The organism is Paenibacillus sp. FSL R7-269, from assembly GCF_000517865.1.
Lineage (GTDB): Bacteria > Bacillota > Bacilli > Paenibacillales > Paenibacillaceae > Paenibacillus_AQ.
The window spans coordinates 1-57,671 of the sequence record NZ_ASPS01000021.1 but is presented as its reverse complement, the minus strand read 5'-3'; the positions used below and the strand labels follow the sequence as shown (position 1 = coordinate 57,671).

Genomic DNA, 57,671 nt, shown 5'->3' with positions numbered 1-57,671 from the left:
TGGCCATCTACTCGATGATCAAGCTACAGCTGGAGCAGGATCATACGCCTGTTCTGACCAGAAGCAAACCGGAGTCCTACACGCGCCGCTATACCCGCAGCAATGATGTATTGCTGCAATCGGTGGCAAAAGTAGCCTTCGTGATCATCATCACGTTCTCCCTGTACCTGTTCTTCGCAGGTCATAATCAGCCTGGCGGCGGCTTTATCGGAGCCTTGATGGCTGCTGCGGCGCTTGTACTGATTGCGATTGCCTTCGGCACGGAGTTTGTAGAGAAGGTGCTGCCGGTCGATTACCGCAAGTTAATCGCAGTCGGGATTATGATCGCTTTTCTCACCGGAATCGGTTCCTTTGTCTTCGATGCTCCGTTCCTGACCCAAGCCTTCGGCTACTTCGAACTGCCGGTCATGGGCAAGACGGAGCTAACCACGGCGATGCTGTTCGATCTGGGAGTTTACCTCTCGGTGATCGGTGTCACGATGAATATTATCTTTACGGTCGGGAGGGATAACTAATGGAGATCCTTATTGCCCTGGCGATCGGTGTCTTGTTTACCGTAGGTGTCTATCTGGTCCTGTCCAAAAGTCTGCTCCGCATCCTGCTTGGGACGACGCTGCTGACTCATGGCGTTCATCTGCTGCTGCTGACGATGTCCGGCCTGAAGACGGGCGCTTCACCTCTGCTTGGCGAGAAGGCGGACAGTTATGTCGATCCGCTGCCGCAGGCGCTTATCCTGACTTCCATTGTAATCAGCTTTGGGGTATCCGCGTTCTTCATCGTTCTGGCCTACCGGGCTTACCGCTCGGCGGGGACGGATGATGTGGAAGGAAGCAAGGGGGAGAGACCATGAACAACCTGCTGGTAATGCCTTTGCTGATTCCGGCCTTTACGGCGGTCATCCTGATTTTTCTGAAAGAGAAAGTGAAGCTGCAGCGTATCCTCAGTGCCATCAGTGTGCTGGTGAACATCGCAGTAGCGCTTATTATTGTGTACCAGGTCCGTACGGACGGGATTCAAACGCTGTATATGGGAGGGTGGCTACCGCCTTACGGCATCGTCTTCGTAGCTGACATGTTCGCAGCGCTACTCGTCTTGACGGCTGCGGTGGTAGGGGCAGCTTGTCTGTTCTTCTCCTTCGCAAGCATCGGTGAGGAGCGGGAACGTTTCTACTATTATACGTTCTTCCATTTCCTGCTCACCGGCGTGTTCGGCTCGTTCCTGACGGGTGACCTGTTCAACCTGTTTGTCTGCTTCGAGGTGCTGCTGGTTGCTTCCTACGCCATGATTGTCTTGGGTGGAACCAAGGTACAGCTGCGCGAGACGCTCAAGTATATCCTTGTCAACATAATTTCCTCCACCTTGTTCGTAGCGGCGATTGCCTATTTGTACGCTGCGACAGGCACGCTTAATATGGCTCATCTGGCCATCCGTGTGGGAGAGGCCGGGCAGGGCGGAGTGATGAATGTGATTGCCGTGCTTCTGCTGCTGGTGTTCTCGCTCAAAGCAGGTCTGCTGTTATTCTTCTGGCTGCCGGATTCGTACAGTGCTCCTCCGCAGGCGGTAAGGGCATTGTTCGGCGCACTGCTTACCAAGGTGGGGCTGTATGCCATCACCAGAACGTTCTCGCTGATTTTTGTACATGATATGGGCTTGACCCATTCGCTGATCGGCTGGATGGCAGGGGCCACTATGATTCTTGGAGCCATAGGGGCACTCGCCTATAATGATCTAAGCCGGATCTTCAATTATAATATTGTCATCAGTGTCGGCTTCATCGCCTTCGGCATTTCCGTGGCTACCCAGGATTCGCTTAGCGGGGTTGTATTCTATCTGATGCACGATATGGTTGCCAAGGCGCTACTGTTCTTCCTGGGCGGGCTGATTGTCGCGGCTTCGGGGACGGAGCAGCTCAGGCTGATGGGCGGTCTGATCCGCCGGTATCCGTGGACGGGCTGGATGTTCTTCGTCCTGACGCTGGCGCTGGTCGGTGTTCCTCCGCTTAGCGGTTTTGCCGGGAAGGTCATGATGGTCCGCAGCGGCTTCGGAGAGCAGCACACTGTGCTTGCGCTCATCGCCTTGGCTTCCAGCTTCGTGGTTTTGTATTCGCTGATCAAAGTGTTCCAGCAGGTATTCTGGGGGGGCGAGAAGAGCGATGAAGAAATCCGCCCTCTGCGCTACAAAGCGATGATGGTACCGGCTGCTGTGCTGTTTGTTCTAGTCATCCTAATGGGTATTGGCGCTGAGCTGGTGAACGGCTATGTAATACAGGCCGGCGCAGTCCTCGCTGATCCGGCAGCGTACATTAATGCTGTCATAAGGAGTCGATGAAGATGGCCTTTCAAATATTGTTGAATCTCATGATTGCCTTCCTGTGGATGTTCCTGAATAATGACTGGACGGCCTCCGGCTTCATCATCGGTTATGTGCTGGGGGTGGCCGTGCTGGTGGTCATGCGGCGCTTCTTCGGCGGACGGCTGTATCTGGGTAAAATTTGGGCGGTTCTGAAGCTGGTGGCCTTGCTGCTGCGGGAGCTGGTGGTATCCAGCTATGTAGTGGTGAAGGCGGTGCTTAGACCGAATCTCAATATCCGCCCAGCTATCCTGATGTACCATACAGAGCTGAAGTCGGACTGGGAGGTAGCCGTGCTGATCACAATGCTCTGCCTTACGCCGGGTTCCGTCGTGCTCGAGGTGTCCAAAGACAACCGGACCCTATACATTCATGCCATGGACATCCAGGATGTGGAGCAGTTCGATGCGAATATCCGTAATACCTTTGAACGCGCGATTCAGGAGGTGACCCGTTCATGATTCAATCGATTCTTATGCTGGCGTTGTCAATTATGGTCATCTCCATCGCGATCTGTGCCTGGAGGCTGGTTAAGGGGCCATCGCTGCCTGACCGGGTTGCCGCACTCGATACCATCGGTATCAATCTGCTGGCGATGGTGGCGGTCCTCTCGGTTCTGTTCAAGACGCAAGCCTTTATAGAATATATTCTTCTGATTGGAATCCTCTCTTTTATCGGGACGATGGCCTTGGCCAGATATATCGAAAGGGGAGTGGTGTTTGAACATGGACATGATCAAGACGGTCATTGAGTATGTGTTTGTCCTGCTGATTCTGACCGGAGCCTTGCTTAGCGCAGTCAGCTCTGTAGGGCTGATCCGCTTGCCCGATGTCTACTTAAGATCACATGCCGCTGCCAAAAGTGCTACGCTTGGTGTGCTCTGTGTACTCAGCGGCGCCTTCCTGTATTTCGCCTTCTTCCTCGATTTCATCAGTGCGAAGCTGCTGCTGGGAATCGTGTTCGTATTCATGACTTCGCCGCTCTCCGCTCATCTGACAGGCCGCGCGGCCTACCGCTCCGGTGTTCCGCTCTGGAGCCGCCGCGTCCAGGATGATCTTAAGGCGGCGCTGGAAAAGGAGCAGGCAGAGGAAGAGGCAACGGAACGTGTGAAGACTGACGCATCACCATAAAAGAACAGGGATGTCCACAGCGCTTGAGCTGCTACGGACATCCCTGTTGTAATATTGGCTTGGTCATGCGCTCTGAGGAGCTGTCCGTCTGCGGTACAGGTGCAGCAGCAGATACGAGGCGGCGAACGCTGCGGTTACCAGCCACAATGGAATTCTCGGGTCGAGCTTGTAGGCCCAGCCTCCGATAATACCCGCAGGCGCGGTGAATACCAGGATCAGGACAGACAGCATGGAGAAGACCTTGGCCCGCTTATCATCATCAATGGCGTTCTGCACAGCTGCCTCCAGATAAGGAGAGCTGATCATCAGGCCTACAGCTGCCAGAATGGTGCTCAGTCCGATCCAGACGAAGCTCGCTGTCGGGTAGAGAACCAGCATGGCATTCGACAGAGCAGATAAGCCGAAGCCTGCCATCATAGCGCGGTTAGCGCTCTGATCCGGGATTCTGGGCATCAGCAGCCACAGCGTTAGCAGCATGATGACTGAGGACACGGCCGGGAATAGAGAGAGGATGCCGCTGTCCAGATGGATATAATCTGCCAGATACAGGTACAGGTAGGTGCTTTTCAGCGTAGCCTGGAAGTTGAACAGAATGTATACGCCGAAGATCAGCAGCAGATTGCGCTCCGCCCCGAGGTCACGGAAGGCGCCGCCGTATTCAATCATACTTTCCCTAAGGCTGAGCTCACGGGTCTCCTGTCTTTTGCGGATGCCGGCCTCGGTCTCCCGGGTAGTCAGATGACGGCCTACGAACTGGAAGGTCATGAAGAGGAAGGCCAGCACGTACATGATCCTCATGCCCGTGACCATGCCATACTGGTGGACAAGCAGACCGCCCAGCGGTGCGAACAGGCCTCCGATCACCCCGATAATCTGCAGCAGTGTGAATACATAGGTCCGGTCCGAGGGACGGGTATCTTCAACAATCAGGCAGTAAAAGGCAATATGCGGCACACGCTGGAAGCCGTTAATCACCGCAGCCGCCACGAAAAACCACAGGTTCTGTGAGCAGGCCCATAACAAGGTGGCGAAACTCCAGCTAAGCAGATCAAAATATAATATAGCCCGCTTGCGTCCCAGCCGGTCCGTTAAATATCCGCTGAGCAAAGAGGAGAATACCTGTATGATGAGTCCGATCGTCGTTATCCAGCCGATGTTCAGCTCGGTCAATCCAAGCTCATACATGTACAGGGTGGCATAGGTAGAGAACATGCTAAAGGGAATCAGAAAAAAAGGCTCAAAGGTCAAGCAGCCCCGGCTGTTTCCCTCCAGCCGCGGAAAAAAGGGTTTTGCCATGATGAAATCCTCCATGTTATCGATAGTCTACACTATATTTATTTAACACAAATTGGAGCTGAGCGCATGTTTATTATTCTTGGACTGGTATTTATTACGATATATGCCCTGATTGTCTTCTACATTGGCTGGAGCGGCTGGAGCTGGATCAAGCCGGTCGTCTCCGGACGGTTCCGGCTGTTCTACATTATTGCGCTGATCTTCCTGGCCAGCTCGCTGATCCTCTCCAGAGTGGTGGCTGGGTCAGCAGTCTTAAGCGTCATCGGCAGCTACTGGCTGGCCATATTCAGTCTGCTGCTCATGCTGTTGCCGCTCGTGCATCTTATGGTCTGGCTAACGAAGCTGGCCAAGCTGCCGCGCCGCGCGGTTCAGAAGTGGTCCGGTATCCTGACGCTGGTTATTCTGATCGCCCTGATAGGATATGGAAGCTATAATGCGTACAGTCCGGTTGTGCGTTCCTATGAGGTACAGATTGACAAGCCGGGTCCGGCCAGCGGTAAGCTTCACATCGTGATGGCTTCGGATATGCACTTCGGTTATTTATCCGGCAAACGCCATGCGGAGCGGATGGTGCAGGAGATTAACGCCTTGCACCCCGATCTGATACTGCTTCCGGGCGACATTGTGGATGATGACGTTAGGCCCTATAAGGACAAAGGCCTCGGCGCAGTACTGGCCAAGCTTGAAGCTCCACTCGGCGTGTATGCTTCCCTGGGGAACCACGACCGGTTCAAGGGCGGGACAGAGGAGATCATCAGCCTGCTGGAGGAGAGCGGGATGCAGGTGCTCTATGATGAGGACGTTGAGGTAGGCGGCTGGCTGACGCTGATTGGACGGAAGGATTACAGTGATAAGGAACGGGCCGAGCTGGCTGATCTGACCAAGGACGTAGACCGTTCCAAGCCGGTATTCATGCTGGAGCATCAGCCGGTGGAGTTTGGGATTGCTGAAGAGCAAGGCATCGATCTGATGGTCTCCGGCCATACCCACCGCGGACAGATTGCTCCAGCCAACCTGATTACTTCCCGGGTGTTCGAGAATGATTGGGGGTATCTGAAGAAGGGGCAGCTTCATACTGTTGTCTCTTCAGGCTATGGCTTCTGGGGCCCGCCGATCCGTATCGGCTCACGCTCGGAGGTAGTGTCCATTCAGGTGGAATTTTCCAACGTGAATAAGTAATTTGGAAGGGCTGACCCGGTGTTCGGGTTGGCTCTTTTTTGGATGATACATTTACAAAAACCATTAGATCAGTTATATTGTACTGGTACAATAAGTACACTGTTCACGCAAGGAGGAAGCGTGTGGAGATTATCATCAGCAGTAACCGGAACAAGCCCATTTATGAGCAGATCACCTCGCAGATTAAGGGCAAGATTATGAGCGGAGAGCTTCGGGCAGGAGACCCGATCCCTTCGATGCGTGCCTTGGCCAAATCTATTCAGGTCAGTGTCATCACCGTTCAGAAGGCATATGAGGACCTGCAGCGCGACGGATTCATCGAAACGACGGTCGGGCGCGGAAGCTTCGTCTCGGCCGTGAACCAGGATGTTTTTCAGGAAGAGCAGCTGAAGAAGGTGGATGAGCATCTAATGAAGGCAGCCGAAATCGCCCGCGCAAGCGGAATCAAACTGGAGACGATGGTGGATATGCTGACTATCTTTTACAAGGAGGGAAATCATGAATCTTAGTTTGGAAATTACCGGACTGACCAAGTCCTATGCCGGTTCCGGCTTTATGCTGGACAATGTATCATTTTCTGTTCCTAGCGGAACGATTATGGGGTTCGTGGGGGAGAACGGGGCAGGGAAGACGACAACGATCAAGTCCATCCTGAACACGGTTCAGATGGACAGCGGAACGATCCGGCTGCTGGGCCGGGAGATGAAGGATACAGACACGGTCTTGCGTGAAGACATCGGAGTGGTGCTGGATTCGGCCAATTTCCCGGCGGTGCTGACCCCGGCTAAGCTGGCTAAGGTCATGCGCGGCGTCTATAAGCAGTGGGACCAGGAGGTGTATGCCAAGCTTACAGGGAAGTTCAGCCTGCCCATGAACCAGAAGATCAGCGGGTTCTCACGGGGCATGACGATGAAGCTGGCGATTGCTGCCGCCTTGTCGCACCATCCCAAGCTGCTGATTCTAGATGAGGCCACTTCAGGGCTGGACCCGGTGACCAGAGAGGAGATTCTGGAGGTGTTCCTGGAATTCGTAGAGGATGAGCGTCACGCTATACTGATGTCCTCCCATATCACAAGCGATCTGGAGAAAATTGCTGATTATATCACCTTCATCCATCAGGGGCAGATCATTCTGACAGCGATGAAGGATGAGCTGATCTACGACTACGGCGTGGCCCGCTGCACCAGCGGCCAGTTCCAGAGTATTGCAGAAGAAGACAGGCTGGCTTACCGGGTGAGGGAGCATCAGACCGATGTGCTGGTGAGGGACAGAAGAATCTTTGAGGGGCAATACAGCGGGATCACCGTCGATCAGGTATCTATTGAAGAAATTCTGCTGCTGCTGGTAAAGGGGGCGAAATAGGATGCGCGGACTGCTGCTTAATAACTACTACTCGCTGCAAAATACGATCAAGACATCCCTGGGCATTGCGCTGATGCTGGCGCTGGTCCCATTGGCCGTAATTAATAACTCGATACTGAATGCCATCATTGGTGCGCAGATTCTGGTCTTTGTGGTGAGCATCGGGGCCTCCCTGCAGGCGGATGAGGCATCGAAGTGGAACCGTTTTGAGATCACATTGCCGATCAGAAGGAGAACGGTGGTCTATGCCAAGTACTTAAGCTTTCTGCTGCTGATTCTGATGGGGACGGCTACGAGCCTGATTACTATAGGGGTTATCTATGCCAAAGGCGTGGACACCTCGGGCTGGAGCCTGTCCACCGGGTTCACCTTCGGTTTATCGCTGGCCATCACAACGCTGGCGGTCTATTATCCGGTTGTGCTTAAATTCGGTGTGGACAAAAGCGAGCTGATGGTGATGGTAGCCGCAGGAATCGCCGTAGTCCTCCGGGTTCTGGTATGGCTGCTGCTGGGCCAGTATATGGACGGTGTTAACTTCAATGGACCAGAGACTGGGTATGCATCTCTGCTGTTGGCGGTTCTCTTGTTCGCCATATCTTATGTGACGGCCGTGCGGATTCACCGGAACAAGGAATTCTGATGCTGAAGAAGCCGGTCTAAGATCCGGCTTCTTCAGCTTTTGCGGCTTCGCATAATCTCCTTATAGACTTCAATAGCCAGCGCCCGGGACCGCTTCAGGTCAACGATGGCATTATCGGCAGGCAAATGAATGGCCTGGTCAGACCAATCCGCGCGTTCCGGCAGCCAGGTGCGGAGATAGCTGCCGCCCGGATCATGCGTCCTGGACTGGGTGACCGGGTTCATCACCCGGAAATAGGGAGAAGCATCGAAGCCGAGCGAAGAGCTCCACAGCCAGCCGCCACGGTTCTGGGCATTGTCGTAATCGCTTAGCTTCAGCCGGAAATAACGTTCGCCATAGATGAAGGGGCAGCCCAGATTCTTCGTCAGGAACATGGCCGTAATCATTCGCAGCCGGTTAGGCATCCAGCCGGTCTCGTTCAATTGGCGCATAGCCGCGTCAATGACCGGAATGCCGGTCCTGCCCTGAGCCCAGGCCTCGAAGTGCTGTGTCCCCAGCGCAGACAGATCATAGACATTCTCATAGTTGAAGAAATCCTTGTCCAGCCGTGCCTGATATAGATAAAAATCCCTCCAGGCTAACTGTCTCAGCCATTCTTCCCCGAAATCCTCTTCTTCAGTAAGTCTGCTATATAGGGTCCGTGCCGAGATCGCTCCTGTATTCAAATGCCTGCTGATCCGGCTCGTCCGTTCCTGCGCGTAATGATCGCGGCCCACCTTGTAATCATGCAGATCCGCGTGCAGGAAACTCTCAAGCACATGACCCGGGTTCATCTGCTCTGCAGCGGGAGCAAGCGCTGTAAGCTGAGTGGCAATCTCTTCGGGAAGCTGGAAGGCATCCGCGAGCTGGGGGTGAAGATCAACGGTTCGCACACGGCTTAGCCCGGCAGAGTAAGGCGGCTGGAACCGCTGCGAGAGGAAAGCGCGCCAGCGGCGGTAGAAGGGAGTGAACACCTTGAACGGCTCACTCCGGCCGCACCAGTCCATGAATTCTTCCAGATCACAGAGCATACTGTCATGCCGGGCGTGGAACCGGAGATTCAGCGCATGGGCGGTATCCAGCAGCAAACGGTCGCGCTTAAGGGCATAAGGCGTATAGTCCGCATGTAGGCTGACCTCCTGAACAGGGTGGAGCTGTGCCAGCCGCCGGAGAATCCCCTCCGGCTCTCCATACAGGAGATGGAGCAGCTTGCCTTCTTTCGCATATTCCTGCTGAAGCCGGGCAACATGCTGCAGGAAATTCTGTCCGCTATGCTCCAGATAACGCTTATTCCGGAGCAAAAACGGTTCCAGAATCAGTACATGCAGCGAATCTTCCTGTGCTGAAGCTACGGCGTCGAAGGCCGGCAGATCTGAAGTCCGCAGGTCCTTGCGGTGTATGAATAGAATCATAGATGTAGTTCCTTTCAGATACAGATGTCATCTTTTAAATTGTAAACGGTAGTTCTGGCAGATACAACCGGGTTAACGTCTGCAGATGGTGATTGTTCATCGGATCAACTATTCCGAAATAAGGGAGCTGCCATGTCTGAGTAGCTATAGCCTGCTTATTGGTCACGGTATCCCAGGCTGGATATACGCGTATCGCCATTTTTCCCGGTGCAGTATCGGTTGCCAGCACGCCATGCATTTTCAGCAGGCCCTTCGGAAAGACAAACTGTCCAAGCTCCCCGCTAACGGGATGGAAGGTGTTAATGACCAGCAAATCAGGGGCATCGGCATAGGTGAAGGCCTGGTTTTTACGCTCGGCATTTTTTTCCCAGATAGCGACAAATTGACCGGTCTTCGTAGGGGTGATTTTGGCCACCCGAAACCGGACTGACAGGGCACCCAGCTGGAATGTACCAGCTCCATATTCGGCATTCTGCGGTTCTTCACGTATGGAACCGACAGTTAAGCGGGCTGGTGCGTACAATGTATCATTAATATAAGCTAATATGGTGTGGAATTTATTCATGCGCTGGCCCTTCTTCCATGAAGATGATCATGCTGCTTCAACTACTGATACTATCAGGGAAATCGGCCTTAAGGAAATTTTCCGGTATCCGGTGAAGTTTTTTGTTAGAATTAGGAAGGCTGCAGGATTTTACTCGACTAAAGGAGAGGTTTTATTTTGAAACGAGGATTCACACTAGTGCTCATGGTGCTATTGCTGCTATCGGGCAGCATTACAGCATTTGCCGCAGAGCAAGGCAGCGTAGGAGCAGGGGGAGCTACCCCATCCGGCATTCCGCTGACCGGGCTGGAAGCTTTTGTAGACGATTATGTAAAAGAGTACATAGGAACGCGGACCGTAGGCGCTTCCGTTGTGATGGTGAAGGATGGACAGGTGGTTCTGTCCAAGGGGTACGGCTACGCCGATGTGGAGCAGCAGATCCCCGTCACCCCGGATACGGTCATGGAATGGGGCTCCATCAGCAAGCTTGCTGTATGGGCATCCGTAATGCAGCTGGCGGAGCAGGGCAAACTGGACCTGAATCAAGATGTCCGTAAGCTGCTGCCGGAGAATTTCCTGACTAAGCTGACGTATGAAGAGCCGATCACGATGCTGAATTTGATGAACCACAACGCCGGATTCGAAGAGTATATGTTCGATATGGCCTACCAGTCTCCTGAGGAAGTGAGATCACTGGAAGAGGGGCTGAAGCTGGCTCAGCCCGCACAGATCTACAGACCAGGGGAAGTGGTCGCGTATTCCAATTACGGAAACTCACTGGCTGCCTATATTGTGGAGCGCATCAGCGGACAGCCGTATCATGAATACGTCCAGCAGCATATTTTTGAGCCACTGGGCATGAAGCATTCCATGGCGTATTCTGTGGTGGAGGACCGCCCGGAGCTGCTGGAGCATAAGGCAAAGGGATACTTCTTCGCCGGACCAGGCTCCTTCAATCAAGGGTCATGGAATTATATGTCCATGTACCCGAACGGCGGAAATAACGGGACGGCGGAGGATCTGGCCAAGTTCGCCATGGCCTTCATGCCCGCAGCCGGAGAGCAATCCCCGCTGTTCCAGAAGTCAGGTACGCTGGATACAATGCTGACCCGGAGTCATTCTGCTGCTGAAGCCATGCCCGGCATTGCCCACGGATTCTGGGAGTATCCCGGGGCACAGCGGACGCTGGGACATGGCGGGAACACGATTGCTTTTGCTACCAATCTGATGCTGGTGCCTGCAGACCGGTTTGCAGTCGTGATTATGACGAATCAGGCGGGCGAATCCCATATTGTTCATGGTCTGACCAAGGCAGTAGTGGGGCAGAGAGCGAAGACGGAGGCAGCGGTTCTACCGGATGTATCAGAGGTGGAAGGCCGATTCGTGGCAGCACGCCGTCCCGGACATGGCTTCATGAAGCTATTCCCTTATCTTACGATGATGAAGCTTGAGCCTCAGGGCGCAGGTCAGCTTCAGGTGTCTCTTGCCGGGATGAGCGGAAGCTATCAGCAGGTTCAGCCTTACCTCTATGAGAAGACGGGTGGGGGTTCAGGGCTGGATGCCTGGCCGATGCTGTACGCCACAATGAAGGAAGGAAAGGTAGAGTCTGTCTCGGTGTACACCTCCGATTATCTGCCGCTGTCTTCGGGCCGGTCCATGCCTGTACTGCTGATCAGTGCAGCACTTGCTGCGCTGGCCATCGTCTATTTCATAATCGCTCCGTTTGTGTGGTTGGTACAGGCGCTTCTGGGCAAAAGGAGAGCTCGTAGTAAAGATCCTGCCCCCCGTTCCGCCAACCGGAAGCTGACGGCCGGACTGACTTTAACCGGTACCGGTCTGGTCGTGAACAATCTGGTGCTGGCCTTACGGATGCTGAGCAACAATGAACGTGCCTATGCAGAGGTCTATCCGCAGATTATAGTGAATATTGCACTGACCGGCCTGGCGGCATTGCTTATCGCTGCGCTATTGCTATCCTTGATGAAGCGCCGGTCCCCGTCTGTCTCACCGGCCCGTAACCATTGGCCGGCCATCGTGCCCATGGTGATGATGTCGATTCTGCTGGCCCAGCTTGTATTCTGGGAGTTCTACAGTTAGTATTTCGGCCCCTTAATGAAGGGGGACAATAGCTTTTGTGCAATTGGACGAAGCCAAAAAGCTACGACGGTCGTTCCCGTCCATGAGCTGCGCTTATTCTGGAGATATTGATCATTAATAATATAAGTCCGGGTCGAAGCAGGGCTCTTAAGTCCCAATCGTTCCCATTCAGCCGGATCATTGGACCCGCCGAGCCTGACCAGCATAGCCTCTGCCGCACGTTCGATCTTATCCGGAATCTGATCGAATGCTCCGGTAATCTGCGTATGAAATTCATCGATCGGGCTGCGGCTGGCGATGCTCTCCAGGTGAATGCCTTCGCGGAGATAGGAGACGAAGGCCAGATGGTCAGCCCAGCATTCATCGATATAGAACAGCCGTACCCGCTGCTGCGCAGGGCTCATCGGCTGCTCGCCCAGCAGGATGCTGAGCCGCTCCGTGTAGAGAATCCGCCTCTGGTCCTCGATCATATCCGAATAACGGTTCAGCTCGTTATGGATATCGAAGTTCTGGCTCATTACAATCTGCTGAATACTTGCGATCTTGCGGCTGAGCTCCCGTTCTTCAATAGCTTCCTCCTGTCTGAGCGCATGGCCTGGGGTAGGGGAGCTGAAGCTGCACATCAGGTCATCTTCCAGGCTGATATAGAAGACAGAAGCCCCTGGATCGCCCTGGCGGCCAGAACGTCCGCGGAGCTGGTTGTCAATCCGCACGCTTTCGTTCACATGGGTGCCAATGACATATAATCCGCCCAGCCTGGCGACAGCCTCGGCCTGTGCCGGATCGCCGCCGCCGAGGCGGATATCAACCCCGCGTCCCGCCATATTCGTAGAGACTGTTACGGCGCCGAGTTCGCCCGCTTTGGCAATAATTGCGGCTTCCTCGACGTCGTTCTTTGCATTGAGGACCTGAGCGGGAACACCGGCAACCGCAAGCGCTTCAGCCAGCATATCCGACTCCTCCACGCTTGCAGTTCCGATTAGCATAGGCCGTCCCTCCCGGTGGACAGAAGTGATCTCTTGTACGAGCGCCAGGTACTTGGCTTCCTTGTGAGTGTAAATCCGGTGAGGGTGGTCTACCCGGATGTTCGGCTGATTCGGCGGAATCTCCACCACCTGCAGAGCATAGATATCCTTGAATTCCATAGCTGAGGCGCAGGCCGTAGCGGTCATTCCGCAGATTTCCGGATATAGGCTAATGAAGTGTTGAATAGTGATTGTACCGAGAATTTTCCCGCCTGCGGTCCATTTCAGTCCTTCTTTGGCAGTCAGTGCGGCTTGCAGCCCGTCCGGCAAATACCGGTTCTCGGCCACGCGTCCCGTATATTCTTCGATCAGCTCGATAGCACCGCCACGGACAATGTAATCAATGTCCTTCGTTAATAAGGTCTCCACATGCAGCGCACAATTCAGTGAGGTTAGCAGCTGACTGTTCCGGCTATCATAGAGATTACCGCAACCCAGCAGCTCCTCCACTTGGGCAGCACCTGCATCGTTCAGATACACGTTACGCTGAAATTCATCATAATCATAATGCTCCCCAGGCAGAAGCTGCCGGGCCAGATCTGCGTATCGCATATCTTCGCTATGGCTAACCTCGGATTCTCCGCTGATGACAAGCGGGACCCGCGCTTCATCAAGCAGCAGGGAATCAGCTTCGTCCACGATGACGTAGTGGAAAGGGCGGTGTACCGTAGCGGTTTCCGTGAGTGCAATAGTGTCCCGCAAGTAGTCGAACCCTGCTTCTTTTGCCGTAACATAGGTGATATCGCTCCTGTAGGCCGCCCGTTTCTCGCTCAGGCTCATGCCCGCTTGAACCGAATCCACCGATAGTCCCAGGAAGCGGTAGATAGGACCCATCCACTGTGCATCCCGCCGGGCCAGATAATCATTGAAGGTCAGCACATGCACGCCTTTGCCGGTCAGCGCATTCAGATAGGCCGGCATTACGGCTGAGAGGGTTTTGCCTTCACCCGTGTGCTGCTCAATCAGCATTCGCTCGTGCAGGGCGATAGCGGCCATGATCTGGACATCATAAGGCTGTAATCCAAGTGTTCTTGAGGCCGCCTCACAGACTAATGAATAGGCATCGACAAGCAGCTCGTCCAGAGCTATGCCGGATTGGGCGGCGTGCTGGAGCCGGAGGGACTCCTCCTGAAGCTTAATGTCATCCCAGGTCTGCAAATTACGTTTGCGGATTTGCTCTGTTTTGTCCCGGTAGACACTAAGTATATTCCGGTTATCGTAATCTCTGAAACGTTGCACGAATCTAGCAGCTATATTCATAGTCATGTTCTCTCCCCGTTCTCCCGGCTCTAATATGAACGTCATCGGGCTACTTTACCTGTACATTATAATTCATTCTTGTTTCGATTTACCAATGTATGGATTATAAGCTCCCGAGACAAGTATTGGCCGGATAGAAAAGAGGAGGGTCAGCAGCCTTTAGGCACTCAGTCCGCCGTCTACCGGCAGAATGACCCCTGTCACGAAGGAGGCTTGATCACTAAGTAACCAGGCCGCAGCCTGTGCGACTTCTATGGGTTCAGCCGGACGCCGGAGGGGCGTCTTGGCACTGATTTGCTCGATAATCTCAGGATTGATGGAGACCCATTGTTGAATCATACCTGTCATAGTTGTGCCGGGGGCGATGGCGTTGACCCGAATGCCTGCCGGTCCGTATTCGATGGCAGCTGTTTGCGTGAGGCTGTTAACTCCGCGTTTGGAGGCACCGTAAGCACCCAAGCCCGGATTGCCCTTTAAGCTGCCGACACTGCTGGTATTGACAATCGCGCCTGATCCGGAGGTTTTCAACATTGCTGTAATCTGGGCTTTCATGCACAGCCAGACCCCTTTATAGTTTACAGACTGAATCAGGTCGAAATCCTCTTCTTTCTCATCGACCAAAGAGGATACGGTGACTCCGATACCAGCGTTGTTGAAAGCGGCATTAAGCCGGCCATACTGCCTTACTGTGGCATTGACCGCTTCCCCAGCGCCGCCCGCTTCTGCCAGATCGGCTGTGAAATATTCCGCCTGACCTCCGGCTGCTGTAATCTCATCTCTGAGTGCACGCAGCTCAGATTCTGTCCGTGAGACGAGCATCACCGAAGCGCCCTGCACGGCAAACCACTTTGCTGCCGCAGCCCCGATCCCCCGTCCGGCACCCGTAATCATTACCACCTTGTCCTTCAATAATAGTTCAGAATGTTTTGTCATGTTATTTCTCCTTTTCGCCAGGTATATTGATATCCTTGATCACTTTGAGTATACTTTGGCTATTGTTTTGGGAGGAGAGCCTTCTTTATGGTAGGCTTACGAGTGACAGGATAAGGGGGCTACCTAGTTGGATGATAATGAACGCCGTTTAGCCTTAGGGAATTTTCTGCGGAAGTTAAGATCCTCGATCTCGCCGCATGATGCCGGACTGTCTGCCGGGGGCCGCCGCCGGACACAAGGTTTACGCCGAGAAGAAGTTGCTCAACTCGCGAATATAGGACTTTCATGGTATACGCGGCTTGAGCAGGGGCGTGATATCAGCCCTTCAGTCGGTGTACTGGAGAGTCTGGCTTCGGCCCTTAAGCTAACACCCAATGAGCGCAGGCATCTTTTTCTGCTGTCAGGAGAGTCACTACCGCCTCAACTGGCTGCAGCTGAAGAGAAGATCAGCCCGTATGTTCAGAAGATGCTGGACGAATTCAGCCCGAATCCTGCTTATGTAATCGGGAGGAGGTATGATTTTCTGGCCTGGAATGCAGCGGCGGAAGCTGTATTTATGATTAGTCGGCCGTCACCGCCGCATGATTACAATTTGATGTGGCGCCAGTTCACTGACCCTGTCTGGAGAGAGGGTTCAGAGGATTGGGAGACGGTCTCCCAGAGAATTGTAGCTGAGTTCCAGACATCGCGAGCCCGTTATTTGGAGGATGTTTCATTTAGCCAATTCATTGCTGATCTTAAGAATGTAAGCTCAGATTTCGCAAGGATGTGGCAGGGGCACGAGGCACCGAGCAGTCTTGACGGCTACAAGAAGCTGCTTCACCCTGCACTTGGAGTGCTGGAGTTTGAACAAATTAACCTCCAGTTCCCCAATGACCCGGACCAGAGGATTATGCTATATTTGCCGGATACGGCAACGAAAGCCCGTTTGGAGCAGAATTTGATGGCAAGCACAAACAAGCGACCCTTCTGAAGGCGGACAGCCCTCGGAGGATCGCTTGTTTTGGCTTGCTGTATTTTTTCGGCTACACTTAGCCTTTGACCCCGCCGACAACCATCCCTTTGACGAAATACTTCTGCAGGAACGGATAGACGATGATAATCGGCACACTGGCCACAATAGTCATCGTAGCACGGATAGAGGTCGGTGTAACGGTCGATTTGTTGCCCTGCGCGTTCGCAAAGGCATCGGCTGCCGAGGAACTGGACATCGCGGTGTTGGATGTTGACAGCATCTTCATCAGCTCGTATTGCAGAGTACTCAGGCTTGGCGTGGAGGAGTTGTACAGGAAGACGTCAAACCAGGAATTCCACTGATAGACCGCTACGAACAGGGAGACGGTAGCCAGTGCCGGAACGGTCAGCGGAAGCACAATGCGCGAGAAGGTGATGAAGTCGCCTGCGCCGTCGATTTTGGCCGATTCCATCAGTCCCTCAGGCAGTGCCTCAATGAAGGAGCGGATGACGATCATATTAAATACGCCGATGATGCCCGGAATGATATAGACCCAGAAGCTGTTCAGCATGTTCAGCTCTTTGATCAGCAGGTAGCCTGGAATCAGACCGCCGCTGAAGTACATGGTGAAAATAAACGTGACGGACACAAACTTCTTCAGCTTATATTCCGGACGGCTTACCGTATAGGCCAGCATCGCTGTACAGAATACGGAGACCACAGTGCCGATTACCGTCCGTGCTGCAGAGACAAACGTTGAAAAGAAGATGTTGGATTCACTGAATACATACTCGAAGTTGCGCAGCGTCCATTCACGAGGCCAGATATAAATATCGCCGCGGACAGAGTCATTCGCTTCATTGAACGATAGAGCAAACATATTCAGGAACGGATAGAGGGTAACAATGACCAAGAGAATCATGAAGATCGTATTGCATATATCGAAGATTCGGTCACCAAGCGATGAATTCCGGTATGAATTGGTTTTGGATTTAGCCATTACTTGTGTCCTCCTTTCTAGTACAATCTGCTTTCGCCCATACGCTTGGCGATATTATTGGCTGCGATCAAGAAGATGAAGCTGACCAGCGTCTTGAACATACCCGCTGCGGTGGCAAGCCCGAAGTTGTTCATCTGCATCCCGTACTTCAGTACGAAGATATCCAGATTCTCCGAGTAGTCGAGGTTCATCCCGTTACCTAACAGGTACTGTGCCTCGAAGCCGGACTCCAGAATATGGCCCAGGTTCATGATCAGAATCAGAACGATAACCGGCTTGATACCCGGCAGGGTAATATAGAACATTCTTTGCAGACGGGATGCCCCGTCAATCTCAGCCGCTTCATATTGAGAAGGGTCGATGGAGGTGATGGCTGCCAGATAGATGATGGTATTCCAGCCGACATTCTTCCAGACTTCCGTAACCCCGAGTATTCCCCAGAAGTACTTGCCTTCGCCCAGCCACAGAATTGGATGATCAATAAGCTGCGCTTTGACCAGCAGCACATTGATGATCCCTTCCGGTGCCAGTGCCATCTGTACAATATTGGCCGCTACGACCCAGGAAATGAAGTAAGGCAGGTAACTGATCGTCTGCACGGTGCGTTTGAAGAACACATTGCGCAGCTCATTCAGCAGCAGGGCCAGTACGATGGCCGTTACAAATCCGAGAACCAGGTTAATGGAGCTCATAACCAGAGTATTACGAAGGACGCGATAGAACTGCTGTTCCTGGAACAGGAATTTGAAATTGTCCCAGCCGACCCACTTCTGGTCGAACAGATCCTTGGCTGGCTTGAATTTCTGAAAAGCAATTGTCCATCCCCATAGCGGGAGGTATTTGAATATAATCACCCATAACAGAAAGGGCAATGACATCAGCATCAGCATTTTCTGTTTAGATAGCTCTTTAAAAAAGGTTTTGAAGCGCGAAGTACCGGTATTATTCGATTTTGCCAACTGCACAGCGGTTTTTCCCACCTGTACCGTCCCCTTTCCAAGCTCCATATTCTCTCTTTGCTAACAAGTGTAGAAGGGAAAAGTGAAGGCAGGCTTCACTTTTCCCGGTTCATCATGCTGCATCTGGGAAGCGGACGCTTACCATTTGCCGTCGATGCGGTCCTTGATCTTGTTAGTCATGAATTCTTCGTAGCCCTTAGCATCGAGCTTGTTGTATTCGGCCAGGTATTCACTCCAGACCTTTTCAAATTGGCCAGGGGCAGCAAGCACCATACGAGGATAGTACTTCTGCTGCAAATCGCCGGCTCTCTGGCTGAAGAGCTGCTCAGGGGAGCCCGGTTCTTTCTCAATACTCCAGGCAGGGTACCATGGACGCTCTACCGGCTCGGCATAGAAGTCGGAGAAGGTCTTCAGGTTGTATGCCTTCAGCAGTGTTTTGTCGCCATCTGTGTAGTTGATAGCTGCAACTTCCGGCTGGTTGAACGGAACGTGGGCGTTGCCGTCATCATACACGGAATTGTCGCCATAACGCGGCCATTCATAATCGAAATAAGCGAAGCCGAATTTACGTTTGAAATCATTGTCGTTGCGGTTTGTCAGCTGTTCTTCGCTCATCACCATACGGCCTTCAGCGTTCTTAGTGTAAGTTTCGCCTTCAATGCCCCACTCGACAAGCTTCTGGTTCTCATCGGTCAGCAGGTTGTCGAAATACTTGATGATGCGGACCGGATCTTTTGCGCTGACAGAGATACCCAGCCCGCGGTTGTTAACGAAGGACGGAGGATCAACATAAGCATCTTTAATGCCTTCGTCAAATACGATAGGAAGGGCAACGTAACGCAGATCGTCATTACCGGCGGATCTCAGATTGTTCGTGGCGTCGTTGATCTGCCAGGAATAGTTGACATATCCGAGTACACGGCCGGAGGTCAGCTTCGCCAGATACTGGTCTTTGTTCGCTGTGAACGTCTCAGGGTCAACCAGACCCTTGCCGTTCATTTCGTTCAATTTAGCCAGCCAGCGCTTCTCATCTTCGGTTCCCTGATACAGCTTGGCTTCATGAGACTCCATGTCCACTAGGACGCCGCCTTCATTCGGATAACCGGCCAGATGCATGGGCTGGTTGGTGATGGTGAAGAATTCACCGGCTGTACCGGCGAAAGTAGCGAAGCCGATGGTGTCTTTACCATCCACCTTAGGGTACTTAGCTTGGTATTTCTCAATCAGGTCAAAGTACTGGTCAAGCGTTTTCACTTCCGGGTAACCGAATTCCTTAAGGACGCGTCTCTGCATCCAGAAGGTACTGCTTGGATCTGGCGGCGATAAGTATCCGTTTACATTTGCAGTGAAGGGAAGGATATAGATGTTGCCGTCTTCATTGGTGATCTTGTTCATATAATCGCCGTAGACACGCTTGATGTTAGGGCCATACTTCTCAATCAGATCATTGAGCGGAATGTATGCACCTGCATCGAGCAGCTTGGCGAGCTCGCCGACTGGAGAGATGACATCAGGATAATCGCCTCCGGCAATCATAACCCCGGACTTGGTGCTTCCATCGCCAACTACGTATTCCATTTTCCAGTCTACACCTGTCTGTTCCTGAAGCTTCTTACCGATGGTGGTATCACTGGCCATGGTATCCTTGTTGGCTCCGAAGCCGAAGTAAGTGAACGTTACCGGCTCAGTGCTTACCTCGCCGTCGTTGCCGCTGGCACTGTTCTTGTTCCCGTTGTTGCCGCCCGAGCAGCCGGCAATGAGGAGGGCTGAAGCCATAACAGCAGCCAGTCCGGTTTGCAACCATTTCTTTGTACGCATTTCATATCCCCTTTCTTTACTTTGTGCTATTGAACATCCTCATTATAAAAGAAAGCGTTTAACTTTGTTACAGGGCAAACCTTAGATCGGTCTTTGAATAATTAAGGTATACCCTATATTTATTTATTTATTTATTTGTTTGTTCTCCAGGGGCAGACGCAGCAAAATGCGGGTTCCCGTTCCGGGTTCGCTCGTGATGGAGAAGGTGAACGATTCCCCGTAGGTGATTCTCAGCCGGGTGATTACATTCTTCATCCCGATCGAATCCCCCATGGCGGACGCATCTTCCAGGTAATGCATAAGCTCACTGATTTTTGCCTGGTCCATGCCCACACCGTTATCTGCAATGACGAAGACAATCTGTCCGTTCTCCTGGGCGATCTGAATGTTGATATATCCGATGCCCGCTATATTCTCAATCCCGTGAATACTGGCGTTCTCAACATACGGAAGGAAGGCCATCTTCGGAATTTCAATGCTCAGCAGTGACTGGTCCACCTCGATGTGATATTCAAGCTTGTTGTCGAAGCGGTATTTCTGAATCTCCAGGAAGCTCTCGATTAATTCAAGCTCCTCGCGGATCGTAACGAAGCTGCTCTTCCACATGATTGATTTACGGAAAATCTTCGCCATGTTCTGAATCGTCCGGGCCGTCTGCGTCTCGCCCTTCATCATACTCCGCATCCGGATCGTCTCCAGCGCATTGAACAGGAAGTGAGGGTTGATCTGGCTGTGCAGCGCATGCAGCTGGGCCTGCCGTTGCCTCAGCTCAAGCTCCTTCTTCTGTATTTCTGCAACATATACATCATTAATCAAGTTCTCTATGCGTTTACTCATTCGGTTGAACTCAACGGTAAGCTCGCCAATCTCATCCCGCTCCAGGTGGTAGGGGATCAGTCCGAAGTTTTTGTCTTTTACAGACTTCATATGCTTCAAGATGTTCTTGATACGCGTGTGGATCGAACGGGACATGATCATAATTACGATGGTAGGAACCAGGAAGTTAATGCCGGCGAACCAGAGGATAAATTGCCCGGATTGTCTGACGTCAGACAAAATAAGGGTCTCATCCAGGACGCCGTAAATCGACCAGCCGCTTAGATAACGGTTATTCTGGTAGGTCTTGTCGATCACAATGGCCTGCTTAGGCTTGGGAATCTCAGTTGGGGTCAGGGTATGCGCCGCAGTAATCAGCCCGCTGGGCTGACCGCTGGAGAGACGGCCGAAGCGGGCCTGGCCCGACGGGTCGAGAATATAGAAATCACCGCTGAAGCTGGATAAATCCAGAATCTGCTGGATATGGTTCATGTTCAGGTCGATTTTGAGCACATGCTCGTAGGTCTCCAGCCTGCGGTCGGTAAGGCGCTGGATCACGCTGATGCTGTCGGGCGTTACATAGAGATGAGGGTGGGTGTTGCTGAACTTACTGATCTGCTTATACCAGTCCTGCTGGCGCATACTGTCCTCCAGCTTAATGATATGGGCTGAGGCCAGAACGGTTGGATTGTCGGTCATAATCACCGAGGAGCTCAGCACCTTGTTCTCTTTGTCGGTCCGGTTGAACAGATTCGATATGGCGTTCAGCGACTCCACATAGCGGTCTGTTGAAGCATAGGTGGTATTCAGATGCTGGATCAGCTGCCGGTCAATAGAGTAGAGGTAGGATATGCCTGCTGCATCTTCAATGACGGTCCTCAGCTCAGCCTGCAGCAGATTCATCGCCTGCTCGGCATCCGCGGTCTTCTGATTCTTGATATTGGCGGTGGTCACCTGATAGAACATTACATTGGTCAGGATGATCGGAATGAACACGCATACAATGTAGATGACAATCAGCTTGCTTCTAAGCTTCATATGATTCAGACGGAAGTTGAACACGGCAGGGAGCCTCCTTATTTACTGCCCAATCATCATATTGCGATAATCGGTTGGCGTCATATTCTCAAGCTTTTCAAACTGGGTGGCAAAATAATCCGCATTCTGGAAGCCGACCAGCTCCGCGATTTCGTACATCCGCTTCTTGGTTTGCCGCAGCAGGCGTTTGGCCTCCTCAATCCGCAGGGTCAGCAGGTATTCATTGAAATACACTCCGTAGGTTTTGCGGAATAACTGTCCAAGATAGACAGGGTTCATATCGAAATCGGCGGCAATACCCTTGAGGTAGATATTTTCACGGTAATGCCCGTCGATGTATTTTTTGATTTTTTCAATATTGCCCTCGCTCTTGCCGCCGCGCTTCTCTGCGATATATTCTGCGGCTTCGGCGATAAACTGCTGGAATATCTGCTTCAGCTGATTCAGATTTCGGTACTTCAGCGGCCAGTTGAGCAGCTCATTCATCCATTGCAGCGTATTCTCGTCACCTTCGAGCTGCCGGATAATATTAATGATGGCAATCATGCTGCGCCGGATCGTGTTCGTCACCGCTCCGGGGGCGAAGTGGCGCTCTTGGAACAGGGTGAAGATAGCGTCCACAGTTGAGCTGTAACCCTTGTTGTCATTGGCTTCGACCTCGTAAATCAGCTTGCTGTGCAATCCTTCATCGATGTCGAAATAGTATAAGGGCAGCTCCAGCAGCTCGTCCGCCATATAAATGCCTTCGAAGCCGGCGGCAAAACGGTACTGGAGGCATTTCTCGGCACTGGTCCCGGAGTCTGCAATCTGCTTGAGATGGCTTACCGTCCGGCCAACGAACAAAGCGATGGTTGTTCCAAGCTCCCGCTCCAGTGCATCCAGCATTGTGCGGTAGCCTCCCCACGGGGATGGATTAGGATCATCGACCCAATGGCCGGGCACGATCACCCCGTATTGATTGTTAGTGCGTACATGAAGGAGCAGAGTCTGAGCCTCTTGGCGGAAATAACGCAGCAGCGAGTCCTTCAGTGCAGGCAGGTAATCGACTTCTCCGGCGGGGAGCTGATCCTGCATTTCTACGATGAGATACGTATAGGAAGAGGTGAGAGGAAGCTCCAGCGCGTAGGCGATCCGCCCCATGACCTGATCATCAGGTTCTGTCTGCAGCAGGCTTTCGATGACCGTCTCAACCAGAGGCTTTTCACGGGTGATAGAGAGGAGCTGCTTCTTGTTCAACATATGGGCGATTTTGCCTAGCGCAACCGTAAGCTCCTGTTCGTCAACCGGCTTGAGGATATAATCGGACACATTGTACCGGAAGGCTTGCTGGGCATAGGAGAAGTCGGCATATCCGCTCAAAATAATAAAAATCGGCTCCTGCACAAGCTCCGTCTTCACTTTCTTGATCAGTCCCAGCCCGTCCAGCACAGGCATACGGATATCGGCAATCACCAGCTCCGGGTTCAATTGTTCAATCAGGGTAAGCGCTTGCTCCCCGTTCTCGGCTTCACCACAAATTTCGAATTGCGGCGAGCATTCACTTAGAATCCGGATCAAGCCCTTCCGCACAAAAACTTCATCATCTACAATCAGCACCTTATACAATGGACTTCCTCCTTGGGGTTATTCTGGATTGCTTGGTCCTGTTCCATCCTCGGTCAAGCCGCAGTGTGATCATTATAAGCTAATTCCCTGACAGAATTCGAGTGGAAACGACTTTTTATTCTAGCACCTGCTGGAATATCCTCTCCAAACGAAGAGCCTGCATCGTTAGACACAGGCTCTTTGGTATTGTATTTTTTATGCTAAACGCTTAGCTTATTTGTCATTGTGCCGGAGATGCGGGGGGCAGCATGTTCCGTGTGGAGCTGCGGAGTTATAACGACTGAGACGTATGCTGAACCCGTATCGTCCTGGCATTATGTATCCTGCCGCATATGGGAGCATCCATCCGAATGTTTACGAACCTTGTCTGCTGAGTTAGCCTCTTCTGCGCTCAGCACGGCTCACCCAGTGTGAGCCCGGATGCTCCGCATTGGGTGAGCCGGGTCTTTCCCGTATAATAATAGACGTTACGCCGGAAGTTACATTTGAGCGTACCCCGGCGTATGAACTCTAAGCATCAGGAAGGGAATGAAGAAACGTTGACTTATACGAAACTGTTAGAACGAAAAGGCGAAATTCTCAAGCGAACCGTGGAAACCTGGATCATGAAAGAGAATCGTGACGGGCTGGACCGTCAGGAAGCCCATATCTACAGGAATATGGTCAAGGAGCTTCATCAGAATGAGCAGGAACTGAATGTGGCACGTGTGGAGGAACTGGATAAGAGCCTGGATTCGGACACAGAAGGAGCAGCTTCAACAGCTTCAGCCCAGAGAGAGCTTGTAGCACAGGGTGTGTGAAACCGATAGCCTATGAAGCTGTATTAACATTAATAATGGAATCTAATAAGCCGCCCGGCTTCGCAGATGCGAAGGAAGGGCGGCTTTTGACCATATTTAGATAAGCTACAGTCTTACAATCCGCCGGTACACCAGGCAATCCAGCAGATCCTCCCATTCCAGCTCGCTCTCATAAGGATCGCGGAAAGCGGTCGCAGTTGGAAGATACCCTAGAGCAACGCCTTGCCCGCCGTGCAGATTGCAGCCGCCGTCGCCGCCTTTGCCGGTGATGCCTTCCGGTGTGAGGACCAGCTCCTTCTTGTAAGGATCACCGGGAAAACATAGCCCGAACGCATTCGGCAGCTCCAGCGGATACGGGTCTTCAGCATTAGCCTTACTTGAACCGGGCACATGCCTGAGCTGCATGGATTCGTCTATCTCGTCGCCCCACGGGAACAGCGTCCGGGTGCCTGCGCCGTACAGATACTCCCATTCATCCTCAGTCGGCAGGGCGAAGCCCGCAGGCAGCTCCGCCTCGCACCAGTCCCCGAAAGATTCGCTGTCGTCGAACAGGAACAGCACGATCTGTTCGCCGTCCCGCTCCAGCCGGAAATACTGGGAGAACTCATAGCTGGTGTGCGGCCCCTGACGGAACTCCTCGATGGCTTCGAGCACATCTTCATCCTCTTCCGGGTCGAGCCGGACCAGCGGACATTCATACCAGCCTGCGGATTGCGGCGAGCGCTGAACAAGCAACGGCCCGATTACAGCTTCTCGGAGGGGGGACATCTTCGCATACATATGTACTTCTGAACGGCCCAGGGTCACCGAGTCGCCCGGCACGAACACATATTCACTGCCCTCGTACATGAATACCCCTGTTTCCAGAGACTGGCCGTAACGTTCGAACCTATCGAGCCGCAGCCACTTGAAGCCAGCGGGTAACTGCTTAAGTACTTCCTGCATCGCGTGCATTTTCTCATCAACCGTTAATTGCCCCCATGCGGCACGGTTCCATGCTTCCATGTCATCTTCTCCTCCCGGGAATTGGCACTTTCAGCCTGTCTACTGTCATTGTAATGGACAGCCCGGGTTACTGGCAAACCCGCCGGGAATGCTGCCGGACACACCTGTTAAATAGCATCCATTTATAACCTGTCCTTATTGTCTGCGTGGTCATATAATAATTCAGGTTGGAACATTAATACATAGTAAAAGAGGGATAGGAGTTATGAATTCAAAACGATTGAAATTCTTCGCGGCAGGTTTTGCATTATTACTGGCTGCACAGGTACTGCTTCCCGGGCGCTCATCGGCTGCGGGGAAAGTCATTGAACAGCTCCCCAAGCCGGAATGGAGCTATACGCTGCCGGATGGCATTAGCTTCTGGGGCACTATAGACACCTTACAGAGTAAGAATCGGATGTTCATTCCGCTAGTCAAGACCGTAACCGTAGCCCCTTCCAAGACGAAGTCTTCGGGCATGTTGTACGCATCCATTGACCGCATTAACGGTTCTGCCAACTGGGTATATGACTATTCGGACATGGCCAACGACAAGCCGTTTACTGCCAATCGTTTCTTTACGGCCAGTAACGGCTACAGCTATTTCTATAAAATGTGGGGCGGCAAACCCTATGATCTTACCGTTGTTGATTCGAACGGCAAACGGAAATGGACCAAAACCATAACCGGGTCCTACTCGCCGGTGGTGCTGGATAACGGAAATATAGTGATTCAAGCCTTGGTTAGCGGCAATGTAGCTTCTCGTGGTATTACCGAGTACAGTCAGGACGGGAAGCAGGTACGCAAGCTTAAGCTGACCGGCAAATGGGCCTCAGGGGTGATTGATGTGCTGCCGAACGGCTATGTGGTACATAAGGAGCTGGATACAAACAAAGTCAGTGTATACCGGAGTCTGGATACTCTGACGAAACCACTGGTTACCTACACCGCTCCCAAAGCAGTTAAATATCCTGATTTCCAGGTGTATCCGCTTCGCGGCGGGTCGTTCCTGATTAAGATGAGTAGTAGCGATACCTGGCTGTTATTCGGCTATGACGCTAACGGCACCAAGAAGTGGGTGCGTCCTGTGAACAAGATGGATCGGATTGATACGACAGGCAACAACTATCTGATCCAGAGCGACAACGTCTATAAATTGTACAGCAAAGACAACCAATTACTCGGCAAGCAGCAGATCGGTGAAGCCGGGGACCGCGAATGGTACTGCCGGATAACACCATCGGGCGAGATTACGGTCGAGAAGCAGTACCAATGGCAGGAGCGTCCGGCTGTCGTTGATCCTGAGACCTTCGAGGGGGATATTGCCAAGGAGGATTTCTATGTGCTGGACCCGGCGAACCTGCAGATCAAATATCATCTCTCCACGTTATGGCACGACTATGAAACCGGGCATAATTACATTTATGCTGGAGGCGGGGAGCTGTACATTACGAGGAGTTACGCGCCTAAGACGATTACCAAATATATGTTGAAGTAGGCCGGCCGAACTGAAAACTCCCGATTTAAAAAACACCGCCAAGTGATAGATTCACTTGGCGGTGTTTTTGCATACCCCGTTATTCCAGCTTGAACTGCCTCAGCTCTTCCTCCAGCTTCTGCGAGATTTGGCTCAGCTCTCTGGACAGTTCAGCGACCTGCTCAATACTGCCTAGCTGTTCTTGCGTGTTGGCGCTAACCTCTTCAGTGGAGGCGGAATTCTCCTCTGTGGTGGACGAGATGACCTCAATCGCCTGCAGAATCTCATCCTTGTGCTTGTGGACAATCGAAGTGTTATTGCTGATCTGCAGCATCCGTACCTTAAGCTCCTCCAGGTCGCTGTTCAAGCTGAAGAAGACCTGCTTCGCATTCTCGACAGATTTGGCATTCTCCTCCGCAATCGTAAGGTTAAGCGTAGTGTGTTCTACGGACAGACTTGTTTTTTCTTCAATGGCGCTGACCTTCTTGTAAATTTCCTCGGTAGCGCGGGCTGTTTGCTCGGCAAGCTTACGCACCTCACCAGCCACCACGGCAAAACCTCTGCCATGTTCACCTGCCCGTGCCGCTTCAATGGAAGCATTAAGGGCCAGCAGATTGGTCTGCGTCGCTATTTGATTCACTGTGCCTACAATACCCGAAATCTCATGACGGCTCAGATCAATATCCTCAATGAGCGATGACATCGCCTGTGTAGATCGGTGATTGTCTTCTGCGGCCTTGGAGAGCTGCTCCACCAAGTCAAGACCGGAACTGCTGAGCTCTGCTGAGGTCTGTACCATGGTTCCTACAGTCTGGGCATCACTGGTGATTTCGTCAATTTGATCCGATAATGCACCGGTTTTGTGGAGAATGCTCTCGGATTCAGCAGACTGGTAGTTGGTGGCATTCGCTATTTCATTGATGGCCGTAGCCGTTTCGTTCATGGTAATAGCGGTTTTGGTAGAGATGGCTTGCAGGTTCTGGGAAGACTGGGCCAGCACCTGAGTCGTATTATGGATCACCTGAATCATGCCCTGAATCTTCTGGACCATGCCCGCGATGCCATGAGCAATCTGTCCGATTTCATTGCGGGAGGCATCATTGAGCTGAACAGTCAGGTCTCCGTCTGCAATCCGTTTGATAGCGGCCAGCAGTTTTGGAATGGAGCGTAACAGGTAGCGCAGTGTGAGATAACAGATGAACACCAGGACCAAAGCGGCCACAGCAAAACCGGTGATGGTCGTCCGGGTGAAGGACGTCAGCTCGCTAAGCGCCTCCTGCCGGGTAATGGTTAAGCCTACAGACCATCCGGTATCCTTGCTGGTGGCATAACCGATATAACGGGGGTCACCATTATCATCAATGAGTGATACGCCGGATTCGCCGTTAATCATTTTTTTGCCGATGGCCCCGAGATCGCCCGGACTGTCTGTAATCTTCTCCTTCAACACTTTGGCTTTATCCGGATGGTAGAGAATATCGCCTGAGCGGGTAGCCAGAACGGAGAACCCGGTAGTTCCCAAGGAATAGCTCTGCATGATCTCCGGGATGTCATCGAAGGCAATATCTGCGGCAATGAAGCCGATCATTTGGCTGCTGTCATTCAGAATCGGATAGAAAATGCCCATCAGCATTTTGCCGCTAATGACATCGGCGTAAGGCTCAGAATAATAGAGACCCTGGGATTCAGATACGGGCTTGAAGTATGGGCGGGCGCGGATATCGAAGTCTGAGTTAGAGGCCAGACCGTCATTTTGGAGGAAATATCCCTTCCCGGATAACCCGGCAACCCAGGCATCGGCGAAGGAGGGCTCTGACTTTACAATGTCCGCCAGTGTTGCGAGTGCTTCTGCGGCGTGGGGGGAGGTGGTGATTTGATCTGGTGTAGTGCTCTCAATATATTTTTGGAAAATCGAGTTGGTGGACATTTGTTTGACCAGTGCGCCCTTCTCCTTGAACAAAGCATCGAACTGGCTGACAATTCCCTGCGTCTTGGTCATCAGCATCGACTCTTGCTGGCTGACCAGAATGCTTCGGGTGCTGGAATAGAAGAAGGTACCCAGAATCGAGAAGACGACAAGAATAATGACTAGCAGTACAATGGCCAATGTGTTGGCAATGCTGGTTGAACGGACTGGCCGTTTTTGAATTAACTGTGACATAGGTCATCTCCCGGATATGTATTAGAGCGAAAGCTCTTAAATAATATGTCGGAATATGGCGGATATTCTTGTAGAGGGAAGTATGTTAAATTTCTTTAATAAATTTCTATTGGATAAGCCGAGTCAATCCTATCAATGAATATGACAGGAAGAACAAATACAGAGCAAACCTGTGAATTCAGGTTTGCTCTGTGATTGCAACGGCCTTTTACTAACATCTGTGCTTAGGCTTTTTCCAGGGCTTGCAGGGTATATAGGGTTTGCAAGGCACGGTGTGACAGGGGATGGGCTTACAGCCGATTTTTTTTGTTGTTGTACAACAGCTTTCAATACATGGATCGTATCTAACGGTGACAAATGTTTTAACAATCTCTTTTTTCACAAAACATTTTCTAATTGGATCTGTGGGAATACAGGAATGTTTTCTATTTTTCTTATTCATTTCGGTTACCTCCCCATATATTATTACTTGTTATCATATGTGTTTGTGCTTCAGCCCGACTAAGGTAATAACCCATTAAATGGTATAAAATAGAAAAAAGATCAACGGTAATTACCATTGATCTTTCCATGAGACAGGTAGCTGGGAATTCCCAGCTGTAGAGATTATAGGACATCCGCCGCAATAGTCATGATCCGCTCTGAGCTTATAGGCCAGACAGCAGGTAGCTTTCACAGATATCGTATCGTGCGGAGAGTGTGGGTCCGTCCTGAACTTGGGGGTGATACGGAACGGATTGCTGCGAAGTCCGAATACCTCCGGCTTCAACTCCCAGATTACAGCTTGGAATTGCCCGTGGATCAGGTTGCGATGGCACTCACTGGGAGCATCAAGAGCATCCTCTTCGATAAAAGTATACAACTGATTATAGACATGCTTCCACAGCATTACCGCTTTGGTCTGTGAAGCCTCAGCAAGTGCCGCAATAATCGGTCTGACCTCGTTCGTGTAGAACCACCCAAGTTCGTCTATGATCTCATTTCCATTCCCGTTCCGGTCATAGATACCCTCCCGGTAGTTATGGATAGGAAAGGCGAATTCGGGATACCCCTCTGTGCGGATGAGCTGCACAGACAGGTTATTCAGTCGCAAGGCATGAGCCAGCGGGTCTGCAGCTGTGAGCAGTACGTATTTGGCTCCGCAGATTCCGGCGATCCATGTGCAGAAGATGGCTGCCGCTATCCGTTTATCCTCAGTCCCGAGCATGGAAGCATAAGTGGTAAGCAGATGCTCAGCATGTGCGGGCATACATAATTCGGTCAGTCGTAAAGTAACCACTGCGTTCTCAATAGCTTCGGGGCAGATGTAATAACGTTCAGCCCGCTGGAGCTCGCCAGTGTTGCCCATCTGAAGTCCCCCTTTATTTGGAGTTGCCTTCAAAGGCTTGAAGCACTGCATCCACCGCATAACGGTTAGCCATAGGAGACATCCCCAGATTGAACCAATCCTTGCCGGCCATGGTATAGACCTGGTTTTTTTTGACCGCCGTCATGTTCTTCCATAATGGACTCTTCAGCAGATCCTCATAGGTTTTCTTCACCCCGGCATCGTCCTCGTTATTCAACTGGAGGAAAATGTGATCGGGATTATACTCAGGCAGCTTCTCAAGCGAGATGGATAAGGAAGGGTCCTTAGTTGGAAAATTCGGGATCATCTCCAGCCCAAGCGTAGTATGAAGGAATTTTCCGCGGTCAATCTGATCTCCGTAAAGAACGAAGCTGCCCGGCATCACCATCATGTACATCACCGTTTCATTACCCACCAGATCATCCAGCTTCTGTTTGGCTTCCGCCTCCTGAGTCTCCAGATCCTTGATTACCTTCTCTGCAAGCTCCGTTTTGCCGAGTACCCCGGCGATATCCTTCAGCTCATCCCGCCAGTCATCCCGCTGCGGCAGCAGAACCGTCGGAGCGATCCCGGACAACTGGTCATAATCCTTAGCCGACCACCACGTAGGGGCGAGGATCAGATCAGGATTGGCTGAGAGAATCATTTCGAAATTCGGGGTTTGGGCTATGCCCATCTTCAGCGTATCCTTGAACGGCTCCTCTAGATAGGTCGGGAACTCCTCCTGGTAGTTCTGTACAGCAACAGGCGTAACCCCCAGGGCCTGCAGGAATTCCGGGTAGACCACAGACAAGCCAATCACTCTGGCCGGGTGGGCGGGGATTTTAATCTCGCCTTTCTCACTGCCTACTACCCGGAAATCTGTCTCGGCGTCTGCGGCAACTTTGGCCTGTCCACTGTTGTTAGAGCAAGCTGTCATTACCAATATCAATGCTATCGCCATGCAGTACACCATTCTTTGTCTCATCTGTCGCATATCTTCAATAACCTCCTGAGTATCAATACCTGTCTTCTCACCTGAGAGTGAGAATCAATATCACTGTTAGGAGTATAAAACAATCCGTCTGATTCGACTATTGACTATCACGCCAATATTTCATGTCCGATTACGCCAGAGTGTCAGTGCGGAGTCGAGAGCCAGCTCTTGAGTGAACGAGTTATACTCTGTCCAAGGGTAGGGAGGGAGGTGCCCGATACGTGAAAACCCTGCGGGATCTGGGAGCAGCAAGGACTCTCTGTCCCGGAATGCAGACCAAACGGCCTGCGCAGCAGCATCCTCATCCACAATAAACAGCAGCTTGTCCGCATCTGACGACCATAGCGCATCCGGGGTTATGGTCTGATTACTTAGCTTACGGTCCACAACGGACGCCGGGATAAAATGCAGATCATCATAGAACACCTCAGCTAAGCTTCGCGCAGATAGCACGGTGATGGACTGCCTGGATATGCGGGCAAGGAGCAGCTTGCCCATGGCGTGTCCTTGACCCAATTTTGCCCGGATGCTCTGGGCCTTGCGCTTATAGTTATTCAGCCAAGCAACTGCTTCCGGCGCCCGGCCCACGCATTCTGCAATGAAGTGTAATTGCGAGCGCCAATCTGTCTGGAGCGGAGACACAAGGAACGTGGGTGCAATTGCCTGAAGCTGCGGAACCATCCTCCGGCTTACCGACGTCTCCAGCCCGAGAATGTAATCAGGACGGAGAACGCTAAGCTGCGCTAGCCGGAGAGACTTCTGCTTGGCAAGCGGCAGCGCCGCATCCGTCTCATATTTTCGCCGGTAATATTCAGCCCAGGGATGGTCCGCAGGAGCTGCGCAGGGAATAATATTCAGGGTAAGCAGCGACCCGATGAGGCTGCCGTGACAAACTGCGATTTTGAGCTTGGCATTGCGCATGAAGGTGGCCGGCGCGACCCCGGTAATCTGCTTGAATTTGCGCCGGAAGTAAGGAACATCCTTGTAACCCACATAAGCCGCAATATCCTTCAGCTCATAATTCGTCTGCGGCAGCATCAGGCTCCGTGCTTGTCTGATCCGGTATTCGGTCAGGTACTCGATCGCGCTGAGACCATAGGTCTGCTTGAACAGCCGGATGAAATGCCTGACGCTGGTGCCTGCTTCAGCAGCAAGCAGACCGATGGACAGCTCTTCACGGTAATGCTGCTCTATATAGAGCTTAGCCCGCTCCATGGCAGTGTCGGTATCGCTTGGCTGCATCTGTCCGGCACTGCTCAGCAGACTGTGCAGCAGCTCATAGAACCGGCTCTGGGCAAGCAGACGCTGCAAGGGGTTCTGGCTTCCCATGTAACCGGTGATGGACTCACAAAGTTTGCTGTATGTAATCGTTGACTGAATGGCTATGTTTCCTTCCAGGGGGACGGGGAGATGAAGCTCAGCCGGTCGGGTAGGTTGCTGTTCTTCCGGTATACTATGCTGGCTATACACATCGAACCGCAGGATGTATACACTTTGTTCGCCTGTGTTCTCCATTGAGGCCTCGATTAATTGCCCCGGCTGACAGAAGAACGCACTTCCCGCCCTCAGCTCGCAGTATTTGCCGTCCACCGTGATGGAGCCTTGCCCCGCAATGGGTATCAGCAGCAGATACGATTTCAGAAATTGCAGCCGCAGCGGCCACTCTCCCCCAGGATTACTGCCATGCATAATACTCTGAAGCCTGAACCACATCTGATCAAGCATTCCAAAGGGTTCCGAAGGGGGGAGGCTATTCTTATCGTTCATTCGTTGCACCGCCTTTCTGTTATATGCAGCTTAATTTCATGGAATTTATTATAGCTCACTAGACAGACAGATCCTATTTACAGAGCTACAGTGTTGTAACTGATAATGGTTATCAATTATAATAATAGAAATTTACAGTGGACGGCAGCCAGGGGGAAATACTTGTGAGATTCAATAGATCAGACAGTATTCGGGCATGGAATCATGTACCGGTTAGAATTATGGATATCCGTCATATGAGCATGAGGCCGGGAGAGCAGGAGCGGTACGTTTTTCCGTCAAGTGTGTTTGTATTCACTAATCAGGGGGAGGCTGTCTTCCTGCTCGACGGGACCGGAGGTACTGCAGGACAATCACAGGTTATGCATGGCGGCAAAGGCGCCATTCTTCAAGTCGCCAGTCTGGGTCAACCGTTAGATTATTACCTCATTCTATACAAACCTTGGTCAGGCAGTGCCTTCACAGAAGCGCGCGGGGACGAGCCGGGTTCTTTTCAGCAGAGATACGCCTTCCCCGGGAGTGACCCATGGGTGATTCTGTCCCTGCTGGAGCGTATGCATCAGCTATGGAGGAGCGGAGGGGAGCTGGAACGAGTGCAGGTGCTGGGACTGTTCTACCAGTTTGTAGCCGAGCAATTCCGTCAGCTTGAGCTGGCGGGCGAGCAGGAGCCGGAGACAGATCTGGCAGAGCAGATCGCCCGTTATATCGGGGAATTCTATCATCAGCCTCTGTCCATGAGCGCTATGGCTAGGTTGTTTCATTACAGCACGCATCACTTAGTGAGGGTATTCAAGCGCAAATATCAGTGCAGTCCGATGGAGTACGTGAGCCGTACGCGGATGCAGCACGCCAAAAGCCTGCTGGCCAGGACGGATGCACCGATCCGCGATGTGGCTGAACGTGTGGGGTATACGGATTTTTATTATTTTAGCAGACTGTTCAAAAAGGTATATGGAGAGACCCCCGCACAGTTCAAAATGCACGCTCCGCTTCTGGAAGGTTCAAATCCTACCAAAGAAATGCCGGAATCGTTCATTGCTCGCCGGAGGGAAGCACGTTATATTGATATCGATGATAATCATTATCAATACAGAAGACGGAGTGTGAATGATTTGAAAGCTAGCCTTAAGCCCATGTTTATGATGTCCCTCTTGATCAGCTTGTCTGTGATGGTTGCTGGCTGCGGAGGCGGAAATACGAAGACTGCTGATGACGAAACCACCAAGTTGTTCACCGACGGCTTCGGCAGAGAGGTGGAGATTCCGGCAGAGCCGAGTCAGGTTGTTGCCCTCACTTACGGCGGGTATATGCTTCCGCTTGGCCTGAAGCCGGCAGGTGTTAACCAGGAGACACTGGAACAATATAAGGAAGAGATGGCGGATGTGGAGAATGTCGACTCAGGAACAGGCAACGTGGAAGCCATCTCCGCATTGATGCCTGATCTGATTATTATCCCGGATTATCTGGGCCAAGATGTCATTGAGACCTATGAGAAGATTGCTCCAACCGTAGCAGTAGCCTGGGGCGGTGACCCGGATGTGGTGAACACCTTACGGACCATGGGCGAGATTATGGGCAAGCAGGAGGAGGCAGAGAAATGGATTGCATCGTTCGATAAGAAGCTGCAAGGTATCCGGGACAGCATCAACGTGAAGCTTGATGAAGGCACGACTGCCATCTCCTTCATTATTCATAACGGGGAGGTGCTGCTTGGAGGCGAGGGTGGCACCCTGGGCAAGCTGATCTATCAGGATTTCGGCTTCACCATGCCGGAGCAATTCAAGGAGTATGCTGACGGGGGAACGGCGCTGTCGATGGAGAGACTGGTGGACAAGCCGGCGGATTACTTTTTCACACAGATGACGGATGAAGAGCTGGACGCGATGCATGAGCTGTTCAAGGAGCCGGTCTACCAGAGCATCCCTGCGGTGAAGAACAACCGGATTATCAACGTCTCGCGCGCCAACTGGAACAATGGGCCTTACACGGTGGACCGGGGAGTGGATGCACTGATTGAGCAGGTGTCGAAGCTGCAGGAGTAGGAAGGGTGAATCTCGATATGAATCCATTTAATAGAAAAGTCAATGTTCCTTACGTCAAATTCCGTAAAGCCAACATCCTCCGAAACGACTCTACCCAGCATGACTGGCAGCACTGGGGCGGCTACCGTGATCAGATCCGGCAAGTTTTGGAGCAAACTCTGGAGCATAACCGCTGCGGGCGCGGGCATATTTTATTACTCGGAGCAGGGAACGGAAACGATGTGCCCATCTCGTACATCGAGTCTATATTTGAACGGATCACGATCGTCGATATCGATGAAAAAGCGTTGGACCGCTTTCTGGCCAAGTCGGCGCACCCGGAAAAATACGAACGAGCAATCATTGATCTGACCGGCGTAGGAAGAGAAGTGTCATCTCCGGATGACTTGAAAGAAAAGGTTGACGATTTGCTGCCAAAGGTGGACTTCTCGCCGCTGCACCCTCCTTTTGACGTGGTCATGAATTTATGCTTCACAACGCAGCTCATCTCCGCCTTTTTTTACAGGAAGAAAAATAGGGTTGTCCATACGCCAGAATACAGCGCTCAGCTGGATCAGTTGCTTGAACGGATTCATATCAACATCTTTGAATCATTGTGGGGCCTCTTGGCATCGGACGGGGTGATTGTTCATTTAACCGATACTCTGCTGCTGCAGCACATGAAAACAACCGGCTATACCAGCCCGGCTACTTTTAAGACTCTGGAGCTGACGGGAGGGAATATCCGGGATAACTTGGACATGATTTATGAGCATCTGCCGGAGCTGGCTAAACAAGGCTTATGCCTGCCGGGAGCATTTGTCCACGTTCATCCGCAAATTATGCAGTTGTATAAAGTTGAATTAAGGTTTTCGTTGCTGTGGGAGTTCGTCCATGACGAATATGAAGACAGGGATTACTTTGTGAGCGCGCATGTGCTGACCAAACTGTAGTAGAAGGTAGCCGGACCGGTCTTAGGTAGAACTGACGAAGGGGAGTGGGGGCTGCTAATCCGGATCGTTTGTAAGTTGTTAACAGGAAAGCCCCCAAACCCGCGTCCGACGCGGCTCCTCGGTTCTTATCGGTTGCTTAGCTTTCGATGATAATGCTGTCCAGCTTGAGATTAACCGGGTTTGCGAGCGTATCTCCAACTGGGCATTTGCTTTCCAGGAATCGTACAAATTCTTCAACCTGTTCTTTGGGTGAATCTGTTTTAATACGGAAGGTATACCGAATTTCTGAATAGCCCGGACGCACCTCCGACTTGTTGAAAAAGCCATCCAGATCAAGATCGCCTTCTACATCCACGAAGAAATCCTTGAGGTTCACGCCGAATTTAGGCGCATACACTCTGGCTACGATAGACTGACATGCTCCCAGCGAGGCCAGCAAAGCTTCGACCGGATTCATACCGGTATCAGTTCCGCCCAAGCTTTTGGGCTCGTCGATAATAAACTCAAAGCTTCGGGATGCTACTTTCACCTGGACTCCGTCTTGCAAATGCGCAGATGCTTTAAAAGTTTGGAGAGCGGTCATTATTAAAATCTCCTTTTATGGTTTAGTTTATAATGATTTAAATCATACTTTTCCGCTGTGATTATTTTAAATTTAACGGACTATATTGTCAATCCTCAAATTACCAACTTGCCTATCTCTGGAACAGCGCGTGCGAAAATGCCGAAAAAGGGCCGTGAGCAGCCTGCCTTCCGGCAACCTGTGGATGTGATCCAGCCTGTAAGAACAGATTGACAATCTGTTCTTTTAAATATATTGTAGATATATTAAGTCTTTGATTGGATTCTTATATTTTAATTAAAGACTTGAAATATCTTCAATGTATTTAAATAGACGGGAGACAGGTGGAGTAACCATGAAGAGTAAGCCCGGTATCATCGTTTCATCATTGGTAATTGCGAATTTTCTTGGCCAGTTGATGCAAACCATGCTGAATACGGCGTTGCCGAGAATGATGCAGGATTTAGGGATTAATGAAGGGAAGGCACAATGGCTGATTACAATATATTATCTGATTGCAGGCATAACCGTGCCTATTGCCGGATTTTTGATCGGAAGATTCACTACGAGAGGGTTATTCTTTACTTCGGCAGGCGCCTTTGCCGCTGGAACCCTTCTTGCTGGAGGCTCTTCTGACTTCGCGTTCATCCTGATAGGACGAATGATTCAAGGGATCGGCGCTGGGTTATTAATGCCGCTGTTTCAGACCACGATTTTAAGAGTCTACCCTAAGGAAAAAATAGGTTCAGCAATGGGTTTAATAGGACTCGTTATGGGGCTCGCTCCGGCACTAGGCCCGACACTGTCGGGCTTAGTTGTTCAGGAGCACTCGTGGCGTATCCTCTTTTATGGAATCCTGCCTATTGGTATTGCCAATTTACTGTTAGCTGCTTTCTGTTTAAAGAATGTGGGGGAGAGCCATAAGGAAAAGCTGGACCTGAGATCCATTCTGTACTCAACAATAGGGTTTGCTAGTCTGTTATATGGTGTGAATCTGGCTGGAGAGCAGGGAGCCTCCCTTATAATGGCAGGGATGGTTACGATAATTGGCATCTTGTTCATAACTCTATTCATTAGGCGGCAAATACAGTTGACGATCCCGCTGCTTGATTTCAACCTGTTCCGCAACCGGAGGTTCACAAGCGCTTCAATAATAGGAGTGCTGATGTTCATAGTCATGGTCGGTAGTGAGCTGCTGCTTCCGTTGTATGTACAGAATGTCAGGGGACTTACGCCTAGAGAGTCGGGTCTGATGCTGCTGCCGGGAGCACTGCTCATGGGACTGACTAGTGTATTTGCCGGCAGGTTATATGACCGCTATGGAATTCAGCTGATTCTCCGCGGTGGTTATATCCTCATAGCTGGGATTACCTTGCTCTTGCCGCTTATGATATCTATTCAATCTTCCATCCCGCTTTTCGCTATAGCGTATACCTTTCTTATGGTTGGAATTGGATGTATCATGACACCCGTTACTGCGTATACGATGGCTAGTGTACCTGTACAAATGATTACCCATGCTTCTCCAATGACCATTTCGATCCGCTCGTTAGCCAGTTCCCTCGGAGGCGTTTTTCTGATTGCAATCATGACTCTATCCAGGAATAACACTTCATTAGTCGGTATGGAGAACATACTGCTTGGCTTTCACATGGCATTTTGGAGCTTGACTGTAATTGCCGCCGCAGGTTTAATCCTTTCTTTCAATTTAAAGGGACAAAATTCATGATGCTAAATTATATTTAGCACTTTATATTATGTTATAAAGTAGAGTCAGGTACTCTGTAAGAACCATACATCGCATAACTCCAGCACAAAAAGCCCGCGTCCGACGCGGGCTCTTAAACGTTACTCTTCCTCAGTGGCAATAGGATTTGCCGAAAAGGATATCCAATCACTCCAGCTCCCCGCATACAGCCGCACATTATTGAATCCAGCCTTCTCCAGTGCCAGGATGTTCGGGCAGGCGGTTACGCCGGAGCCGCAGTAGACGATGATCTCCGCATCCTTGCTCAGTCCGGCGAAATGCTCCTGAAGCTCATCCGCGCTCCTCCAGCTGCCGTCTGCGTTCTGCGTGTCTTTCCAGAAGTAGTTGAGCGCGCCGGGGATATGGCCGGCCTTCTTATCAAGAGTCTCATTCTGGCCGTGATAGCGGTCATTGGCCCGGGAATCGATCAGCACGGGAAGAGTAGGTACGGTATCCGTAACGTTGACGTCATTCCCAGACTTAGCGCCAGCATTATTAACTGTCTTCTCCGACACCTCCCGCACCTCCTCAACTCCCGCCAGCATCTGAGGCTGAACATTAGCTGTAAAGGTACTAGGCACCCGCACCGGCTGGTGATCCGTCACCGGATATTTCCCCTCTTTCCACTGGCTGAAGCCGCCTTCCAGAATGTATACCTGCTCATGCCCCAGGTAACGCAGCAGCCACCACAGACGGGCGGCGTTCATGCCGTTCTCATCGTCGTAGGCGACAATGCGAGTATCATTGCCGATGCCGAGCTTCGAGAGCCTGGCGGCCAGCACCTGCGGGTCTGGCAGGGGATGGCGTCCGCCATGTTCGCCTACAGGAGCAGACAGATCCAATTCCAAATCGAGATAGACCGCGCCTGGAATATGCTCTTGTTCATAGCTGTCTCTGCCGGCCCCGGGCTTGTCCAGGGTGAACCGGCAGTCCACGATGGTCTGCTCCGGCTCATAGAGTCTGGCGAGCAGCCAGCGTTTGTTAACGGTTGCGTCCATATGTATCCCATCCTTTGCTTGTATCATTTGGATTATATTATAGCGGATAATCAGCCGCTCCGCATATTATCGAACTGGTGCAAGCATGGGCTTATCAGATCCGGAGTGATCGTGATAGTGAGCGGGCTGCTATCCTATACAGTTTTACCAGAAACAAAAAAAGCTCAGGACTCGCCTGAGCAATTGCGAACGTTGTTGTGAAATTCAGAGTTTCAGCTATCCCCTCCGGGCCGGAATCTGTGATACTGTAGGCATTGACAACAATTGGTTCGAGCCTTGCAGCGGTTGTATTGGTGATGCGAAGCTCGACAAACTGTGAGATTACTGTTCCAGTAGGTTCAAGCTTGGGCACTGCACCGATAGTATAAATTGGCATTTGCAAGTCCTCCTTTTCTCTTGATAATGCAATGTATGTAAATTTGATAGATTGTTTTGTATAATTGTCTTTCGTTAACTAAAAAAGGCGACTGGATCAGAGGATAGCGAACCGCCCCAATCCTAGTAGAGTTGACAGCGCAGTATCCGGATTCTACAATTGCTTCTGAACGTACAGGTGGAAACGGCTTTACAGTCCTTTTAGGGACGGCACCGTTTCAGCGAGAAATAGAAGGATAATTTATAACGTGAAACATATAAATTCTATATTTTAAGAGAGGGGGCATAAGCCTACGGAAGCTACATGGAGTCAGGCCTGGCCTGAATGGAAGGGTACGCTGTGCAAACGGAGCGGAGGCTGGAATAATACAACGTATTTTGTGGAGAGCGGGGAACGCCGAGCTGTGCTGCGCGTCTATGATACACATAGAGACAGGAATAAAATAGAGTTCGAGCATACTATCCTGCAGAAGCTAAACGCATTGAATCTTCCTTTTACAATACCTGTTCCGATTCTTACCGTTACGGGGGAGACGTTAGTACAATTGGAGGATGGCACAGATAAATTTGCCTGCCTGTTCAGGTATATTGAAGGAGAATCTCCCACCGAACAGGATTTTGGCTTCTATGATTCGCTCGGAGAGGCGGCAGGCACATTATCCGTTGCCCTGACTAAGGTGGAGACAGGGATAGCCCCAGTATACCGTCCATACTATGAGCTGCGGACCTCCTATCCGCTGTGCACCCGTGAAGCGCTACATGGTCTGGTGACGGACCCGCCTGAATCTCTGAAGGAGCTGCTGCCAGAGCTGACAGTATTAGTGGAGGCCTACGACAATGTGGCTGACTCGCTGGAACAGCTTCAGAGCCTGCCGCATCAGCTGGTGCACGGCGATCTGAATGCTTCCAACCTGCTGGTGGATGGAGCGGATACTACCCGGGTGACGGCACTGCTGGATTTTGAATTTTGCACCAGGGATGTAAGGGTTATGGATGCTGCAGTAATTCTGTCGGCCTTGCTCAGTCATGAGGAATCGGAGAAGGTCATTCGTGATTTCTGGAGGGGGTATAATCGCATAGTCTCGCTGACTCCCGAAGAACTGGCGGCTATTCCGGTGCTTATGCTCCTCCGTAAAATAGATGTGTTCCTGCATTTCGTCACCCGTTACTGGGAAGGGACCGATGAGGTGAATGTCCTGCAGCAGCAGGTGAGGGAGCTGGCGGCAGAGGTCTCTGCGATGTAGGAGGGAAGCTTGCGCTCCCTTCAAGCTTCCTCAAGCAAGCTTTCTTACAGGAAAAGCTGCTGATTATGTATTCTTTTCATAAGCTCTCTGCCAGACCGGACGACTTCGGGTTGATGATTGTGAGTACCCCAGCAGATATCGCCGAGGGCCATTTTGATGCAGCATATTTGTATTTCAGCAGACTGGTCCTTAAGCACTTCAGGTCCATACCCTGCGAAATAGGCATCTCTGACAGACGGATGATCTATGAAATATCTGGCGAACAGAATGGAGAAGTTGTCCACAGCCAGCCCCCACAACATATTCTCGAAGTCGATCATTCCCGTCAAAATCCCCTGGTCATTCACCAGCCAGTTGCCAGGCGTAGAGTCCCAGCTAATAGGCACAGGTGCGCTATGCCGGAGGATATGAACATTCTGAAGTGCCCAGTCTGTTAACCTTCGTTCATAGGCTTGCAGCAGCCCCTCATCAACACACTGAGAAGTTAAGTCCTGAATGGCAGCAGCAACATACTTCACCGGGTCAGCGTTGTGACTTAGCTCTATCGGGTTTCCGTATTGATCGGGGCGGCCGAACCAGCGGCCTGTCTGCGATAGGTGCAGATTTTTCGTTAATTCACCTGCCTTATAAAAAGCGGCTTCAGCAGCACTCGGGCTTAGTGCCGTCTCTCTCATAATGGACCCATCGATTGCAGTAATTAGTATAGCCTGCCAACCCTCCCCCTCGTAAGCAGCCATTAAATCAGGCACATACGACTTCAAGTGACCAACCCAATGACGGTATGCATAGACTTCCGGGTGCCATCTCTGTTTGCGGCTGTATGTTTTTATGTAATAACATTTAGAGTCCTGCTCGGCTTGCAGCTTCCAGACCCCGGTCCTTGCACTATTCTGTCTGTAATTCTCCAAGACTTGAAAGCTGCCAATGTCGGACTGTACCCGCCCGTACAACGCTGATGGATGGATATCCAGTGGATTCATGCTCTGCTGATCCTCCTTCATAATAAGTGTTAATCACTATTTTACAGTAATATCCTATCACAGGAAGTTCACTAATCCATAGATACAACAAGGCAGGGCACTCTCCGGCTGGGCGATACCAGAGGGTGCCCTGTTCAGTATGCGTATTCTGTTAGATTAAGCGGTAGCCTGCAGGAAGCTCCCCGCTGCTGCGGATACGGCGGATCTGATCCAGCGTCAGTCTCTGGTTGGTGGAGATGATCGACTCTACGTCATTGCCGGAGATGAAGTCATCCAGATCGCGGAGGCTGTGGTTGCCGCGAAGCACGCGGAAGCTGCCTCTGAAGCGGGTTCTGCTGAACAGAACGAGCGTAGCATTGCTGCTGGTCGAGAAGAAGCGGAGGCTTTCGATGCCATCCAGAATATTGTCCGTATTGCGGATACCGAGATTGCCTCTGTAGATTCTGCTTCTTCCCCGAAAGTTTTCTTCACTGTACACGGTCAGTCTTGGGAAAGTCTGCGAGATGTGCACCTCTTTATTCATGTGAACTCCTCCTTGAAGCGGTTTTGGCAAAAGCAGCATGATACTGCCATCTGCAATACTATTCTATGTATGCTGATAGAGACTGGTATGGTTAGAACCCCTGCACGGATAGCCTGTTTAAATACAGCTTCAGGAAATTTTTCACAAACCTGCTTTACAAAACGAAATCCCTAGTGTACTATTTAACTAACACACCGACACAACGTTGGAAAATACAGATGTTCCAGCTCAGCACCAACCCGTGGATTGAATATTCCACCTATACCGAACCGCACAAGGAGGCTGTCATGAATTCAACCGCTCTTAAGGCTCAGGGGCCGTCTGGCCCGGCGCAAGAACAAACCGTACTGGAAATGCAGGGCGTCAGTAAAGTGATTAAAGGTAAGGCGATTGTAGATAATCTAAGCTTCAAGATTCAGAAGGGAGAGATTGTCGGGCTGCTGGGACCGAACGGTGCCGGCAAAACGACCACCATCCGGATGATGACCGGACTGATCCGCATGAGCGGAGGGGATATTCTGATTCATGGACACAGCATCCGGAAGGAATTCAAGCAGGCGATCTCACAGATCGGGGCGATCATTGAGAATCCTGAGTTCTATCCGCATATGACCGGGTACGACAACCTGCTGCAATATTTACGCATGAGTGATGGAGCCGGGGTCTCGCGGATCAAGGAGGTTGTGGAGCTGGTGGGGCTGCAGGAGGCAATGAATAAGAAGGTTCGGGCTTACTCGCTCGGGATGCGCCAGCGTCTGGGGATCGCTCAGGCCTTGCTGCACTCACCGAAGCTGCTCATACTGGATGAACCGACCAACGGGCTGGACCCCGCCGGTATCCGTGAGATGCGCGACTACATGCGGAAAATAGCAGAGGTAGAGGGCATTGCCATTCTAATCTCCAGTCATATGCTGGCTGAGATTGAACAGATCTGCCACCGGGCGGTGGTTATTCAGAACGGTAAGCTTGTAACGGTGACACAGCTTACGGAAGCGCCGGAGGCGCGGAGCGAGGTAGCGCTTGCAATCCGGGTAGATAAGCTTGAAGCTGCTCGGACTGTGGCTGCAGCCTTGCAGGGCGTCAAGGTCACAGGAACGGATGAGGCCCGCTCCGAGCTGCATGTGCAGCTGCCGGATGGAGCCGTACCAGAGCTGGTGGCGGCACTTAGCGAAGCCAAGGTAGGGATTTACCGGATTACTGAGAACAGACAAAGTCTGGAAGAAGATTTCCTGAAATGGACAGGGGGCAACCGCATTGCGTAAATTTAATCTGCTTGTGCTGAATGAATGGCTCAAAATATCGAAGAAACGCAGCAATATCATTCCTTACGTCATTCTGCTGGTTCTGTCGCTGGCAGTGGGCTATATCACACGTACATTTGCTACGGATATCTATGCTTCAGCGGCGGATTTTACGGCGGATTCTCTTCAGCCCAGAGGCATTGGCCAGATTCTGGCCATTCTGGTCATCGTCGGAACAGCGGGGATTGTATCCAGAGAATACAGCCAGGGAACGATCAAATTTCTGCTGATCCGTGCCCGCAGCCGCACCGCAATCCTGGCTTCCAAATATGTAACTGTACTGCTGTATACACTTAGCATGCAAGTAGTTGCAGCGGTTGCGCTGTTCCTCACAGGCGCGGTCTTCTTCGGACTTAGCGGAGGTGACGCGGGAATAGGTGCGATCCTTGCTTCGCTGCTGTATTCAACTGTGTACTGTACCGTCTACGCCACAATCGGCTTCATGCTGGGGATTCTGACGAAGTCGACAGGCGTAACCATTGGGGCGACCATCTTCGCCACCACCATCGACAAGCTGGTCATTTCCCGCGAGTTCTACAAATATGTGCTGTTCCCTAATCTTAATCTCGCAGCCTACCAGGATGGCGGTGCTCCGATGCAAGGAATGACGCTGGGCTTCTCGGTTATCCTGCTGTGCATCTACATGACGCTGTTCCTGCTTGCAGGCTTCGCCGTCTTCAGACGCAGGGATGTTGCTTGATGGGGATCGAATTCGATAATAACCAGCCGATTTATCTCCAGATCATGAATTACATCAAGGGAGAGATTATCACCGGCAAGCTGAAGCCTGGAGATAAGATTCCTTCTGTCCGTGAATTGGCCGCTGAACTGCAGATTAATCCGAATACCGTACAAAGAACATTTCAGGAACTGGAGCGTGAGACCATCGTGGAGACCCGCCGCGGCATGGGCAGATATGTGACCGGAAGCGAAGAGACAATTATGACCGTTAAGAAGGAGATGGCACAGGATGTGCTGGACCGTTTTATCCGCGGCATGCAGGAGCTAGGCTTCCAGGGCGAAGATATTCTAACTGCAGTAGCAGAGAGCATTCATCAGCGGGACCAAGAACAGGGGGAGTAAGAAGAGTGGAGGATATACTTGACATTCAGAATGTGAGCAAACAGTTCGGGCCCAGACAGGCGCTGAACCAGGTTTCCTTCAAGCTGGGCAGCGGCACTATCACCGGTCTTCTGGGAAGCAACGGCAGCGGCAAAAGCACACTCATGAAGCTGATCTCAGGACTCGCCTGGCCCGGCTCGGGCCGGATCAGGGTCCTTGGCGTACCCGTGGGCGTAGAGAGTAAGAAGCTTGTCTCCTTCATGCCGGATGTGCCGGTCACAGAGTCATGGATGAATATTGGGGATGCGCTGAGATTCCAGCAGGATTTCTACCCGGATTTCGATCAGGCCAAGGCGCTGCGGATGCTGGATTTCATGAAGCTGCGTACAGCGGATAAGGTGCGGACGTTATCCAAAGGGATGAACGAACGCCTGCAGCTGACCTTAGCGCTCTCCCGCCGGGCCAGATTATATCTGCTGGATGAGCCGATTGGCGGCGTTGATCCGGTGGCGCGGACCAAAATTCTGAATGCGCTGATGGAGTTCTATGAAGAGGACAGCAGTATTCTGCTCTCTACGCATCTGGTGACGGATATTGAACGGATCTTTGATGAGGTGATTTTCCTGAAGGATGGGGAGATTGTACTGCATCGTCCGGTGGAGGAGCTTAGACAAGAGCAAGGGAAAAGTGTAGATGAGCTGTTCAGAGAGGTGTTTGCCGAATGCTGAAGCTATTAAAATACGATCTTAAACGCCGCAAAGAACGCATTCTCGTCTTCATTGTCATTGCGTTGCTCGCTCAGGCCGGGCTGTGGATCTTCAGTGCAAAAATGGACGTGGACTTGGTCACCCTGAATCTGGCTGTTTACTGTATACTGGCCATCGCGATGATAATTATAGCGGTCACCGGATATTTCCGTAATCTTAAATCCTATCAGCGGCGGCTTTTGCCGGTTACTGCGCAACAAACGGTCCTGTCTCCCATGCTGCTGGCGCTGCTGCTGATCGGGGTGGTCATCCTTTTGGGTCTAGGCCATCTGGGGATTTATAAGCTGCTGTACACGATGGATTTTCTGCCCGGCAATCTGGTGACGGTTGGCTTCCGGGTATTGCTTCAATCGGTCTGGTCTATCTTTTTTTTAATGTTGATGGTGATGTTCTCCTTTACCGTTGCCTACAGTCTGCGCATGAAAGGGAGAGTCTGGGTTGGCATTGCCCTTGTGACCCTACTGCAGAACGGAATAGGTTATCTGGAGAAGGTGCTCTTTGACACTTATTTCATTGGTTTAGATAGTCCTTTTAACTTCAAAATATACCCTGTAAGACCCCAGTCCGGCAGTGATTTCACAATAAAATATCTTCCGATAAATCAAGGGGCACTGCTGTTTGAAGTGGCGATGGTGTGCCTGATGATCTATGGAATGGTTGCACTGGTGAAGAGAAGAATAGAAGTATAGGAGAAGGGTAACAGAGGGATAGAACATTGTTCGTATTTCACGCAAGCAAGGCTCCTAATCAGCCTTGCTTGCGTTTGTGTGCATCGATAAGGGGAGGATTGGCTACAAGCCTTGTGCGCTTCTTCCGCTGGTCCAGAGCTCCAGCTCCCGCAGCAGCTGTTCTTCCTCGTCTTCCTGCAGGTCCAGCCTTACCCCGTACTGGTATTGTCCCAGACCGAACATCCAGCCCCAGCGGACACTGCCTTCGTACTGTAGCTTCTCTTCCGCCAGCTGAAAATGAATAATCAGCTTCGTATCCCCTGCGGTGAAGCGGAGGTTCAGCGAGGTGCGGACCTTGCAGCCGGAGCGGCTAAGGTCAAGCAGGATACCTTCAGTCAATTTTCCCGCTCCCGGTCCCGAATTACTGGCGGGAATTTCAAGCCAGCAATCGATGGGCTGGTTCATTACATATCGGAATGGTTCTTTTCTGCTGGAGTCATCCATTATTTACCTCCGCGATTTTATTTGCTATTATATCGAATTGGTTCCACTTGAACAATCTCCTAAAGTAGTATAGTAAAGATTAATATAATATCTGTTATACCATACCTTTGCTCCAATACCCAGATAAAGAGGTGCTTAGACCATGTATCAGTATCATAACGAAACGTTTAATGAGCATAATTTCGATTACGCGGCTCTGCAGGATGGAGAAATAAACGGCTGTACCTTTGAGCGCTGCACCTTCCGGGGAGCTTCCATGGAAGAGATGACCTCCAGCGGCTGCCGGTTTGTAGATTGTGATTTCACCGGTGCCCTGCTGAATGCTTCGCTGCACAGGGAGGGTGCGTTCACCAACTGCAAGTTTACCGGAGCGAATCTGTTCGTGGCGAAGTTCGAGAACTGCAAGATGGTGGGATCGGATTTCGCCAATGCTTATATGGACGGAATTACATTGACCGGAGGAGACTGGGCCTATACGAATCTGCGCCATCTGAATCTCAGCAAGCAGGATCTGCGGGGCATCCGGTTCACCGAGGCTGACATGCAGGGCTGCGATTTGCAAAAGGCGGATCTGCGCGGGGCGGATTTAAGCCGGGTTCAGCTTGCCCAGTGTAAGCTTGCAGGGGCAGATCTGCGTGACGCCAAGCTGGAAGGGATTGACCTGAAGAGCCTTGACCTCAAAGGTGTGCGGCTGGATGTGGAGCAGGCTGTGCTGCTGGCCCGCTCTATGGGAGCGAAGGTAGGTTAACGCGTAAGGGCTAAATGGTTAGAGCTTATAAGCATAATGAAGAAAAAACGGCCGTGTGCCGGAAGCCGTATTATATTTCTGCCGGACTCTTCCGATAAAGAAATATCGACCCTTTTCGACATGTTGCTGCAAGATATCTTCAGTGGTCGGAATCATGAACAAGGTCATCGGAAGAGGAGAGTATACATGTCATTAAGTCTTCGCACTTTATTTTCAACAGCATTTGCGGTTATTATCATACTGCTCACGGCTATGCTCAGCTATGTGATCGGCAACCGCTCCACCACTTCTGTGGAAGTCGGTATCGGCAGCTCCCTGGCCGCAGAGGCCAATCAAATGTCTGAGAAGCTTGATCATTTCATGTGGTCACGTTCCGGTGAGATAGAAGTTTTGAGTAAGCTGAATGCTTTTCAAGAGCCCGTGGAACCGGCAGAAGCCGGCGGATTGCTGAATCAGCTGAAGAAGAGTCTGCCTGTATTCACCTGGGTGGGCTTTCTGGATATGACAGGGAATGTGGTAGCTTCCACAGATCGGATTCTACAAGGGACGAATATCAGCCAGAGGCCGGTCTTTCAGCAGGCGCTCAAAGGAACCTTCATCGGGGATGTCCACGATGCGGTGCTGCTCTCTAAGCTGCTGCCTAACCCTACGGGGGAAGCCCTGCAGTTTGTTGATGTGAGCGTTCCGGTGATGGATAAGCAAGGACAAACAAGCGGCGTGCTGGCGGCACATCTTAGCTGGGAGTGGTCACGCGAGGTCGAGGCCTCCATAGTGAATCCGCTCAAGGAACGGCTTAAGGGCGTGGAGGTGTTCGTGGTCAGCAAGAAAGATGACACTATTCTGCTGGGACCCGAAGCCTTCACTGGTAAAAGAATGACGGATGCGGTCCTGCAGCAGGCCCGCAGCGGCAAGAGCTCTTACGTAATTGAACAGGAGCGGGGCCGTGACTCCTATTTAACGGGATACGCCTACGGTGATGGTTACATGAACTACCCGGGACTTGGCTGGACGGTAATCATCCGTCAGCCGGCAGACATCGCTTTTGCCTCGGTTCATCAGCTTGAACGCTTCATATTGATCAGCGGTCTGCTTACCGCAGCAGTCTTCGCACTAATCGGCTGGCTGCTGGCCGGATGGATCAGCCGTCCGCTGAGGGATATCACCCGTACAGCCGACCTGCTCAGCTCCGGCGCCGATGTGGAGATCCCGGCCTCTACCCGTTTCAAGGATGTGGCGATTCTGTCGGCCTCGCTGCGGAGCCTGGTGAACAACCTGACCAAGACAGAGACCAAGCTGAGCTATATGTCGGACATGGCGCTGCATGATAAGCTTACCGGCTTGCCCAACCGGGCAGCGCTGGATGAGTTTCTCACCCATGCGGTCAGTAAGGCCAAGCAGAAACGGACGACACTAAGCTTTTTGTACATGGATCTGGACGGCTTCAAAAAAGTGAACGACAGCTTTGGCCATGCGGTTGGAGATGCTCTGCTGCAGGAGGTTGCCTTCCGGCTGATGGATTGTACGCGGGACAATGAGATCGTTGCCCGGTTGGGCGGGGATGAATTCGTGATTATTCTGAATACCTCAGCGGCCAAACCGATGAAGGAAGCGGAGGTGGTGGCTTCGCGGATTATCAGCAAGATCAACCAGCCGATTGTGATCAAAGGCGAGGAGCTTCATGTAGGCTGCAGCGTAGGTGCTGCTGTATGGACTCCGGACGGCGGAGATACCACCCTGACCCTGCGGCTCGCAGATGAAGCGCTATATATCTCCAAGCGGAGCGGGAAGAACCGGATCACCTTCGAGGCGGCATCTTAGGATCAGCAATCACAAGCAGACAGTAACAACTAACAACCTTTTATCAGCAGGACAGGGGGCTCCTCTTGTGCCGGATAAAAGGTTGTTTGACGTTATCTCGCTACTGTCAGCGTAACCGCTTACGTGGATTGGACCATCTTTTTATCCACAGGAATCCTTCGTCATCCCGGAAAAACTTAATGCCTATCCAGCTCAGTGGTGTCCAAATTTCCTTGAAATAATATGAAGGCATAGTAAATTAGTCCCTCCGATATAGTTAATTATTACTAGTTTAAGCCAGGATAGAAGATTTAACAATACATTTTATTACATATTAATCCCATATTCTGCGTTCGCTCAGTTTTTTTGGGACTACAGGCATATGATGAAGAGGAATTGAAGCTGGGCATGTGCGTAAGAAAGGAGGGCTATTGATGAATGGAGGTCTGAGAACGTCAACGGCTACCATACTGGTATTGTTTATTTTGCTGATTATTATCCTTAGCGTATTTTAGCGGAAGGGGATCTAGGGGGTTATTGAAACAGTGCCGGGGCATCCGCTCCGGCACTGTTTGCATACGTATAAGCCGCAGCTCGCTTCCATATACATCATAACAGGGATAAGCACAGGCAGTTTGGCAGGGCGGCGCATTTAATATAGTAGGAAAGGAAGTGATGCAATGACAAGCTCCGAATTTATCACCCGGATCGCTTCCTTCGCTATAGCCGATATGCAGAGCAGCCATATCGCAGCTTCGCTGACGATTGCCCAGGCGGCGCTGGAATCCGGCTGGGGAACGAGCGGCTTGACGCAGAAGGCCAATAATCTGTTCGGCATCAAGGGCAGCGGGCCTGCGGGCACCCTGCCGTTCCTGACAACGGAATACAGGAACGGCCAAGCTGTACAGGTAACTGCTCCATTCCGTTCGTATAATAACTGGGGAGAATCTATAGCGGATCATTCCGCGCTGATTACCGGGGGAGTCTCCTGGAACCCCAAACTGTACAGCAAGGCCATTGGAGTAGACGGCCAAACAGCTGCCCGCGAGATTGCTGCTGCAGGCTATGCAACGGACCCGGATTATGCAGCCAAGCTGATACAGATTATGAATTCATATAACCTGTATCAATATGACGAGCTGAAGGAGGATGAAGAGATGTCCGCTGAAGATAAACAAAAAATTGCGGCGCTGGAAACCGAGCTGCGGGAGCTGAAGGAGCTGCTGGCAGGACTGTCTGTCAGCAGAGATACACTGAAGACCGGCGTTCAAGAGCAAGGCCAGTCCATTAAAGGTGTAGCGGAGCGGCTGGCTGTCATTGAGGGTCGTACAGTGATGAATGTGCCAGCCTGGGCTGAGCCCGCAGTACAGGCAGCGTCAGCAGCCGGTCTGCTGGATACGCCATCCGGCGGCAGCTATGACTTTTACCGGATGCTGACCGTATTGAACCGCGCCGGTCTGCTGGTTACCAGCAAGGGGGCGTAGCCGTTATGTACAATGATGCACTTAATAGTGTACTAGCTTTTGCATCCGTATTGGCGGTATTCGTCATGGCGCTGGTGCAGCTCGTTAAGAACAGCGTGAACCTTCCGCGCAATGTGGTTCCTGCGGTGGGGCTGGTCATCGGCCTGCTGGTAGGAGCGGCTGCGTACCCTTTTACAGATATGAATCTCATTCTTCGTCTATGGGCAGGAGGCTTGGCCGGATTATCGGCAACGGGACTATTTGAACTGGCGTTCAATAAGCGGAGTGGAACTACCAAAGGAGAGTAGGACAGTACCGGCTACGTGAGAGAACATAAACTGAGAGATAATAAAATAGGGTGCAAGGAATGGTAATTACATCCAATCAACTTGGTAGGAACGCAAATATACTAATAAAGAAGAAAGGAGGTGCTTGATATGGGAACTTATGTTGATGGAAGAACCTCACAGAATGCCAGTACTGCCAACTCTATTGCAATTCCAATTCTAGTAATTAATACTCCGCAGCTGTTCGGACAAATTGGCCTGATTACGGCTGGAGTAGGCACGAATCCACGTGTACTTCTGAAAGGAACAGTTTCGGTTTCGCTCCCTCTTGCACTGGTTGGCATCACTGTAACCATCGTTAGAGGAACGCTGGCTACGGACCCTGTCGTGTATTCCGCTACTTCCACTTTCAGCCTTAGTGTTCTGGCTCCGCAGGTGATCACCTTCTCTGCAGATGATTTCCTCCCGACGATTACTCCGCAGTTAACCTATACTGCGTTTATCAGCTCGAATCTTTTGGGTACAATTCGTGTGGGTCCGGAGAGCTTCGACGGCATTCTGGTGTCTGATTAATCAATGGGCTGTGGGACATCCTGCTCTGCTCTAACGTCCGGGCGGGCAGGATGCCCTTGTACATACGCCCCAAATTATGTCCTTTTCGCCCAATCTGATAAGGCCGCTTGCTCATATGCTATTCTGTAGTCAACATTATGAAGGAGGTAATCTCATGGGTGCAGATTGCGGATACGGTGGCAATGTAGGCGGCGTGAATACTTGTGGAGTAAGTCCTTGGACATCGACAGGCGCGATTCTGGTTCTTTATATCCTGCTCGTTATTATTCTGAGTGCCTGCTTCTACTAGGAGATCCAATCAGTCAGCGCGGTCCCGGTAATCCGGGGCTGCTCTTTTTGCGGTGCTGGATGGACAAGCCTTGCTGCCTGACGGTAAAATTAATTCGCCTTGCCCTGACAGGATGTGCGATAATAGAAGTCATTGTCTTCAGGGCAATCAGTGCTGGCATGAAAGAGGTGTACGATGGAAGAGAAGGAAAAGATATATGCCATCCTTAAGCGGATTGAAGCGGAACAGCCGGTTAATCAGGAGGTAATGCAACTGGAAGCCGAAGCCTTCGCCGATATTATGGAGGAGCTCATCGACAGCCGGATGGTGGAGAATGTTAAGATCTCCAGAGCAGGCAGCGGGATTGTGACGGTTAGAACCACTGATATTAAATTGACCCGGCGTGGTCATGATTTTATTTTATTGAAGGAGTCCGGCCGAATTTGATCGGAATGTAGATGTCATTTACCCGGCACTGAAAGAGGCCGGGCTATTTTTTTTGACTAGGGTCCCGCTTGATTATATATAAAGGGAGGTCCCATGCCGGAGACATAAGGAGTGCTACTTGGTTGTAATCTCTGACAACGCCTTGTCCATCTGCGTTTCATTCGACTGTACGGCTTCGCTGTCCACAGCATCAACTCCGCGGAAGACATTCTTGGTGTTCTGATAAAAGTCAAAGGCAAACTTCTTAATAGCTTCACCATCAGGGTGATTGCGCTCGACAACAGTAGCCTTGAACAGATTGGTCAGCATGTATCCGGCATCCTCGCTATGTGCGAGATAATTTCCGGCGGTGTACTCCTCCACGATCTGGGATTCGAAATCCTTAAGCTCCACAGCCGACGGAGTGTACGATTTCGCCAAAACTTCTGCAGCATCTGCTTTTTGTGTGGGCTCCGTATCCGTAGTCGCGATTTGCTGGATCGCAGATTCCCAGTTCACTGACCCCTTCCCGGTGGAGGGTTCAGTTACAGGCGCAGGGGTTGACTGGACTGCTGTCGGCTGCGCTGCCCCGGTGGGAGTTGGGGCGGCTTGATTAGCCGGAGCGTTGCAGCCTGCGGTCAGTCCAATGACACCGCCGAATACGATCACTAGGGCGAGGGACGATATCTTTTTATACAAGGGCTTCTTCATAGCGGTTCCTCCTGAATCTATCTGATATCCATATACTATATATGTAACCTTGTCCGGGTAGATTGAATTAATATGTATGTAAAATGAAGCGGAAACTGGAAAATCGCTGACGTCAAGGCAGCCGAAAACTGCGGGCGGTATTCCGGAAATTCAGCCTCCTGGAAGCTTGTGTTCAAGATCAATAAGGTCAAATGACAAGCTGAAATGAAGTAGAATAATACATTTGATTCTGGTACAATCTATATATTAAGTTTGAAGGAGCGGAGCACATGGATAGTGATTTGGTACAATTATTGCGGTCTGTTATTCGGGAAGAGTTAGTTTCCGTTAAGGATGATATGTCCTCCGTTAAGGATGATATGTCCTCAGTTAAGGATGACATGTCCTCAGTTAAGGAAGAATTAGTCACTGTCAACGAGCGTTTGGATCGAATAGAGACAGAGCAGCAGAACATGAAGCAAGATCAGGAGCAGATTAAACGTGCTGTGCTGGAAACAAACGAGCGCCTCATCAACGTTGAGTCTTTATTGGAGAATCAGCACAGAATTATCGAACTTCTCTCAGCGCGCTCCATTGAGCAGGAAGCCAAGCTGAAGCGGATTATCTAAGTATATACACAGCAAGCCCCCGCACCTTGATTTCAAGGCGGGGGCTTTTATGCATAGAACAAAAATCGAGGCTCCCTTTCGGGAGCCTCTTTCATGGGAGAGGAGAAACCGGACGAAGAGCTTATGGGGAAACGTAAGCCTGCTCCGCGGTTGTCTACGACATTTTGTGATGTCGATAGTTACAGGATGACCCGTTTACGGGAGTTTTATACATTTGCTTACGAATATTCTTCAGCTCCGCATTGTGACAAACTCGGACAATCTTTTTATTTCATGGAATAATTGTGGTACTATAGGCTTGGACTTATGCCCTGAAATGGCATAGTAATGTAGAGACATAAAAGCTAAAAAGCAGGTGGATGATCGGTGAGAGTCATATCGGGAAGTGCAAAAGGCAGGCCGCTTAAAAGTGTTCCAGGCAATGGCACACGGCCTACTACCGATAAAGTGAAGGAAGCGTTATTCAGTATGATCGGGCCTTATTTTGAAGGGGGTACAGTGCTTGATCTGTATGCGGGTACTGGAGGCCTGGGGATCGAAGCCCTTAGCAGAGGGATGGAAGCCGCAGTGTTTGTGGACATGGAGCAGAAGGCGATTGACACGGTGCGCGCAAATCTGAAGGCGGCCCGGCTGGAGGCACAGGCTGAGGTCTACCGCAATGATGCGGGAAGAGCGCTTGGGGCACTTCAGAAGCGGGGGAAAGTATTTGATCTTGTTTTTCTGGACCCGCCTTACCGTATGAAGCATGGAGACGAGCTGATGGTTACGCTGGCGGACAAGCTGCTGTTGAATCCGGATGCAGTGATCGTGCTGGAGCATGAGTCGGGATATAGCTATCCGGAGGACATACCGGGGTTCGTGAGAACAAAGCAATCCGTCTATGGAGAGGTTACAATCTCTATCTTCCGGTATGAGGCTGCTCTTCCAGAGGGTGCCGCAAGAGGCAAGGAGGTTAATGATGAGTCTGCAAATTAGAAAAGAACGTGTCGCCATCTATCCGGGAACCTTCGATCCGGTTACGCTGGGACATATGGACATTATTCAACGGGCCGCCAAGCAGTTCGACAGGCTGATTGTAGCGGTACTGAACAACCTGAGCAAGAATCCGTTGTTCACGGTCGAGGAACGGACAGAGCTTCTGCGTCAGGCGACAGCCGATATACCGAATGTTGAAGTGGACAGTTTCCGTGATCTTCTGGTTAACTATGTGAGGCAAAAGGATGCGCAGGTTATTGTCCGGGGAATCCGGACCGTTACCGATTTTGAATATGAGCTGCAGAATGCTTCTATTAATCATAATCTTGATCCTGAAGCGGAAACTATATTTATGATGACCAATCCGAGATACTCCTATCTTAGCTCCAGTGTGGTGAAGGAGATTGCCCACTTCGGCGGGAAGGTCTCGGATTTTGTAACCCCTGAGGTGGAGCAGGCTATGAAGCTGAAGTTCAGCCGGATGGACGGCGGTTCGAAGTGAACAGCTTCACGGCAGCAGACAGCAACAGCAGAAGCGTAACAAGCAGGGTCTGAAGTCCCAAGATCTGAGGGGACAGAGTCCATATATTCAGCGCAAGGCCCGCTTGCGGCAGGGCAGCTGGGGGAGAACCCGCAAGAACCGGCAGCACCGCAGACTGAATATGGAGCAGCGGTGTCCACAGCAGGATTGTTAACACAAAGGCAATTAGTCCATGCACCAGCCTGACTGCGGTGAACGGGAGGAAGCGGACATTAGCCGCCTTCAGCACAGTCAGTGCCTGGAGCTGGGCGCAGATGCCGCTCCAGGCCAGTCCGGCGGACAGCAGTGCCGGGCCAAGAAGACCGCCTATAACGAAGCCTTCGGGACCTGCTGTAGCTGAAGTCATTGACCGGGCTCCGAGATGAATCTCAAGCATGCTTGCTGTAACCAGAGCCGGCAGCTGAGGGAATAGCCGGGTAACAATACTTACGACAACTGCGAACATGATCATATAGCCGCCTACAATCATCAGGTTCTGTACGGCGGAGGATACGGACTCACCGAGCACCTTGCCGAAGCCCCGTCCGTCCCTTGAACGGGCATCCGCTGCTGCCTGATGGATACGCCGGGGCAAAGATGCTTTTTTGGTGTGGGGGGTGCCGCCGGTAAGGCTGGGATCACTTTCTTGCTGAATAGATGAGGTTATCCTGCGGGAGCCATTGAAGCCGGCGGATAGAATACCTGCGGCTAACCCTGACAGCCAGTGGATGACAAGCAGGGCATACCCGGCGGCAGGACTGTGCAGGAAGGCTGTTCCGACCACAATAAGCAGCGTGACTGGACTGGCATAATGTACGATAGCCGCCAGGCGTCCGGCCTCCTTGTCCGTAATGTCCCCTTGCTTGTGCAACTGCATCACTCCTCCGGCTCCGGCCGGGAAGCCGGCTGTAAGGCCGAGTACCAGCGTCCATCCGCCCGCCCCGGGAAGCCGGAAGCACCGCTTCATCAGCGGCTCAAGCAGGACGCCGATACCGTGCACGAAGCCAGATGCGCTCAGCATCTCTGAGAGGATCAGGAAGGGCAGCAGCGCAGGAAAGACCAGGGTCCACCAGAGCGTAAGTCCCGCAAGTGAAGCCTTGAATGAGGCTTCGGGTGCTAGGACTATTGCTATAGCGAGCAGAATGGCTGCAGCCCCGGGTATAAATGGAGCTGAACCCGACAGGAAGCGTCTGAATCTAAAGTTTATCATTAGAGTTATCCCCTCTTCATAGCTTAGGACATGGGCAGATCTTGTTATCAATTTATGCAGGGGAGACAACCATCATGCCACAGCCGGAGTGAAGCTCCAGGGGATGGTACCACATTCTAAGTGCCGGGGCACATTCCGCAGGAAAGAAGGGGAAGAGACTTGAGGCAGTATAAACGCCGGGTAGGCCTCCGCGCTTCAGCCTATTTATTTTCATTCGTGGTCATTCTCTATGTTGTGGTCTTTATGAACACGCCTTATATTGTATACCAGCCGGGAAGTGCCTCCGAGGTGGCACCGATGATCAAGGTTGAGAATGCCGATCCGCAGGAGCAGGGGACCTTCATGATGACTACGGTCTCTGCAAGCTATGCGAATGTGGCTCTACTAATCGCTTCTGTGTTCAACTCGAATGCCGAGGTAGTATCGAAAGAGACCCGCTTGCAAGATAAGACGGAGCAGGAATATGCGGCGGAGCAGGTATTCTATATGAATAGTTCACAATCCTACGCCGTGCAGGCAGCTTATCATGCGGCAGGTGTACCCTATGCGGATGTCGTGGATTATCTGTATGTGTTCTCCGTACCTGAGGCTGCGAATCAGGACCGGTTCAAGCCCGGGGACAAGATCATCAGTGTAGGCGGGCAAAAGGCAGCCGATCCGGCCGCTCTGTCCAAATTGCTGTCTGTTCATCAAATTGGGGATACTGTGGAGGTATTACTCCTGCGCGACGGCAAAGAGATCAAGGAGCAGGTCAAGCTGGTGGGGGTCAAGGATAAAGAAGCTGCGGCTGCACGGCCGGGATTCGGAGTCGTTATTGGTGCGGTTCAAAAGGTGGAGCCTAAGGAAGAAGGCAAAGCCGTCAGTTTCGTGGATACTAACGTGGGCGGACCCTCTGCCGGACTGATGTTCACCATGGAAATCTACAACCGGCTTACGCCGGGAGATCTCACCAAGGGCCGGAAGGTGGCAGGTACGGGTACGATAGATGCGGAGGGGAACGTGGGGCCAATCGGCGGCGTGAAGCATAAGATTGTAGCAGCCGACCGCAAGGGCGCGGAGATCTTCTTCGTTCCGCTCAAGAACTATGATGAAGCCAAGGCAAAGGCGGAGCAAATCGGCACGAATATGAAGCTGATTCCTGTCTCAACGCTATCCGATGCCTTGAAATACATGGAGGAGCTGCCGGTCATCAAATCCTGACCGGCGGCTCGAGATAATCACTGTACAGATCGCTGCGCCGCGGGTCGGCATAAGCCCCGGCGAACACAGCGGCCGCCTGGAGGTCCCGCTCCAGCATGGAATGGGTGTAGCGGGCAGGGCTTGTAATCACCGGAAGCGCCGCTGTCTGCTTCATCTGCTTCAGCAGCTCCCGGCCGCTCTCGCGGAACCCGAGAACCCTTATGTAGCCGGGACCCTGAGAGAGAACGGAGGGGGACATCTCTGCTTTGCTGTGGTTCAGCAGGGTGTGGA

At 51.6% G+C, this 57,671-nt stretch carries 59 protein-coding genes (1 of these 59 running past the window's edge); 35 read left to right on the top strand and 24 right to left on the bottom strand.

Features of this window, described 5'->3' with window-relative positions:
- The 6 genes in view from C162_RS10870 to mnhG are tightly spaced (at most 2 nt apart) and all read left to right on the top strand, a layout consistent with a single transcriptional unit that may run on beyond the window.
- Window positions 1–515 carry the 3' portion of a Na+/H+ antiporter subunit A gene (locus tag C162_RS10870; RefSeq protein ID WP_036694324.1) on the top strand. 2,350 nt of this gene lie to the left of the window's left edge, so 515 of the gene's 2,865 nt are visible here — the last part of the coding sequence; the start codon falls outside the window, past its left edge; the stop codon is at window positions 513–515.
- Complete coding sequence (locus C162_RS10865; RefSeq protein WP_036694323.1) at window positions 515–850, top strand: Na(+)/H(+) antiporter subunit C; 336 nt, start codon at window positions 515–517, stop codon at window positions 848–850. The genes C162_RS10870 and C162_RS10865 overlap by 1 nt, the downstream gene beginning before the upstream one ends.
- A complete protein-coding gene (locus C162_RS10860; protein WP_036694321.1) occupies window positions 847–2,328 on the top strand; it encodes a Na+/H+ antiporter subunit D in 1,482 nt (493 codons plus the stop codon). The genes C162_RS10865 and C162_RS10860 overlap by 4 nt, the downstream gene beginning before the upstream one ends.
- 2 nt (window positions 2,329–2,330) lie before the next feature.
- Window positions 2,331–2,810 carry a Na+/H+ antiporter subunit E gene (locus C162_RS10855; RefSeq protein WP_036694319.1) on the top strand — a complete coding sequence of 160 codons (480 nt, stop codon included), beginning with the start codon at window positions 2,331–2,333 and terminating at the stop codon, window positions 2,808–2,810.
- On the top strand, window positions 2,807–3,100 hold the full coding sequence (locus C162_RS10850; protein ID WP_036694318.1) for a Na(+)/H(+) antiporter subunit F1: 294 nt from the start codon (window positions 2,807–2,809) through the stop codon (window positions 3,098–3,100). Before C162_RS10855 ends, C162_RS10850 begins: the two co-directional genes overlap by 4 nt.
- The gene (mnhG, locus tag C162_RS10845; RefSeq protein ID WP_051493387.1) at window positions 3,075–3,479 is read left to right on the top strand and encodes a monovalent cation/H(+) antiporter subunit G; all 405 of its coding nucleotides are present in this window, start codon (window positions 3,075–3,077) and stop codon (window positions 3,477–3,479) included. Before C162_RS10850 ends, mnhG begins: the two co-directional genes overlap by 26 nt.
- Window positions 3,480–3,542: 63 nt before the next feature.
- On the opposite strand, the gene C162_RS10840 is transcribed toward mnhG, so the two are convergent.
- Complete coding sequence (locus tag C162_RS10840; protein WP_036694317.1) at window positions 3,543–4,775, bottom strand: MFS transporter; 1,233 nt, start codon at window positions 4,773–4,775, stop codon at window positions 3,543–3,545.
- A gap of 66 nt (window positions 4,776–4,841) precedes the next feature.
- On the opposite strand from C162_RS10840, the gene C162_RS10835 reads away from it, so the two are divergent.
- The 4 genes from C162_RS10835 to C162_RS10820 all read left to right on the top strand — a co-directional run bounded on the left by C162_RS10835 (window position 4,842) and on the right by C162_RS10820 (window position 7,956).
- Window positions 4,842–5,954 carry a metallophosphoesterase gene (locus tag C162_RS10835; protein WP_036694316.1) on the top strand — a complete coding sequence of 371 codons (1,113 nt, stop codon included), beginning with the start codon at window positions 4,842–4,844 and terminating at the stop codon, window positions 5,952–5,954.
- Between the two features lie 122 nt (window positions 5,955–6,076).
- Entirely contained in the window at window positions 6,077–6,463 is a 387-nt protein-coding gene (locus C162_RS10830) for a GntR family transcriptional regulator (RefSeq protein ID WP_036694315.1), read from the top strand.
- The gene (locus C162_RS10825; RefSeq protein WP_036694314.1) at window positions 6,453–7,316 is read left to right on the top strand and encodes an ABC transporter ATP-binding protein; all 864 of its coding nucleotides are present in this window, start codon (window positions 6,453–6,455) and stop codon (window positions 7,314–7,316) included. The genes C162_RS10830 and C162_RS10825 overlap by 11 nt, the downstream gene beginning before the upstream one ends.
- Before the next feature lies 1 nt (window position 7,317).
- Entirely contained in the window at window positions 7,318–7,956 is a 639-nt protein-coding gene (locus tag C162_RS10820) for an ABC-2 transporter permease (RefSeq protein ID WP_036694313.1), read from the top strand.
- A gap of 32 nt (window positions 7,957–7,988) precedes the next feature.
- Here the strand turns inward: C162_RS10820 and C162_RS10815 are convergent, their stop codons facing one another.
- Complete coding sequence (locus C162_RS10815) at window positions 7,989–9,347, bottom strand: cryptochrome/photolyase family protein (RefSeq protein WP_036694312.1); 1,359 nt, start codon at window positions 9,345–9,347, stop codon at window positions 7,989–7,991.
- A gap of 34 nt (window positions 9,348–9,381) precedes the next feature.
- Window positions 9,382–9,912, bottom strand: a complete 531-nt coding sequence (locus C162_RS10810; RefSeq protein ID WP_036694311.1) for a MepB family protein — start codon at window positions 9,910–9,912, stop codon at window positions 9,382–9,384.
- Window positions 9,913–10,068: 156 nt separating this feature from the next.
- Here C162_RS10810 and C162_RS10805 point away from each other — a divergent pair, with 156 nt between their 5' ends.
- Window positions 10,069–11,988 (top strand): serine hydrolase domain-containing protein, encoded by a 1,920-nt coding sequence (locus tag C162_RS10805; protein WP_156949606.1) that lies wholly within the window; start codon window positions 10,069–10,071, stop codon window positions 11,986–11,988.
- On the opposite strand, the gene C162_RS10800 is transcribed toward C162_RS10805, so the two are convergent.
- Both C162_RS10800 and C162_RS10795 read right to left on the bottom strand, forming a co-directional pair.
- A complete protein-coding gene (locus tag C162_RS10800; protein WP_036694309.1) occupies window positions 11,985–14,273 on the bottom strand; it encodes a preprotein translocase subunit SecA in 2,289 nt (762 codons plus the stop codon). The genes C162_RS10805 and C162_RS10800 overlap by 4 nt on opposite strands.
- A gap of 159 nt (window positions 14,274–14,432) precedes the next feature.
- Window positions 14,433–15,206: an SDR family NAD(P)-dependent oxidoreductase gene (locus tag C162_RS10795; protein ID WP_036694307.1), complete on the bottom strand. Its 774-nt coding sequence runs from the start codon at window positions 15,204–15,206 to the stop codon at window positions 14,433–14,435.
- Window positions 15,207–15,333: 127 nt separating this feature from the next.
- Between C162_RS10795 and C162_RS10790 the strand changes: the two genes are divergently transcribed.
- Entirely contained in the window at window positions 15,334–16,179 is an 846-nt protein-coding gene (locus tag C162_RS10790; protein WP_036694306.1) for a helix-turn-helix transcriptional regulator, read from the top strand.
- Window positions 16,180–16,237: 58 nt separating this feature from the next.
- Here the strand turns inward: C162_RS10790 and C162_RS10785 are convergent, their stop codons facing one another.
- From C162_RS10785 to C162_RS10765, 5 genes are all read right to left on the bottom strand, one after another.
- On the bottom strand, window positions 16,238–17,161 hold the full coding sequence (locus C162_RS10785; RefSeq protein ID WP_036694305.1) for a carbohydrate ABC transporter permease: 924 nt from the start codon (window positions 17,159–17,161) through the stop codon (window positions 16,238–16,240).
- Window positions 17,162–17,178: 17 nt separating this feature from the next.
- Window positions 17,179–18,141 carry an ABC transporter permease gene (locus C162_RS10780; protein WP_051493410.1) on the bottom strand — a complete coding sequence of 321 codons (963 nt, stop codon included), beginning with the start codon at window positions 18,139–18,141 and terminating at the stop codon, window positions 17,179–17,181.
- 117 nt (window positions 18,142–18,258) lie between these two features.
- Window positions 18,259–19,938, bottom strand: a complete 1,680-nt coding sequence (locus tag C162_RS10775) for an ABC transporter substrate-binding protein (RefSeq protein ID WP_036694304.1) — start codon at window positions 19,936–19,938, stop codon at window positions 18,259–18,261.
- A gap of 123 nt (window positions 19,939–20,061) precedes the next feature.
- Window positions 20,062–21,816, bottom strand: a complete 1,755-nt coding sequence (locus tag C162_RS10770; RefSeq protein ID WP_051493385.1) for a sensor histidine kinase — start codon at window positions 21,814–21,816, stop codon at window positions 20,062–20,064.
- Between the two features lie 18 nt (window positions 21,817–21,834).
- The gene (locus C162_RS10765; RefSeq protein WP_235218406.1) at window positions 21,835–23,388 is read right to left on the bottom strand and encodes a response regulator transcription factor; all 1,554 of its coding nucleotides are present in this window, start codon (window positions 23,386–23,388) and stop codon (window positions 21,835–21,837) included.
- Between the two features lie 614 nt (window positions 23,389–24,002).
- On the opposite strand from C162_RS10765, the gene C162_RS10760 reads away from it, so the two are divergent.
- Complete coding sequence (locus C162_RS10760) at window positions 24,003–24,197, top strand: hypothetical protein (protein WP_235218402.1); 195 nt, start codon at window positions 24,003–24,005, stop codon at window positions 24,195–24,197.
- A gap of 105 nt (window positions 24,198–24,302) precedes the next feature.
- Here the strand turns inward: C162_RS10760 and C162_RS34295 are convergent, their stop codons facing one another.
- Window positions 24,303–25,202, bottom strand: coding sequence for an SUMF1/EgtB/PvdO family nonheme iron enzyme (locus tag C162_RS34295; protein WP_051493384.1), 900 nt, complete (start codon window positions 25,200–25,202; stop codon window positions 24,303–24,305).
- Window positions 25,203–25,407: 205 nt separating this feature from the next.
- Here C162_RS34295 and C162_RS10750 point away from each other — a divergent pair, with 205 nt between their 5' ends.
- Window positions 25,408–26,679, top strand: coding sequence for a hypothetical protein (locus tag C162_RS10750; protein WP_156949605.1), 1,272 nt, complete (start codon window positions 25,408–25,410; stop codon window positions 26,677–26,679).
- 79 nt (window positions 26,680–26,758) lie between these two features.
- On the opposite strand, the gene C162_RS10745 is transcribed toward C162_RS10750, so the two are convergent.
- The 4 genes from C162_RS10745 to C162_RS10730 form a co-directional block, all read right to left on the bottom strand.
- Window positions 26,759–28,819: a methyl-accepting chemotaxis protein gene (locus C162_RS10745; RefSeq protein ID WP_036694299.1), complete on the bottom strand. Its 2,061-nt coding sequence runs from the start codon at window positions 28,817–28,819 to the stop codon at window positions 26,759–26,761.
- Window positions 28,820–29,372: 553 nt separating this feature from the next.
- Window positions 29,373–30,167 (bottom strand): (2Fe-2S)-binding protein, encoded by a 795-nt coding sequence (locus C162_RS10740; protein WP_036694298.1) that lies wholly within the window; start codon window positions 30,165–30,167, stop codon window positions 29,373–29,375.
- Window positions 30,168–30,180: 13 nt separating this feature from the next.
- Window positions 30,181–31,143 (bottom strand): ABC transporter substrate-binding protein, encoded by a 963-nt coding sequence (locus tag C162_RS10735; protein WP_235218401.1) that lies wholly within the window; start codon window positions 31,141–31,143, stop codon window positions 30,181–30,183.
- A 120-nt stretch (window positions 31,144–31,263) separates the two neighbouring features.
- Complete coding sequence (locus C162_RS10730) at window positions 31,264–32,910, bottom strand: helix-turn-helix domain-containing protein (protein ID WP_036694296.1); 1,647 nt, start codon at window positions 32,908–32,910, stop codon at window positions 31,264–31,266.
- Window positions 32,911–33,074: 164 nt separating this feature from the next.
- Between C162_RS10730 and C162_RS10725 the strand changes: the two genes are divergently transcribed.
- Together C162_RS10725 and C162_RS10720 are read left to right on the top strand one after the other, a co-directional pair.
- Window positions 33,075–34,952, top strand: coding sequence for an ABC transporter substrate-binding protein (locus tag C162_RS10725; RefSeq protein ID WP_036694295.1), 1,878 nt, complete (start codon window positions 33,075–33,077; stop codon window positions 34,950–34,952).
- A gap of 5 nt (window positions 34,953–34,957) precedes the next feature.
- Window positions 34,958–35,884 (top strand): hypothetical protein, encoded by a 927-nt coding sequence (locus tag C162_RS10720; RefSeq protein ID WP_036694294.1) that lies wholly within the window; start codon window positions 34,958–34,960, stop codon window positions 35,882–35,884.
- A gap of 136 nt (window positions 35,885–36,020) precedes the next feature.
- Here the strand turns inward: C162_RS10720 and C162_RS10715 are convergent, their stop codons facing one another.
- On the bottom strand, window positions 36,021–36,467 hold the full coding sequence (locus C162_RS10715) for an OsmC family protein (protein ID WP_036694293.1): 447 nt from the start codon (window positions 36,465–36,467) through the stop codon (window positions 36,021–36,023).
- A gap of 334 nt (window positions 36,468–36,801) precedes the next feature.
- On the opposite strand from C162_RS10715, the gene C162_RS10710 reads away from it, so the two are divergent.
- A complete protein-coding gene (locus tag C162_RS10710) occupies window positions 36,802–38,175 on the top strand; it encodes an MDR family MFS transporter (RefSeq protein ID WP_036694292.1) in 1,374 nt (457 codons plus the stop codon).
- A gap of 119 nt (window positions 38,176–38,294) precedes the next feature.
- On the opposite strand, the gene C162_RS10705 is transcribed toward C162_RS10710, so the two are convergent.
- Together C162_RS10705 and C162_RS10700 are read right to left on the bottom strand one after the other, a co-directional pair.
- Window positions 38,295–39,191 (bottom strand): sulfurtransferase, encoded by an 897-nt coding sequence (locus C162_RS10705; protein ID WP_036694291.1) that lies wholly within the window; start codon window positions 39,189–39,191, stop codon window positions 38,295–38,297.
- A 94-nt stretch (window positions 39,192–39,285) separates the two neighbouring features.
- A complete protein-coding gene (locus tag C162_RS10700) occupies window positions 39,286–39,567 on the bottom strand; it encodes a hypothetical protein (RefSeq protein WP_036694290.1) in 282 nt (93 codons plus the stop codon).
- Between the two features lie 337 nt (window positions 39,568–39,904).
- On the opposite strand from C162_RS10700, the gene C162_RS10695 reads away from it, so the two are divergent.
- Window positions 39,905–40,810, top strand: coding sequence for a phosphotransferase (locus C162_RS10695; RefSeq protein ID WP_051493382.1), 906 nt, complete (start codon window positions 39,905–39,907; stop codon window positions 40,808–40,810).
- 44 nt (window positions 40,811–40,854) lie between these two features.
- On the opposite strand, the gene C162_RS10690 is transcribed toward C162_RS10695, so the two are convergent.
- Entirely contained in the window at window positions 40,855–41,790 is a 936-nt protein-coding gene (locus C162_RS10690) for an aminoglycoside phosphotransferase family protein (protein ID WP_036694289.1), read from the bottom strand.
- A gap of 151 nt (window positions 41,791–41,941) precedes the next feature.
- Window positions 41,942–42,313, bottom strand: coding sequence for a hypothetical protein (locus tag C162_RS10685; RefSeq protein ID WP_036694287.1), 372 nt, complete (start codon window positions 42,311–42,313; stop codon window positions 41,942–41,944).
- A 287-nt stretch (window positions 42,314–42,600) separates the two neighbouring features.
- Between C162_RS10685 and C162_RS10680 the strand changes: the two genes are divergently transcribed.
- Genes C162_RS10680 through C162_RS10660 form a run of 5 tightly spaced genes read left to right on the top strand, consistent with a single transcriptional unit; the run spans window position 42,601 to window position 46,132 of the window.
- Window positions 42,601–43,575: an ABC transporter ATP-binding protein gene (locus tag C162_RS10680; RefSeq protein WP_036694538.1), complete on the top strand. Its 975-nt coding sequence runs from the start codon at window positions 42,601–42,603 to the stop codon at window positions 43,573–43,575.
- A complete protein-coding gene (locus tag C162_RS10675; protein ID WP_036694285.1) occupies window positions 43,568–44,314 on the top strand; it encodes an ABC transporter permease in 747 nt (248 codons plus the stop codon). Before C162_RS10680 ends, C162_RS10675 begins: the two co-directional genes overlap by 8 nt.
- Window positions 44,314–44,697 (top strand): GntR family transcriptional regulator, encoded by a 384-nt coding sequence (locus C162_RS10670; RefSeq protein WP_036694284.1) that lies wholly within the window; start codon window positions 44,314–44,316, stop codon window positions 44,695–44,697. Before C162_RS10675 ends, C162_RS10670 begins: the two co-directional genes overlap by 1 nt.
- Window positions 44,698–44,702: 5 nt before the next feature.
- Window positions 44,703–45,404, top strand: coding sequence for an ABC transporter ATP-binding protein (locus C162_RS10665; RefSeq protein ID WP_036694283.1), 702 nt, complete (start codon window positions 44,703–44,705; stop codon window positions 45,402–45,404).
- Complete coding sequence (locus tag C162_RS10660) at window positions 45,398–46,132, top strand: hypothetical protein (protein ID WP_036694282.1); 735 nt, start codon at window positions 45,398–45,400, stop codon at window positions 46,130–46,132. Before C162_RS10665 ends, C162_RS10660 begins: the two co-directional genes overlap by 7 nt.
- 102 nt (window positions 46,133–46,234) lie before the next feature.
- Here C162_RS10660 and C162_RS10655 read toward each other — a convergent pair whose 3' ends face one another.
- Window positions 46,235–46,510, bottom strand: a complete 276-nt coding sequence (locus tag C162_RS10655) for a PilZ domain-containing protein (protein ID WP_235218399.1) — start codon at window positions 46,508–46,510, stop codon at window positions 46,235–46,237.
- A gap of 247 nt (window positions 46,511–46,757) precedes the next feature.
- Here C162_RS10655 and C162_RS10650 point away from each other — a divergent pair, with 247 nt between their 5' ends.
- The 7 genes from C162_RS10650 to C162_RS10625 all read left to right on the top strand — a co-directional run bounded on the left by C162_RS10650 (window position 46,758) and on the right by C162_RS10625 (window position 52,198).
- Window positions 46,758–47,363: a pentapeptide repeat-containing protein gene (locus tag C162_RS10650; RefSeq protein WP_036694279.1), complete on the top strand. Its 606-nt coding sequence runs from the start codon at window positions 46,758–46,760 to the stop codon at window positions 47,361–47,363.
- A 186-nt stretch (window positions 47,364–47,549) separates the two neighbouring features.
- Window positions 47,550–49,181: a sensor domain-containing diguanylate cyclase gene (locus C162_RS10645; RefSeq protein WP_036694278.1), complete on the top strand. Its 1,632-nt coding sequence runs from the start codon at window positions 47,550–47,552 to the stop codon at window positions 49,179–49,181.
- A gap of 659 nt (window positions 49,182–49,840) precedes the next feature.
- Window positions 49,841–50,644, top strand: coding sequence for a glycoside hydrolase family 73 protein (locus C162_RS10640; protein ID WP_036694277.1), 804 nt, complete (start codon window positions 49,841–49,843; stop codon window positions 50,642–50,644).
- A gap of 5 nt (window positions 50,645–50,649) precedes the next feature.
- Entirely contained in the window at window positions 50,650–50,931 is a 282-nt protein-coding gene (locus C162_RS10635) for a holin (protein ID WP_036694276.1), read from the top strand.
- 129 nt (window positions 50,932–51,060) lie between these two features.
- Entirely contained in the window at window positions 51,061–51,483 is a 423-nt protein-coding gene (locus tag C162_RS10630; protein ID WP_036694275.1) for a hypothetical protein, read from the top strand.
- Between the two features lie 154 nt (window positions 51,484–51,637).
- Window positions 51,638–51,772 (top strand): YjcZ family sporulation protein, encoded by a 135-nt coding sequence (locus C162_RS36880; RefSeq protein ID WP_209873522.1) that lies wholly within the window; start codon window positions 51,638–51,640, stop codon window positions 51,770–51,772.
- A 174-nt stretch (window positions 51,773–51,946) separates the two neighbouring features.
- Window positions 51,947–52,198, top strand: coding sequence for a YjcQ family protein (locus C162_RS10625; protein ID WP_036694273.1), 252 nt, complete (start codon window positions 51,947–51,949; stop codon window positions 52,196–52,198).
- Between the two features lie 114 nt (window positions 52,199–52,312).
- Here the strand turns inward: C162_RS10625 and C162_RS10620 are convergent, their stop codons facing one another.
- Window positions 52,313–52,888, bottom strand: a complete 576-nt coding sequence (locus tag C162_RS10620; RefSeq protein WP_051493381.1) for a hypothetical protein — start codon at window positions 52,886–52,888, stop codon at window positions 52,313–52,315.
- 269 nt (window positions 52,889–53,157) lie between these two features.
- Here C162_RS10620 and C162_RS10615 point away from each other — a divergent pair, with 269 nt between their 5' ends.
- From C162_RS10615 to coaD, 4 genes are all read left to right on the top strand, one after another.
- Window positions 53,158–53,496: a hypothetical protein gene (locus C162_RS10615; protein ID WP_036694272.1), complete on the top strand. Its 339-nt coding sequence runs from the start codon at window positions 53,158–53,160 to the stop codon at window positions 53,494–53,496.
- A gap of 93 nt (window positions 53,497–53,589) precedes the next feature.
- Window positions 53,590–53,778 carry a hypothetical protein gene (locus tag C162_RS35330; RefSeq protein WP_076154022.1) on the top strand — a complete coding sequence of 63 codons (189 nt, stop codon included), beginning with the start codon at window positions 53,590–53,592 and terminating at the stop codon, window positions 53,776–53,778.
- A gap of 84 nt (window positions 53,779–53,862) precedes the next feature.
- Complete coding sequence (gene rsmD / locus C162_RS10610) at window positions 53,863–54,471, top strand: 16S rRNA (guanine(966)-N(2))-methyltransferase RsmD (RefSeq protein ID WP_036694271.1); 609 nt, start codon at window positions 53,863–53,865, stop codon at window positions 54,469–54,471.
- On the top strand, window positions 54,455–54,973 hold the full coding sequence (coaD, locus tag C162_RS10605) for a pantetheine-phosphate adenylyltransferase (protein ID WP_143804173.1): 519 nt from the start codon (window positions 54,455–54,457) through the stop codon (window positions 54,971–54,973). Before rsmD ends, coaD begins: the two co-directional genes overlap by 17 nt.
- Here coaD and C162_RS10600 read toward each other — a convergent pair.
- Window positions 54,945–56,201 (bottom strand): nucleoside recognition domain-containing protein, encoded by a 1,257-nt coding sequence (locus C162_RS10600; protein ID WP_051493380.1) that lies wholly within the window; start codon window positions 56,199–56,201, stop codon window positions 54,945–54,947. The genes coaD and C162_RS10600 overlap by 29 nt on opposite strands.
- A 159-nt stretch (window positions 56,202–56,360) precedes the next feature.
- Between C162_RS10600 and C162_RS10595 the strand changes: the two genes are divergently transcribed.
- On the top strand, window positions 56,361–57,401 hold the full coding sequence (locus tag C162_RS10595) for a SepM family pheromone-processing serine protease (RefSeq protein WP_036694269.1): 1,041 nt from the start codon (window positions 56,361–56,363) through the stop codon (window positions 57,399–57,401).
- Here C162_RS10595 and C162_RS10590 read toward each other — a convergent pair.
- A partial coding sequence (locus C162_RS10590; protein WP_036694268.1) for a nucleotidyltransferase family protein occupies window positions 57,391–57,671 on the bottom strand: 281 nt, incomplete at its 5' end. The two genes, C162_RS10595 and C162_RS10590, sit on opposite strands and share 11 nt — an antisense overlap.

Coding starts and splice junctions, on each gene's coding strand:
- C162_RS10730 (WP_036694296.1), bottom strand. CDS start 32,910: ATGAACGATAAGAATAGCCTCCCCCCTTCGGAACCCTTTGGAATGCTT.
- mnhG (WP_051493387.1), top strand. CDS start 3,075: ATGGACATGATCAAGACGGTCATTGAGTATGTGTTTGTCCTGCTGATT.
- C162_RS10745 (WP_036694299.1), bottom strand. CDS start 28,819: ATGTCACAGTTAATTCAAAAACGGCCAGTCCGTTCAACCAGCATTGCC.
- C162_RS10700 (WP_036694290.1), bottom strand. CDS start 39,567: ATGCCAATTTATACTATCGGTGCAGTGCCCAAGCTTGAACCTACTGGA.
- C162_RS10855 (WP_036694319.1), top strand. CDS start 2,331: ATGGCCTTTCAAATATTGTTGAATCTCATGATTGCCTTCCTGTGGATG.
- C162_RS10735 (WP_235218401.1), bottom strand. CDS start 31,143: ATGCGACAGATGAGACAAAGAATGGTGTACTGCATGGCGATAGCATTG.
- C162_RS10615 (WP_036694272.1), top strand. CDS start 53,158: ATGGATAGTGATTTGGTACAATTATTGCGGTCTGTTATTCGGGAAGAG.
- C162_RS10670 (WP_036694284.1), top strand. CDS start 44,314: ATGGGGATCGAATTCGATAATAACCAGCCGATTTATCTCCAGATCATG.
- C162_RS10710 (WP_036694292.1), top strand. CDS start 36,802: ATGAAGAGTAAGCCCGGTATCATCGTTTCATCATTGGTAATTGCGAAT.
- C162_RS10740 (WP_036694298.1), bottom strand. CDS start 30,167: ATGGGCAACACTGGCGAGCTCCAGCGGGCTGAACGTTATTACATCTGC.
- C162_RS10810 (WP_036694311.1), bottom strand. CDS start 9,912: ATGAATAAATTCCACACCATATTAGCTTATATTAATGATACATTGTAC.
- C162_RS10750 (WP_156949605.1), top strand. CDS start 25,408: ATGAATTCAAAACGATTGAAATTCTTCGCGGCAGGTTTTGCATTATTA.
- C162_RS10650 (WP_036694279.1), top strand. CDS start 46,758: ATGTATCAGTATCATAACGAAACGTTTAATGAGCATAATTTCGATTAC.
- C162_RS10815 (WP_036694312.1), bottom strand. CDS start 9,347: ATGATTCTATTCATACACCGCAAGGACCTGCGGACTTCAGATCTGCCG.
- C162_RS35330 (WP_076154022.1), top strand. CDS start 53,590: ATGGGAGAGGAGAAACCGGACGAAGAGCTTATGGGGAAACGTAAGCCT.
- C162_RS10715 (WP_036694293.1), bottom strand. CDS start 36,467: ATGACCGCTCTCCAAACTTTTAAAGCATCTGCGCATTTGCAAGACGGA.
- C162_RS34295 (WP_051493384.1), bottom strand. CDS start 25,202: ATGGAAGCATGGAACCGTGCCGCATGGGGGCAATTAACGGTTGATGAG.
- C162_RS10840 (WP_036694317.1), bottom strand. CDS start 4,775: ATGGCAAAACCCTTTTTTCCGCGGCTGGAGGGAAACAGCCGGGGCTGC.
- C162_RS10775 (WP_036694304.1), bottom strand. CDS start 19,938: ATGCGTACAAAGAAATGGTTGCAAACCGGACTGGCTGCTGTTATGGCT.
- C162_RS10835 (WP_036694316.1), top strand. CDS start 4,842: ATGTTTATTATTCTTGGACTGGTATTTATTACGATATATGCCCTGATT.
- C162_RS10620 (WP_051493381.1), bottom strand. CDS start 52,888: ATGAAGAAGCCCTTGTATAAAAAGATATCGTCCCTCGCCCTAGTGATC.
- C162_RS10865 (WP_036694323.1), top strand. CDS start 515: ATGGAGATCCTTATTGCCCTGGCGATCGGTGTCTTGTTTACCGTAGGT.
- C162_RS10850 (WP_036694318.1), top strand. CDS start 2,807: ATGATTCAATCGATTCTTATGCTGGCGTTGTCAATTATGGTCATCTCC.
- C162_RS10600 (WP_051493380.1), bottom strand. CDS start 56,201: ATGATAAACTTTAGATTCAGACGCTTCCTGTCGGGTTCAGCTCCATTT.
- C162_RS10630 (WP_036694275.1), top strand. CDS start 51,061: ATGGGAACTTATGTTGATGGAAGAACCTCACAGAATGCCAGTACTGCC.
- C162_RS10860 (WP_036694321.1), top strand. CDS start 847: ATGAACAACCTGCTGGTAATGCCTTTGCTGATTCCGGCCTTTACGGCG.
- C162_RS10685 (WP_036694287.1), bottom strand. CDS start 42,313: ATGAATAAAGAGGTGCACATCTCGCAGACTTTCCCAAGACTGACCGTG.
- C162_RS10640 (WP_036694277.1), top strand. CDS start 49,841: ATGACAAGCTCCGAATTTATCACCCGGATCGCTTCCTTCGCTATAGCC.
- C162_RS10705 (WP_036694291.1), bottom strand. CDS start 39,191: ATGGACGCAACCGTTAACAAACGCTGGCTGCTCGCCAGACTCTATGAG.
- C162_RS10645 (WP_036694278.1), top strand. CDS start 47,550: ATGTCATTAAGTCTTCGCACTTTATTTTCAACAGCATTTGCGGTTATT.
- C162_RS36880 (WP_209873522.1), top strand. CDS start 51,638: ATGGGTGCAGATTGCGGATACGGTGGCAATGTAGGCGGCGTGAATACT.
- coaD (WP_143804173.1), top strand. CDS start 54,455: ATGAGTCTGCAAATTAGAAAAGAACGTGTCGCCATCTATCCGGGAACC.
- C162_RS10825 (WP_036694314.1), top strand. CDS start 6,453: ATGAATCTTAGTTTGGAAATTACCGGACTGACCAAGTCCTATGCCGGT.
- C162_RS10635 (WP_036694276.1), top strand. CDS start 50,650: ATGTACAATGATGCACTTAATAGTGTACTAGCTTTTGCATCCGTATTG.
- C162_RS10680 (WP_036694538.1), top strand. CDS start 42,601: ATGAATTCAACCGCTCTTAAGGCTCAGGGGCCGTCTGGCCCGGCGCAA.
- C162_RS10795 (WP_036694307.1), bottom strand. CDS start 15,206: ATGACAAAACATTCTGAACTATTATTGAAGGACAAGGTGGTAATGATT.
- C162_RS10690 (WP_036694289.1), bottom strand. CDS start 41,790: ATGAATCCACTGGATATCCATCCATCAGCGTTGTACGGGCGGGTACAG.
- C162_RS10800 (WP_036694309.1), bottom strand. CDS start 14,273: ATGAATATAGCTGCTAGATTCGTGCAACGTTTCAGAGATTACGATAAC.
- C162_RS10660 (WP_036694282.1), top strand. CDS start 45,398: ATGCTGAAGCTATTAAAATACGATCTTAAACGCCGCAAAGAACGCATT.
- C162_RS10760 (WP_235218402.1), top strand. CDS start 24,003: ATGAAAGAGAATCGTGACGGGCTGGACCGTCAGGAAGCCCATATCTAC.
- C162_RS10820 (WP_036694313.1), top strand. CDS start 7,318: ATGCGCGGACTGCTGCTTAATAACTACTACTCGCTGCAAAATACGATC.
- C162_RS10625 (WP_036694273.1), top strand. CDS start 51,947: ATGGAAGAGAAGGAAAAGATATATGCCATCCTTAAGCGGATTGAAGCG.
- C162_RS10785 (WP_036694305.1), bottom strand. CDS start 17,161: ATGGCTAAATCCAAAACCAATTCATACCGGAATTCATCGCTTGGTGAC.